Here is a 57,136-nt window from a genome sequence, read left to right on the forward strand (position 1 = left end):
AAGGAGCCGAACGAGATCAACCGGTTCGGGTGGATCGTCGAGGTCGACCCGTACGACCCGGAGTCCACGCCGAAGAAGCGCACCGCGCTCGGGCGCTTCAAGCACGAGGCGGCACAGCCGCGTCTCACGTCCGACGGCCGCGTCGCGGTCTACATGGGCGACGACGAACGGTTCGACTATCTCTACAAGTTCGTCTCCGACACGCAGATGCGCAAGGGCAACAGCCGCAAGGCCCGCGAGCACAACGCACAGCTGCTCGACTCGGGCACGCTGTACGTCGCGCGTCTCACCGGTGATTCGCCGGCCGAGCAGATCGACGGCAGCGGCCGGCTGCCGCGCGACGGCGCGTTCGACGGCGCAGGGGAGTGGATTCCGCTGGTGAGCGGGACGCGCTCGCATGTCCCCGGCATGACGGCGGAGGAGGTCCTGCTGTTCACGCGGCTCGCCGCGGATCAGGTCGGCGCCACGAAGATGGACCGGCCCGAGGACGTCGAGCCGAGCCCGGTCACCGGCAAGGTCTACGTCGCGCTCACCAACAACAGCAACCGCGGCGCCGCGGGGGCTGCACGTGCCGACGAGGCGAATCCGCGCAACGCCAACAAGCACGGCCACGTGCTGGAGTTGACCGAGCGGCATGAGGATGCCGCGGCGACGCGCTTCTCCTGGAACCTGCTGCTCGTGTGCGGTGACCCGGCCAGCCCCGACACCTATTTCGGCGGCATGGACAAGCGGCACGTCTCACCGATCTCCTGCCCGGACAACCTCGCGTTCGACCCCTACGGCAATCTGTGGATCTCCACCGACGGCAACGCGCTGGGGTCGCACGACGGGCTCTTCGCGGTGGCGCTCCACGGCCGGCACCGGGGCCTGACGCAGCAGTTCCTCACCGTTCCCCGGGGTGCCGAGACCTGCGGCCCGCACATCGACCGCAGCCGGGTCATGGTGTGCGTGCAGCATCCCGGCGAGGTCGACGGAGCCACGGCGGAGGCACCCGGATCGACCTGGCCGGACGGCCCGGGGAGCATCCCGCGACCAGGCGTGGTGAGCGTCTGGCGACGCTGATCGGGAGGCGCATCGTCAGCTTGTGACGAAAAACATGAGAAAACCCTCAGGAAAAATATGAGGAAGTCCTCATGTTCGCCCGTAAGATGGTCGTCATGACGACGCTCGACCCCACCCCCATCGTCCCCGCTTCGCGTCCGGTGCAGGCCGGCACGCGCCTCATCGACGCCTTGCGTGACGGTACGCCGTACGCCGTGGCCTTCGCCGGTCAGGGCGGTGAGTGGCTCCCGTCGCTGTCGGACCTGGTCCGCGACTTCGCGCTCGAGTCCGAGCTCACGGCTGCGCTCGACGGCGCCGAGCGACTGGTCGCCCCGGTCGCGGGTCAGCTTGCCCGTGCCGGCGTGGAATTCGCGCCGCTCGCCTGGGTCGACGCCCTCGCGGTGGGCGAGTCCGCCGAGGACGACCAGGCGGCGGAAGTGCCGTCGGCTGAGGCGCTGCACGAGCCGGCCGCTTCGGTGCCCGGCATCGTGCTCACGCAGATCGCCGGTCTCGCGGCGCTGCGCCGTCAGGGCCTCGACCTGGAGCAGGTCCCGCCCGTCGGGGCCGTGGGGCACTCGCAGGGTCAGCTCTCCACCCGTCTGCTCGCCGGGACGGACCCGGTCACCGTGCTGGCCATCGCCCGCCTCGTCGGCGCGGCGACCCAGATCGAAGGACGCCGCCGGGGTCTGCTCGGCCGGTCGATGCTCAGCGTCAGCCAGGTCGACCCGCAGCGCGTGCGTGCGATCGTCGACGAGCTCGGCACCCGCGTCGTGTGCCGCATCCGTAACGCCCGCCGCGCCGTCGTGCTCTCGGGTCCGCAGGCCGATCTCGACCGCGTCGCCGCGCGCCTCGAGGCCGTCGCGGCCGAGGAGAAGGCCCTGCGCGATCGCAAGGTCACGGGCGGCACGCCGTTCTCGCCCGTGCTCGAACCGCTGCCCGCGCGGGTCGCGTTCCACCACCCCGACCTCGGCGGCATCGTCGACCTCGTCGGTGAGTGGGCCGGCCGCTGCGGCATCGACGCCGCCCTCGCGCGCGACCTCGCGCAGACCGCCATCGTCGACCCCGTCGACTGGGTCGCGGAGCTGGAGTCGGTGCTGGACGCCGGCGCACAGTGGATCCTCGACCTCGGCCCCGCCGACCTCGCGTCGCGCCTCTCGGCTGCGGAGACGCGTCCCCGCGGCGCCGGTCTCGTCGCCACCACGACCCGCCGCGGCCACCGTGAACTCACTGCGGTGGGAGCGACGCCTGCTCGACCGACCCCGTGGTCGGCCCACGCGCCGCGGCTCGCCACTCTTCCGGACGGCTCGACCGTCGTCGAGACCGCCTTCACCCGACTCACCGGCAAGTCGCCCGTGCTGCTGGCCGGCATGACGCCGACCACCGTCGACGCCAAGATCGTCGCCGCGGCGGCCAACGCCGGCTTCTGGGCCGAGCTCGCCGGTGGTGGTCAGGTCACCGAGGAGATCTTCAACGACCGGGTCGCCGAACTCGACGAGCTCCTCGAGCCGGGCAGCACCTACCAGTTCAACTCGCTGTTCCTCGATCCCTACCTGTGGAAGCTCCAGCTGGGCCAGAAGCGTCTGGTGCAGCGCGCCCGCGCCGCCGGCGCCCCCATCGACGCGGTCATCGTGACCGCGGGTGTCCCCGAGCTCGAGGAGGCCGTCGCGCTCGTCGAGGACCTCCGTTCCGCCGGAATCGCCCACGTCGTCTTCAAGCCGGGCACCGTCGCCCAGATCCGTCAGGTCCTCGCGATCGCGCGTGAGCTGGCGCCGCTGCCGGTCATCGTGCAGATCGAGGGTGGACGCGCCGGTGGCCACCACTCGTGGGAGGACCTCGACGATCTCGTCCTCGCCACCTACGCCGACCTGCGCGCCGAGCGCAACGTCGTCGTATGCGTCGGTGGCGGTATCGGCACGCCCGAGGCCGCGGCCAGCTACCTCACCGGAGACTGGTCCCGCCGCCACGGCTTCCCCGCGATGCCGCTCGACGGCGTCCTCGTGGGCACGGCCGCCATGGCCACGCTCGAGGCGACGACCGCGCCCGAGGTCAAGCAGCTCCTCGTCGAGACCCGCGGTACCGCCGGCTGGGTCGGCGCAGGAACCGCCGAGGGCGGCATGGCCTCCGGCCGCAGCCAGCTCGGCGCCGACATCCACGAGATCGACAACACCGCGTCGCGCACGGGCCGCCTCCTCGACGAGGTCGCCGGTGACGCGGAGGCCGTCGCGGCCCGCCGCGACGAGATCATCGCGGCGATCAACAGGACGGCCAAGCCGTACTTCGGCGACGTCCGCACGATGACGTACGCCCAGTGGTTGCGCCGCTTCGTCGAGCTGTCGGGTACCGCGGTCGACGGTTCGCCCGCCTGGCTGGACGTCACGCTCCGCGACCGGTTCCACGCCATGATCCAGCGCGCCGAGGCACGCCTCGCCCGCGAGGACCGCGGCCGCATCCGCACCCTCTTCGCCTCGGCCGACGACGTCGAGGACGGCGCTGCCGCGCTCGGCCGTCTGCTCGAGACCTACCCGCATGCCGACGAGGTCGTCCTGCACCCCGCCGACGAGGCGTTCTTCGTCGAGCAGTGCAAGCGACCGGGCAAGCCCGTGAACTTCGTCCCGGTCATCGACGCCGACGTGCGTCGCTGGTGGCGTTCGGACTCGCTCTGGCAGGCGCACGACCCGCGCTACCGCGCCGACGAGGTCTGCATCATCCCCGGCACCGTCTCCGTCGCCGGCATCACTCGCGCCGACGAGCCCGTCGCCGAGCTGCTCCAGCGGTTCGAGGACGAGACGATCGACGCGCTGCTCGCCGCGGGTACCGCCCCGCAGCGTGCCGAGGGTCGCCGCCGCATCGAGGCCGAGGACGCGGCCGATCCGCTCTCGCTCGTCCTCGCCGCGCCCGACGTGGTCTGGGCGGGCCGCACCGTCGGCAACCCCGTGCACCGTCTCGGCTCCGGCTGGGTTCTGACGAGCTCGACGACCGCTGAACACCCCGAGACGGGCGCCGAGCTCGTCGCGGGGGACGGGCTCGCCGAGCTGCGAGTCCCGCTGTCGGACGGTGCTCAGGTCGTGCTGCCGATCCGCGTCGGCGCTGCCGTCGCGCGCGGCGCCGCCCCGGTCGTGACGATCGCGGACGCGGCCGCCGCGATGAAGGCGATCGCCGCCGGTGCCGCCGGCGGTGAGGTGCCGGCGAGCGACGGTGGCGTCGCCCGGCTGAACGTCGCATGGCACCCCGATCTGCGGGCCGACCACGCCGCGGTCAGCGGCGCATCGGTCGAGCCCTCGCGTCACCCCGCTCCCGACGTCCTCGTCGGACTGGCGTGGCCGGCGGTCTTCGCCGTCATCTCCGAGGCTTCGACGGCCGACGGCCTCCCGGTCGTCGAAGGCATGCTCGACCTCGTCCACCTCGACCACTCGATCGCGCTCGGCGACCTGCCGTCCGATGAGGCCGAGCTCTCGGTCGTGGCGCGCCTGCGCGAGGTGAGCGACACGTCCTATGGCCGCGTCGTCACGGTCGACATCGACGTCACGGCGGGCGACCGCGAGGTCGCCGCGCTCACCGAGCGGTTCGCGATCCGCGGCCGCAGCACCACCGGTGACCTCGCCGATCCGGCTCGCGCCGGCGGCGTGCTCGGTGACGACGTCCGCGACACGCCGCGCAAGAAGCGTGCCGCGGCCCGGCTCACCGCCCCGCGCGACCTCCGCGCGTTCGCTGCCGTCACCGGCGACCACAACCCGATCCACACCAGCGTCGCGGCCGCCCGCCTCGCGGGTCTCGGCGCGCCGATCGTCCACGGCATGTGGACGTCGGCCGCGGCGCAGCAGCAGGTCGTGTCGCAGACCGGCCGCCGCGTCTCGGGCTGGACCACCCGCTTCATGGCCCCGGTGCGTCCGGGCGCCGAGGTGGAGATCCGCGCCGACCGCATCGGTCTCGATGCCGGCGCCGAGGTGCTCGACGTGACGGTGCGCGCAGACGGCGAGGTCGTCATGTCGGCGACCGCTCGCCTCGATGCGCCGCGCACCGCCTACGCCTTCCCCGGCCAGGGCATCCAGAGCCAGGGCATGGGCATGGCCGGGTACCAGCGGTCCAAGGCCGCGCGGGAGATCTGGGACCGGGCCGACGCGCACACGCGTGCGGCGCTCGGGTTCTCGATTCTCACCGTCGTGCGCGACAACCCGACCGAGCTCACGGCCAACGGCGTGACGCACCGTCACCCCGACGGCGTCCTCTACCTGACGCAGTTCACCCAGGTCGCCATGGCGGTCCTCGGTGCCGCCCAGATGGCCGAGCTCCGCGAGTCGGGCGCCTTCGTCGAGGGAGCCGTCCTCGCCGGGCACTCGGTCGGTGAGTACAACGCCCTCGCCGCGGTGTCGGGTGTCATCCCGCTCGAGGCCGTCGTCGAGGTCGTGTTCCAGCGCGGCTCGGTGATGCACACGCTCGTGCCGCGTGACGCCCAGGGCCGCAGCGACTACCGCCTCGCCGCCATCCGTCCCTCGCAGATCGGTCTGGCCGACGACGAGGTCACGGCCTACGTCGAGGGCATCGCCGAGCGTTCGGGCGAGTTCCTGCAGATCGTCAACTACAACCTGCGGGGCTCGCAGTACGCGATCGCGGGCACCGTCGCCGGTCTCGAGGAGCTGGAGCGCGACATCGCCCGGCGCCGCGAGGAGTTCGGCGGCAAGGCCGCGTTCATCCTGGTGCCCGGCATCGACGTGCCGTTCCACTCGCGCGTGCTGCACGGCGGCGTGCCGGACTTCCGCGATCGCCTCAACGAACTGCTGCCGGCCGACATCGACCCGCAGATCCTCGCGGGACGCTACATCCCGAACCTCGTGCCGCGGCCGTTCAGCCTCGACCGCGAGTTCATCACCGAGATCGCCGACCTCGTCGACTCGGCCCCGCTCCGTGAGGTGCTGGCCGACTTCGAGGCGTGGGCCGCGCAGCCCGGCGTCCTCTGCCGCCGCGTCCTGATCGAGCTGCTCGCGTGGCAGTTCGCGAGCCCGGTGCGCTGGATCGAGACCCAGGACCTGATGTTCACCCCGGTCGAGCAGGGCGGACTGGGCGTCGAGCGCTTCATCGAGATCGGCGTCGGCTCGGCCCCGACCGTGGCCAACCTCGCCGCATCCACGCTGAAGCTCCCCGAGACGTCCTACGGACGCGTCGAGGTGGCCAACATCGAGCGTGACTCGGCGGTCGTCTTCGGCACCGACGAGGATCAGCCCGAGGTCGCCGAGGAGGACGTGGCCGAGGCGCCGCAGGCCGAGTCGGCTCCCGCGGCTGCTCCTGCGGCCCCGGCTCCGGCCGCTCCGGCGAGCTCGGGCGGACCGCGTCCGGCGGACCTGAAGTTCGACGCCGCCGACGCCACGCGGGTCCTCGTGGCCTGGTGGACCAAGCTGCGCCTCGACCAGATCGGTGCCGCGGACTCCATCGAGTCGCTGTGCGACGGCGCCTCCAGCCGCCGCAACCAGCTGCTCGTCGACCTCGGCGCAGAACTCTCGCTGGGCGCGATCGACGGTGCGGCCGACGCCGACCTCGTGACGCTCGGACAGCAGGTGACCGGGCTCGCCCGCAGCTACTCCGCGTTCGGCCCGGTGCTCAGCGACACCATCGCCGAGCACCTCAAGAAGGTCCTCGGCCCGACGGGCAAGAAGCCCGCCGCGATCACCGAGCGCGTGACCGGAACCTGGCAGCTCGGTCCCGGCTGGGCCGCGCACGTGCTCGCCGAGTTCGCCATGGCGACGCGTGAGGGCGCGAGCGTCCGCGGCGGCGAGTTCGGGTCCTTCGGCCCGCTGGCCTCCGGCGCGGACGTCGACGCCGCCGTCGACGCGAGCGTGCAGGCCGTCGCGGCCCGCCACGGCGTGAGCGTGGATCTGCCGGCCGCCGGTGGCGACGGCGGCGCCACGATCGACGCCGCCGCGCTGGGGGAGTTCACCGAGCAGATCACCGGTCGTGACGGTGTGCTGGCCAAGGCCGCGCGCCTCGTGCTCGACGAGCTCGGACTGGCGGGCGTGCCGGCCGAGGTCGAGACCGACGAGCAGGCGGCGCAGGTGCTCACCCGCGTCGAGGCCGAACTCGGCTCCGACTGGGTCAAGGCGACCGCTCCGGCGTTCGACGCCGATCGCGCGTTCGTCCTCGACGACCGGTGGGCCAGCGCTCGTGAGGACCTGGCCCGCATCGCGCACGGCGCGGAGGTCACCGGCAGCTTCGTGGGCACCGGCTCTGCCGTGGCCCGTCAGGCGCGCTGGTGGGCTGAGCGGGCCGGGAACGCGCTCGCTCCGCGCTTCGCCGAGATCGCCGCGGCGGCCGAGGACACCACGCCGGGTCGGTACGCCGACGAGGTCGCCGTCGTGACCGGTGCGAGCCGCGGCTCCATCGCGGCTTCGGTCGTGGGCGGCCTGCTCGCCGAGGGTGCCACCGTCATCGCGACCACGTCGCGCATCGACGGCAGCAAGCTCGCGTTCTTCAAGCAGCTCTACCGCGAGAACGCCCGGGCGGGGGCGGCCCTGTGGGTCGTGCCGGCCAACATGGCGTCCTTCGCCGACATCGACGCGCTCGCCGCGTGGATCGGGTCGGAGCAGACGCGGACGGCGGCGGGGGTCACCTCGGTGACCAAGCCGGCGCTCACGCCGACGATCCTCTTCCCGTTCGCCGCCGGCCGGGTCATGGGCGACACGACCGACGCCGGACCGCGCGCCGAGCTGGAGATGCGTGTCCTGCTGTGGTCGGTCGAGCGCCTCATCGGCGTCCTCTCCGAGCACGTCCAGGACCGTGATCTCACGCGTCGCCTCCACGTCGTGCTTCCCGGTTCGCCGAACCGCGGCATGTTCGGCGGCGACGGCGCCTACGCGGAGGCCAAGTCCGCGCTCGATGCGCTCGTCGCGAAGTGGCGCTCGGAGCGTTCGTGGTCCGGTCGCGTCACGCTGGCGCACGCGATCATCGGCTGGGTGCGCGGCACCGGGCTCATGGGCGGCAACGACCCGATGGTCGAGGCCGTCGAGGCCCGCGGCGTCCGGACGTGGTCGACCGAGGAGATGGCCGAGGCGCTGCTGACGCAGGGCGTCGACCACGCTCGGACGACCGCCGAGATCGCGCCGGTCGAGGTCGACCTGACCGGCGGCCTCGGCGACGTGGACCTGGACCTGGCCGCGCTCGCGGCCGACGTCAGTGGCCGAGCGGCCTCGACGAACGAGCAGCGGAGCGAGGCCACCATCCCCGCGCTTCCGGGCTCCCCGGCGCAGCTGGACCGGGTCGAGACGCCCGCCTGGGGCGAGGTCACGACCTCGCTCGACGACATGGTCGTCATCGTCGGCGCCGGCGAGCTCGGGCCGTACGGTTCGGCGCGCACGCGTTTCGAGGCCGAGGTCAGCGACCGCCTCTCGGCGGCCGGTGTGCTGGAACTCGCCTGGACCACCGGGCTCGTGCAGTGGGACGAGGTCAACCGCGGCTGGTACGACACTGCGAGCGGTGAGCCGGTGGCCGAGGAGGACCTGGCCGATCGCTACGAGGACGCCGTCCGCGAGCGCGTGGGCATCCGCCGCTACGGCGACGACGGTTCGATGGTCGACAACGCGGCGCCGCTGCTGACGTCGGTCTACCTCGAGGAGGACCTGACGTTCACGGTCTCCGGCGAGGCCGAGGCGCGGGCGATGCACGAGGCCGATCCGGAGCGGACGGTCATCGCGCAGACGGCCGACGGCGACTGGACGGTGACCCGCAAGGCGGGCACCGAGATCCGTGTGCCGCGGAAGATGAAGCTGACGCGCACGGTCGGCGGGCAGATCCCGACCGGTTTCGACCCGACGGTCTGGGGCGTCCCGGCCGAGATGGTCGAGGCCGTGGACCGGGTGGCGCTGTGGAACCTCGTGTGCACCGTGGACGCGTTCTTGTCCAGCGGCTTCACCCCCTCGGAGCTGTTGCGCTGGGTGCACCCGACGCAGGTCGCCAACACGCAGGGCACCGGCATGGGCGGCATGACCTCGATGCACTCGCTGTACATCGACACGCTGCTCGGTGAGGCGAAGGCGAACGACATCCTGCAGGAGGCGTTGCCCAACGTCATCGCCGCGCACGTCGTGCAGTCCTACGTCGGCAGCTACGGCGCGATGATCCACCCGGTCGCCGCCTGCGCGACCACGGCGGTCTCCGTCGAGGAGGGCGTGGACAAGATCCGGCTCGGCAAGGCCGAGTTCGTCGTGGCCGGTGGCTTCGACGACCTCTCGGTCGAGGGCATCGTCGGCTTCGGCGACATGTCGGCCACGGCCGACTCCGGCGTCATGGCGGCCAAGGGTCTGGAGGATCGGTACTTCAGCCGGGCCAACGACCGTCGCTACGGCGGGTTCGTGGAGTCGCAGGGCGGCGGCACGATCCTGCTGGCCCGCGGTTCGCTCGCGGCGGCGGCAGGTCTGCCGGTGCTCGGCGTGCTGGCCTACGCCAGCTCGTTCGCCGACGGCGTGCACACGTCGATCCCGGCGCCCGGTCTCGGCGCGCTGGCGGCCGGACGCGGTGGTCGGGAGTCGCAGCTCGGCCGGGCGTTGAAGGGCCTCGGCGTCAGCGCCGACGACATCGCCGTGCTCAGCAAGCACGACACGTCGACCGGTGTCAACGAACGCAACGAGTCCGAGCTGCACGAACGGCTCGCCAGCGCACTGGGCCGCGACGAGGGCAACCCGCTCTACGTCATCAGCCAGAAGACGCTGACCGGTCACGCCAAGGGCGGCGCGGCGGCGTTCCAGCTGATCGGCCTGTGCCAGGTGCTGTCCGGCGGCGTCGTGCCGCCGAACCGCAGCCTCGACTGCGTCATGGACGACCTCGGCGAGTACGAGCGGCTGGTGTGGCTGCGCGAGCCGCTGCGGACCGGCCCGCTCAAGGCGGGTCTCGTGACGAGCCTCGGCTTCGGCCACGTGTCCGGTCTGCTCGCCGTCGTTCACCCGCAGGCGTTCGTGGAGGCGTTGCCGGCCGAGCAGCGTGAGGCCTACCTCGCGCAGGCGGAGCAGCGGCAGATCGACGGCCGCATGCGTCTCGTCGAGGCGATGTACGGCGGTGACAGCTTGTACCGCCGTCCCGCCGGCCGACGCCTGGGCGACGCGGGCGCGCGTGAGCGCGAGGCCGCGATGTTGATCGACCCGGAGGCGCGACTCGGCGCCGACGGTGTCTACCGGTGCCAGTGATGGGCGATGGGGGTCGTCGTCGGCACCGGGGTGGACCTCGTCCACGTCCCCGGCTTCGCTGAGCAACTTCAGCGACCGGGGGCCTGGATCGACCGGGTGTTCACACCCGGCGAGCGGCGTGATGCTCGCAGAAGCGGGCGTCACGCCGCCGAGGTCGCGTCCTTCGCGGCGCGGTGGGCCGCCAAGGAGGCGTTCGTCAAGGCGTGGTCGGAATCGCTGTGGGGGAGCGCTCCGGTCCTCTCCGAGGAGATCCATCACCTCATCGAGGTCGTCACGGACGCCTGGGGGCGCCCGCGCCTCGTCCTCCACGGCGAGGTGGCCGCGGCGCTGCCCGATGGCGTCGACGTCTTCGTGTCCCTGACTCACGACGGTGATTACGCCCTCGCCCAGGTCACCCTCACGCGACGGTGAATCGGCCCTCAGGCTGGCCCTCGGGCGGTGAGCGAGCACGCACTTCAGTGCCGGATCTGCGTGCTGAGCCACCGGCCGATGACATCTGTCATGCGAACTGCTGACGTCGCGACACTGCTCACGGGCGCGCTCGGCCGCGAGGCTGGAGGCATGAACGACGCAGTGACGTGGCTCGAAGTCCTCCTCAACGACATCCACCCGGCGGTGCAGTTCGTGGCGGTCGGGGCGATCGCCGTCGTGCCGTTCCTCGAGAGTTACGTCGGCGCCATGGTCGGAACGATGGCCGGGCTGCCGGTCCCGCTCGCCCTCGGTGCCGCGATCGTCGGCAACGTGCTCGCGCTGCTGGTGGCGGTCGAACTCGGCAGCCGGATCGCAGCGCGACTGGCCACCACGCGCTCGGAGCAGCGGAGCGAGCGCCACCAGAAGATCGTCGACCGCGTCGACCGGTGGGGCGTGCCGGCCGCGAGCCTGATCGGTCCGGTCGTCATGGCCATCTCGGTGACCGCGTTCGTGATGGCCGCCATGGGGCTGAACCGCCGTCAGGTCGTCGTGTGGCAGACCGTCTCCATCGTCGCCTGGGGAGCGCTGTTCGCGGCCTTCGGCGCCGGGATCTTCGCGATGCTCGGTGGCGCCTGATGCCCGGCGCGGCGGGCGACGAGCCCTTCCCGGTGCCGCCCGGCGGCTCCGCGTCGCGGACCGTCGTCGAGCGGATCACCGCGCTCTCGAGGCTGTGGTCGGACGCTGAGCCGCGACGCCGGCCCAGCAACATGGGACGTTCATCCGCATCGCGCCGAAGCGATTGCCAGCGCAGTGCCGCCCCAGATGAGGTCGGTGAAAGGCGCGAGCAGCAGGAGTAGGGCGATGGGTCGGCGTGCGTGGGCGGGCGCCGCCTGGGCGTGCGCTGCCGCTCGAGGACGCTCATGACATCCGGGGCATCGGCATCTCGTCGTGCGGGGACATGCGGGTGGTCTCGATCGGCGTGGCCACCTACCGGGCGTCGGTGCCGGCCGTGCTGCCCCGCGGGACTACGCGTTCTAGCGTCAGGTGATGGTCTCGGGCTGGGAAGCCAGGAGATAGGCGCTGAGGAGGCGCTTGAGCTCGATGATGGCCTCGGTGTGCTCCTGGCCGTCGCGGACGGAGAAGTTGAGCATCGAGTACGCGATGTAGACGAGCACCTCGGCCATGATCTTGCGGCGTTCCCGGGGCGTGCCGGGCGTCAGTGGGCCGAGGGCGTACGCGACGTCGGTGGCGAGTTCGCGCTCGATGACGGCGGCGGTGGCCCGGGTGGCGGGCGTCGACTGCATCGCCATCCACACCGCGCGCCGTGAGGGGTCCTCCAGCCAGATCTTGGCCATGTGGTCGACGAGCCGGTTGAGCAGCCGCAGCCAGTCCAGGGTGGGGAGTTCGGCGGTGAGCTTGGCGAGTTCCTCGCGGACGGCGACGGCGTTCTGCCGGTCCAGTTCGCAGACGATGACGTACTTGTTCTGGAAGAACTGGTAGAGGGTGCCGATCGGGAGGCCGGCGCGCTGCGCGACCTCCTCGCACGTGAAGGACTCGAAGCCGACTTCGAGGAGGAGTTCGCGCGAGACCTGCAGCAGATGGTCGAACTTGACCCGGCTGCGCTCCTGCGTCGGGCGCCGTCGAGGCTCGAGGATCTGGGCGGTCACGTCGCCAGCCTACCCAAGATCGGCGTAACCCCGGGTGACGTGCGGTGTCGTCCGTTTCGGCGAGTGGCGCAGATTCATCCGCGAGTGATGCAGATTCGCGAGCGAACGGATGCGTCGATCACGAATCTGCACCACTCGCGGTGGAGGGCGCGGGTCAGCGGGACGTGGCAGCGAGGCCCGCGTCGATGAGGGGGAAGATCGAGTCGCCGATGCCCTCGAAGCCGGAGCCGAGGGTCTTGCCCTGGGTGTGACGGAAGTAGATCCCCTCGAGGATCACGGCGAGCTTGAAATAGCCCAGACCCAGGTGGAAGCCGAGGTCACCGAGGTCGCGCCCCGACGCCCGCCCGTACCGCTCGATCGACTCCTCCACCGAGAGGTAGCCGGGTGCCTTCGGCGCGTCGGTGACCGTGACCTGCGCGGCATCGCCGGCCAGGGTCGCGAGGTTCTGGTACACGATCATCAGCGCCACGTCGGTGAGCGGATCGCCGAGCGTGCTCATCTCCCAGTCGAGCACGGCGGTGATCTCGTCCCGGTCGTTCACCAGGGCGTTGTCGAGCCGGTAGTCGCCGTGCACGATCGTGCCGTCGCCGGACTGGGGGATGTCCCGCTCGAGCCGCGTGGCGAGCTCGTCGATGCCGGGAAGGTCGCGACTGCGCGACGCGTCGAGCTGCTTCTTCCAGCGTCGGACCTGACGCTCGAGGTAGCCGTCGGGTCGGCCGAAGTCGGCGAGCCCGACCTGCGCGTAGTCGACGGCGTGCAGCGCGGCGAGCGTGTCGATGAGCCGCTCGCTGATCGCCCGGGTGCGGTCCGGGCCGAGGGCCTCGAGCTGGGCGGCACGCTGGTACGGCGTGCCCTCGACGCGTTCCATGACGTAGAACGGCGCGCCGATGACGTCGTCGTCCTGGCACAGCCCATGGGTGGCCGGGACCGGCACGTCGGTGCCGGCCAGCGCCGTCATGACGCGATACTCGCGCGACATGTCGTGCGCCGTCGCCAGCACGTGCCCGAGCGGCGGGCGCCGCACGATGACCGATCGCGTGCCGTCGGACACCGTGTACGTCAGGTTGGACTTGCCGCCCGTGATGAGCTCGGCCGTCAGCGGCGCGGAGGTGTCGAGCACCTCCGGCCGCTGCGCGTCGAACCAGCGGGCGAGCGCGTCGAGATCGAGGCCCTCGGTCACGTCAGTCCTTCGGTCCGCCGGCGACGTAGATGACCTGACCGGAGACGAAGCCGGCGCCCTCGCTGACGAGGAACGAGGCGGTGTGCGCGATGTCCTCGGGCTGGCCGACCCGCTGCACGGGGATCTGCTCGGCGCTGAACTTGATGAAGTCGTCGAACGGGACGCCGATGCGCTCGGCCGTCGCGGCGGTCATGTCGGTCTGGATGAAGCCCGGCGCGATGGCGTTGGCGGTGATGCCGAACTTGCCGAGCTCGATGGCGAGGGTCTTGGTGAAGCCCTGGATGCCCGCTTTGGCGGCGGAGTAATTAGCCTGTCCGCGGTTGCCGAGCGCCGACGTGCTCGAGAGGTTGACGATGCGACCGAACTTGGCCTCGGTCATGTGCTTCTGGCAGGCCTTGCTCATGAGGAAGGCGCCGCGCAGGTGCACGCCCATCACGGCGTCCCAGTCCTCCACGGTCATCTTGAACAGGAGGTTGTCGCGGATGATGCCGGCGTTGTTGATCAGCACGGTCGGGGCGCCGAGCTCCTCGGCGACGCGGGCGACGGCGGTCTCGACGCTCTCGGGGTCGGCGACGTTGGCGCCCACGGCGAGAGCGCGCCCGCCGGCGGCGGTGATCTGGTCGACGGTGCCGGCGCAGGCGGCCTCGTCGAGGTCGAGGACGGCGACGTTCATGCCGTCGGAGGCCAGCCGGGCAGCGACGCCGGCACCGATGCCGCGGGCGGCGCCGGTGACGATGGCGGTACGGGTCTCGGACACGGGGATACCTCTCCTGGATGTGACAGGTGTCTAAGCGCTTGCTTAGTTCGCACCTTAGCGTACGCCCGGCCCGCGGGGGAGGGGTGCGCGACATCACACGCCGATCTGCGGCCAAAGATGAGGAACTCCTCATGTTTGCCCTATAGTTGAGGAATCCCTCATGTTTAGGAGTGACGCCGTGAGCGAAGTCGAGCAGCTGCCTGACCACCGCACCCGATTGGAAGACCGGCGGCAGGAGCGGTTCCGCCGCGTCGAGCCGCGCGGCAAGCGTGTCCACACCGCCCGCGAGCGTGCGGAGATGCTCGTCGATGCCGGTTCGTTCGTCGAGACCACGCCGCTGCGCGCCGCGCACGGCGGTGGCAGCGGGGTCGTGACCGGCTGGGGCCTCATCGACGGCCGTCCCGTCGTCATCGCCTCGCACGACGCCGCCGTCGCGTCCGGTGCGATCGGCGAGGTGATGGCCGACGCGATCATGGACGCGCAGCGCCTCGCCATCCGCCGCGGGTACCCGATCGTCTACATCAACGATTCCGGCGGTGCCCGGGTGCCGGACGGCATCCTCGCGCTGCACGGCTGCGGCGGCATCTTCGCGCTCAACGTCGAGGCGCAGCGCCACATCCCCCAGATCTCGCTCATCCTCGGTCCGTGCGCGGGGGCGGCCGCCTACTCGCCGGCCCTGACGGACTGGACGATCATGGTCAAGGGCCAGGGGCACATGTTCCTCACCGGCCCCGACATCGTGAAGGCGGCGACCGGCGAGGACGTCACGGCCGACGAGATCGGCGGCTCGCGCCTGCACACCGAGACCAGCGGCGTCGCCCACCTCGAGGTCGAGTCCGAGCAGGAGGCGCTGGAGTCGGCGCGCCTGCTGCTGTCGTTCCTGCCGTCGCGCGTCGGTGGAGAGCAGCGCATCGGCGACCCGGTTCCGGCCAACCCGCGCGCAGTCGACGCGCTGCCGGCGCTGGTGCCCGAGAAGGCGTCGGTCGTGTTCGACATGAACCAGCTCATCGACGGCGTGCTCGACAACGGCGCGCGTCTCGAGCTCATGCCGCGCCACGCCGGCAGCATCCTCACCCTGTTCGGGCGCCTCGACGGCCGTCCCGTCGGCGTCGTGGCCAACCAGCCCGCTTGTCGCGGCGGCATCCTCGACGCCAAGAGTTCGGTCAAGCTGGCCCGCTTCGTGGAGTTCTGCGGGCGCTTCGGACTGCCGATCCTCACCTTCGTCGACGTCCCCGGCTTCCTGCCCGGAACGGTCGAGGAGGGCCGCGGCGTCATCACCCACGGCGCCAAGGTGCTCAAGGCCTACGTCGATGCCGCCTCGCCCAAGCTCACCGTCGTGGTGCGCAAGGCGTATGGCGGTGCCTACATCGCGATGGGCGCGAAGTCGCTCGGCGCGGACATGACGTGGGCGTGGTCCAACGCCGAGATCGCGGTCATGGGCCCGGGCGGTGCGGTGGCACTGCTGCACCGGCGCGCGCTCGCCGCCGCCGAGGATCCGACAGCGCTGCGCGACGAGCTCGCCGCGGAGTACCGCGAGAACGTCGCCCGACCTTACGTGGCCGCGGAGGCGGGCATCGTCGACGACGTGATCTTCCCCGAGGAGACGCGCGGACGGATGGCCGACGCCCTGCGCATGCTGACGCACTCCGAGGGAGGCCCTCGATGATCCACGCCCGCGCCGAGATCGTCGGCAACGTCTGGAAGATCGTCGCCCGCGAGGGCGATCCCGTGGCTGCGGGCGACGCCGTCGCAATCCTCGAGACCATGAAGATGGAGATCCCCGTGGTCGCACCGACCGCCGGCCACGTGAGCCGGTTGCTGGTCGACGAGGGGCAGATCGTGCAGGAGGGCGACCCGATCGCCGAGATCGACGCCACGGTCGGCGCCTGAGCCGGCTCTGACAAGATCGGCTCCGTGACTGCCGAGCATCGTCATGAGATCCCGCTGCGCTGGGCCGACCTCGACTCGCTGAACCACGTCAACAACGTCGTGTACCTGCGGTACGCGGCGGAGGCGCGGATGGCGCTCGTCGACGCCGGCGTGATCGACGACCGGCGCACGACGCGGATGGCGGTCGAGTTCCTGCGGCCGATCCTGCTCGGCCCGCGGCCGGTCGTCGTGACCAGCCGCGTGGAGGACGATCAGGTCGTCCACCAGATCGGCATCGACGGCAGCCCGCACACCTTCGCCCGGGTCACGACCGGTCACGACCCGGTCGGGATCCTCGACCCTGCCGAGGGCGTCGACACGATTCCGCTCTCACTGCGGCGGCTGGACCTCGACGAACGCGGGGTCGTGAGCCCCGTGCAGATCGGTGAGCTGCTGCAGGAGAGTCGTATCCCGTACATGAGCGCGCTGCTGGGTGAGGAACGCGGCACGGTCGTGCTCGCCCACCTCGACATGCGCGTCCACGCGGCGATCCCGTGGCGCCGCGAACCGGTCGAGTCGCGGGTGTGGATCGATCGGCTGGGCGGGTCGTCCTTCACGATCGCGGCGCAGCTGTGCGTCGACGGCCGGGTGGCGGTCTCATCCGAGGCCGTGCTCGTCGGCTTCGATGCCACGACGCAGCGCTCCCGCGCCCTGACCGACGTGGAGCGCGCCGTGCTCGGCCGCGGTCTGCGCGCCTGAGCCGCGCCGGCGTCAGTCGGCGGTGTTGACCATGAAGTTGGCGGCGTGCTGGGCGTAGGCCCAGAACTGCGCGTCGTGCTCGGGATCGAGCTTGGCGGCGTCCAGCCCGGCACGGAAGTGCTGGAGCCAGCGGTCACGCGCCTCGGCGTTCACCGCGAACGGGGCGTGCCGCATGCGCAGCCGCGGATGTCCGCGCTGCTGCGAGTACGTCGTCGGGCCGCCCCAGTACTGCTCGAGGAACATGGTGAACCGCTCGGCGGCCGGGCCGAGGTCCTCCTCGGGGTACATGGGCCGGAGCACCTCGTCGTTGGCGACGCCCTGGTAGAAGACGTCGACGATGAGTTCGATGGTGGCGCGCCCGCCGATCGCCTCGTAGAAGTTGTCGTCGCGGGCACTCATGCCGTTCCTCCTGGCGGGATGATCGTGGCGGGGATGCGGATGCCGGCTGCATCGAACCGCCGCTTGATGCGCTCGCGCATGGTGCGGGCGACGTTCCACTGCTGCAGCGGAGCCGTCTTGAGCACCACGCGCACCACGACCCCATCTTTGTCGAAGCGCTCGACGCCCCACACCTCCGGGGCCTCGATGATGACGCCCTCGTAGTTCGGGTCGGCGTACATCTCGCTCGCGACCTCGCTGAGGATCTGCTGGGCCTGGTCCAGGTCGGAGTCGTAGGCGACCGTGATGTCGAGGACCGTGCGGGCCCAGTTCTGGCTGGAGTTGCCGACCCGCAGGATCTCGCCGTTGCGGACGTACCAGACGGTGCCGTCGACGTCGCGCAACCGCGTCACGCGCAGCCCGACCGCTTCGACGGTGCCGGCCGCCTCACCGAGGTCGACGACGTCACCCACGCCGTACTGGTCCTCCAGCATCATCGAGATACCGGCGAGGAAGTCCTTGACGAGCGTCTGAGCGCCGAAGCCGAGGGCGACGCCGACGATGCCCGCGCTCGTCAGCAGCGGCGCGACCGGGATGCCGAAGCTCGCGAGGATCGTCACCACGGCGATCATCATGATGATGCCGGTGGCGATGCTCTTGAGCAGCGAGCCCAGCGCCTCCGCACGCTGCCGGCGCCGCTGGGCGACCGGTTCGGGGCGATCGACGCTCTTCGCGCCGCTGGTGAGATTGGCCAGCGGGCTCGGCACGGTGGGGGTCTTCGACGCCTGATGCGTGAGGCGGTCGATGAGGCGGTTGACGAGCCACCGCAGCACCAGCGCCACGATGAGGATGACGATGGCCTTGAGCGGAAGTTCGACGAATCGGTTGAACCACGGTTCGTCGAGCACGTCGAGGTCAGGCATAGTTCCCAGCCTACGGGCCGATACGATGAGCCCCATGAGCATCGTCGTTCGTGCCCTCAGCACCCTCGCGGCCACCGTGACAGCTGTCCTCGTCGTCTCCGCCGGCCCCGCGGCCGCGTCGACGGCCCCGAGCACGTGGGAGCTCGACGATCCGATGAGCACGCTCGAGGCGCTGGCGATCTTCGGCGGCATCCCGCTCGCGCTGTTCGTCGTCATCTCGCTCTTCGCCGCGATGACCGCGCGCAACAACTACGAGCCGGCTCCGCCGCACCCCGAGGACGAGACCTCCACTCCGCCGTACGAGTGACCCGCTGACTGACGACGAAGGGCCCCGCCGGAATCGGTGGGGCCCTTCGTCATGTCGGCGTCAGTTCCGAGTTCGAGCGCGGAGCGCACGCGCCAGATCGTCCCGGCCCTCGCGCACGTAGCGGACGGCCGCGGCGGGAGCCGACGTCTGCTCCAGCCATGCGTCGACCTTGCGCAGGGTCTCCTCGCTCGGGTTGGCGAGCGGGAACAGATCCACCAGCGCGATCTGACCGATCCACACGCCCTGCTCGTCGATGATGGTCTCGGCCATCTCCAGGTACTGATCGACGTACGGCTCGAGGATGTCGGCCTGGCCGAACACCTGGAAGGCTCCGGCGATCTGCCGTCGCGTCTCGTTCGGGGTCTCCTTGACGATGACGACCTTGCGCCAGGCGTCCGCCTTGGCCTCCGCCGAGGGCCGGATCGCCAGCGCCGCGGCGCCCCGCTCCTTGCCCGCGTTGGTCGGGTCGCGATCGATCTCCACGCCGATCTCCGGCTCGGACAGCGCACCCAGCCGAGCGAGCGCCGTGACCAGGGTCCAGCGCAGGTCGGTGTCGACGGTCAGGCCGTCGATCTCGCCGTCGAGCACCCGGCGCACCCGCTCGGGGTCCGACGCGGCGACGGCGAGGGCGCGCGCGAACGCCAGCTGGTGGTCCGTTCCGGGCGCGGCGCCGGTGAGCAGCTCCCACAGGCCGTCCTCCCACGTCCGCGCGAGCTCAGCGTGCTCGGCCTCGGGGGTGAAGGCGCGAACGGCCGAGGTGCCCTGACGCAGCAGCGAGCCCACCGCGGTGAGGTCGGTCTCCGTGCCGACCCCGGACAGCACCAGGCGCACGAAGTCGGCCGAGGCCAGCTCGGCGTCGCGGGTCATGTCCCAGGCGGCACCCCAGCACAGCGCACGGGCGAGGGAGTCCTCGATCGTCGCGATGCCCGACAGCAGCGTGGAGAAGGACCGTTCGTCGAGGCGGATCTTGGCGTAGGTGAGGTCGGCGTCGTTCAGCAGGACGAGGTCGGGCTGGGCGCGGCCGACGAGCTCGCTGATCTCGGTCGACGCACCCTCGATGTCGACCTCGACCCGGTCCGTGCGGGTGATCGAGTCGCCGACCTTGTCGTACAGGCCGATGCCGATGCGGTGACGGCGCAGCGTCGGGAAGTCCGGGTGCGCCGACTGCTCGACGGTGAACGAGGTGAACGTGCCGTCGTCGTCGGTGGTGAACGAGGCCCGCAACGTGTTGACGCCCGAGGTCTGGAGCCACTCCTGCGCCCACGACGACAGCTCGCGGCCGGAGGCAGCCTCGAGCTCGACGAGCAGGTCGCGCAGCTCGGTGTTGCCGTAGGCGTGCTTGCCGAAGTACGCGCGCAGGCCTGCGAAGAAGTCGTCCTCACCGACCCACGCGACGAGCTGCTTGAGCGCGGACGCGCCCTTGGCGTAGGTGATGCCGTCGAAGTTCGCCTCGACCGCGTGGAGGTCGTAGTTGTCCGCGGCGATCGGGTGCGTCGAGGGCAGCTGGTCCTGGCGGTAGGCCCAGTTCTTGCGCTGGTTGGTGAAACCGGTCCACGCCTCGGTGAAGCGCGTCGCGTTGACCTGGGCGTGGTGCGAGGCGAACTCGGCGAACGACTCGTTGAGCCACAGGTCGTCCCACCACTTCATCGTCACGAGGTCGCCGAACCACATGTGTGCCATCTCGTGGAGGATCGTGTTGGCGCGCTGCTCGTAGGCGGCGACCGTCTGGCGGCTGCGGAAGATCATCTCGTCGCGGAACGTCACACATCCCGCGTTCTCCATCGCGCCCATGTTGTATTCGGGCACGAACAGCTGGTCGTACTTGCCGAACGGGTAGCCCATCTGGAAGGCGTCCTCGAAGAACCCGAAACCCTGCTTGGTGATCTCGAGGATGTCGTCGGCGTCGAGGAACTCGGCGAGCGATTGGCGGCAGAACACGCCGAGCGGGATCTCGCCGTGCGCGCCCTGGTAGACGTCGCGCACGACGTGGTACTCGCCGGCCACGAGCGCCGTGATGTACGTCGACATCCGCTTCGTGGGAGCGAAGTGCCACACCGCAGCGCCGTCGCCGGCCGGCTCCGGATCGGGCGTCGGCGAGTTGCTGACGACCTGCCAGTGGTCCGGCGCGGTGATGTGGAAGGTGAACTCGGCCTTGAGATCGGGCTGCTCGAACGTCGCGAACACGCGGCGGGCGTCGGGGACCTCGAACTGCGTGTAGAGGTACACGCGGTCGTCGGCGGGGTCGACGAAGCGGTGGAGACCCTCGCCGGAGTTGGAGTAGCGGCAGGTCGCCTCGACGACCAGCTCGTTCTGCGCCGCGAGGTTCTCGATCGGGATGCGGCTGTCGGCGTAGACGGCGGGGTCGACGGGCTCGCCGTTGAGGGTGATCGACGAGATCTCGCCGTCGACGAGGTCGACGAACGTCGACGCCCCTTCGGTGGCGGTGAACCGGATCGTGGTGACGGATCCGAAACGTTCGGTGGAGTCGAGGGTCAGGTCGAGGGCGACATCGTAGGTCTGGGTGTCGACGACCGATGCGCGCTGCTGGGCTTCTTCGCGGGTGAGATTCGTGCCGGGCATACGGCCTACTCTTGCACTACTGGGCGGGCGAATTCGCGTCGGTCCGGCAGGATGAGGACGTGGACGAGATCCGGTTCGCCCCTTCGCGGCGGTCGACCGTGGGCATCGAGTGGGAGCTCGCGCTCGTGGACAGCGATTCGGGCGACCTGCGCCAGGTCGCCCAGACCGTCCTCGACGCACTCGCCGGACCCCAGGGCCAGGAACACCCGCACATCAAGCAGGAACTGCTGCTGAACACCGTCGAGGTCGTCACCGGCGTGTGCGACACCGTGGGGGAGGCGGCGACCGATCTGGGCCAGAGCATCGAGTCGCTGCGCCCGATCCTCGATCCGCTGCGTGTGGAGCTCATGTGCGCGGGCACGCACCCGTTCGCGCGGTGGACTCAGCAGAAAGTCACTGACAAACAGCGATACGCCACCCTCATCGACCGCACCCAGTGGTGGGGCCGGCAGATGCTCATCTACGGCGTCCACATCCACGTCGGGATCGAGGAGCGCGACAAGGTCCTCCCGATCAGCCGCGCGCTCATGACCCACTACGGACACCTGCAGGCGCTCAGCGCCTCGTCGCCGTTCTGGGGCGGGCAGGACACCGGCTACGCGTCGAACCGTGCGCTGATGTTCCAGCAGCTGCCGACCGCAGGCCTGCCGTTCCAGTTCGACACGTGGCCCGAGCTCGAGCGCTATGTCGCCGACATGCTCAAGACCGGCGTCATCGACGTCTTCGACGAGATCCGCTGGGACATCCGGCCGTCGCCCAAGTTCGGCACGATCGAGGTGCGGGTCTGCGACGGCATCCCGACGATGGCCGAGCTGGCGAGCATCGCCGCGCTGACCCAGTGCCTCGTCGAGTACTACTCGCGCGAACTCGACGCCGGCCGAGTCACTCCGGCGCTGCCGTCGTGGTTCACGCAGGAGAACAAGTGGCGGGCCGCGCGGTACGGCATGGACACGATCCTCATCCTCGATGCCGAGGGGGAGGAGGACCTCGTCGCCACAGATCTGTCCGAGCGCGTCCTGCCGATGCTCGAGCCGATCGCCGCGGACCTGGGCTGCCCCGGCGAGCTCGCGGGGGTGCGCGACATCATGGACATCGGCGCGTCGTACCAGCGGCAGCGCGCCGTGGCCGCACGTCACGGCGGTGCCCTCGACGCCGTCGTCCGATCGCTCGTCGCCGAGATGCGTGCGGGCCGACCTCTGGAAGGTGAGCTGTGAGCAAGGAATCCGTCGACTTCTGGTTCGATCCGCTGTGCCCGTGGGCCTGGATGACCTCGCGCTGGATGCTCGAGGTCGAGAAGGTCCGCGATGTCGAGACCCACTTCCACCTCATGAGCCTCTACGTGCTCAACGAGGACAAGGACATCCCCGACGACTACCGCGAGATGCTCTCGACCGCGATGGAGCCGGTCCGGGTGTGCCAGGCGGCGGCCGAGCACGCCGGTCCCAAGGTGTTGCGCGACCTCTACACCGCGCTCGGCACGCGGCGGCACAACGGCGGCCGCGACTTCGACCGGGAGCTGTTCGTCGAGGCGCTCGAGGAGGCCGGCCTTCCCACCGAGCTCGCCGACGCGGCCGACTCGACCGAGTACGACGACGCGATCCGCGCCTCGCACGCCGAGGGCATCGGCCTGGTCGGCGAGGAGGTCGGCACTCCGGTCATCGCGATCGCGGGCACCGCGTTCTTCGGACCCGTGCTGAGCCCCGCTCCTCGCGGCGAGGAGGCCGGCAAGGTCTTCGACGGCGCCCGGCTCCTCGCGGGTTACGACGGCTTCTTCGAGCTCAAGCGCACCCGCACCCGCGACCCCATCTTCGACTGACCTCGCGCGCTCGCCCGCGGAGCGCCGGGCCGCGGATTACCAGGTTACGTAGGTTTCTTGTCACTCCTCCGGGTGAGTTCGCCTGGTGAAGTGCCGGAAAACCTACATAACCTGGTAATCCGTCACCGCCGGGGAGCGGCGCGGCCACCGCCTGGGATACTCGTGGCATGCGCGTCCACATCGGTGCCGATCACGCCGGCTACGAGCTCAAGACCCATCTCATCGCCTGGCTGACCGAGCAGGGTCACGAGCCGGTCGACCACGGAGCGTTCGAGTACGACGCCGACGACGACTACCCGCCGTTCTGCGTCGCCGCGGCCGAGGCGACCGTCGCAGACCCCGGCTCGCTGGGCCTCGTGCTGGGCGGTTCGGGCAACGGCGAGCAGATCGCCGCGAACAAGGTCAAGGGAGCCCGCGCGGCCCTCGCCTGGAGCGTCGAGACGGCCAAGCTCGCGCGCCAGCACAACAACGCCCAGATCATCGGCATCGGCGCGCGCCAGCACACGGTCGAGGAGATCGAGGCCATCGTCGAGGCCTTCCTCACCACGCCGTGGAGCGACGCGGAACGCCACCAGCGCCGCATCGACCTCCTCGCGCAGTACGAGGAGACCGGATCGTTTGCCTGAGGGGCACACCCTCCACCGGCTCGCGCGGGATCTGACCGCCGACTTCGGTGGCCATCGGGTCGCGTCGTCGAGTCCGCAGGGGCGGTTCGAGGTCGCAGCGTCGCTCGACGGTGCCGTGCTGAGCGAGGGCACCGCGTGGGGCAAGCATCTGTTCGTCCGATTCGACGGCCGGCCCGAGCAGGTGCACGTCCACCTCGGCCTGTACGGCGCGTTCACGTTCCTCGACGCGGACGATCCGCCGGTCACCGGTCAGGTGCGGTGGCGCCTGGCGCGGCCCGGCCTCACCGCCGACCTGCGCGGTCCGACGGCCTGCGAACTGCTGACGCCCGACGAGGTGGACCGGATCCTGGACCGCCTCGGCCCCGATCCGATCCGGCCGGACGCCGATCCCGAGCGCTTCGTCACGCGCGTGCTGCGCTCGCGCGCGCCGATCGCGACGTTGCTGATGGATCAGGCGGTCATCGCCGGCGTGGGCAACGTCTATCGGGCCGAGGTGCTCTTCCGGCTCGGCCTCGACCCCTTCGTCCCCGGGCGTGACCTGACCGCGAAGCGGGTCCGGGCGATCTGGGACGACCTCGTCGAACTCATGGCGGCGGGGGTCGTCTCGGGCCGCATCGACACCGTCCGGCCTGAGCACGAACCTGAGGCGATGGGCCGGCCGCCGCGCGAGGACGACCACGGCGGCGAGGTCTACGTCTACCGTCGTTCGGGTATGCCGTGCTGGGTCTGCGGGACCTTCGTGCGCACCCAGCCGATCGCGGCGCGCAACCTCTTCTGGTGCCCGCGGTGTCAGCGCAAGCCGCGCCGCCGCTGAGCAGCCGACATCACGTTCGTCGCGCCGTCGGTCACGTGCCGCCGCCCGATAGTGTTCATACATGCGCCCGTCGTCCATCTCGCCTCGCCGCTCGGCGTTGCGATATGCCGACGACGTCGTCGATCGCTGGCGCCACGGGAGCCCGGAGGGGCAGACCATCGTGCTGTCGGTCCTCATCGCGGCGACCGTCCTCATGTTCTTCGGCTCGATCGCCTGGTACGGCGTGTTCCCGGCCGTCTCGTTCCTGCTGCCGCTGGTCGTGGGCGGGCTCATGTTGCGCTGGAAGCCGCTCGCCGGGCTGACGGCGGTCGCGCTGATCGCAGCGGTCGGCGCCGTCGCGATCGAGGCGACGCGGACCGGTCTCCCGGCAGGCCGGATCGGAACCATCGTCGTCATCGTGGTCGTCGCGCTGTTGCAGCTGTACATGGCGCGACTCAACCGTTCTGAACTGCCCGGTCCGGTGGGGCAGGCGATGTTCGTCGACCTGCGGGACCGGCTGCAAGCGCAGGGCAACATCCCGGCTCTCCCGGAGGGGTGGCGCATCGAGTCGCTCATCCGCTCCGCCGAGGGAACCAGTTATGCCGGCGACTTCATGGTCGCGCACCTCTCGCAAGACGACACCCACCTCGAGATCGTCCTCGTCGACGTGTGCGGCAAGGGCGTCGCTGCGGGCACTCAGGCGCTGCAGTTCTCCGGCGCACTGGGCGGGTTGATCGGCTCGCTGCCGCCGCTCGGGTTCTTCTCGGCGGCGAACGACTACCTGCTGCGCCAGCACTGGGTCGAGGGGTTCGCGACGGCCGTGCACGTGGCCATCGACTTCGCGAGCGGCCGCTACACGATCCTCAACGCCGGCCACCCGCCCGTGTTGCGCTGGTGCTCGCGCAACGACAGCTGGTACATCGACGGTGCGTCGGGCACCGCCCTCGGGGTGACCGACCGCCCGCACTTCCAGCCGAGCGAGGGCGTCCTCGAGCCCGGTGAGGCGCTGCTGCTCTACACCGACGGCGTCGTGGAGTCGCGGGGGCATGACCTGGCCGACGGCATCCACGCGTTGCAGGACAACGCCGCCGACGCGATCCGGCTCGGCTTCGCCGGTGCGCCCGGCCGCATCCTCGAACGGGTCCCGGACCGCGGCGACGACCGCGCCGTGCTGCTCATCGAGCGCGAAGCCTGACCCGCCGCCGTTACTCCTCGCCTCGGGTGCCCCTCCCCGCGAGTGGCGCAATATGGGGACTTTTCCGCCGCGACTTCACCGATTCTGCGCCACTCGCTCACCACTTTGCGCCACTCGCGGAGGGCGGGATCGACGGCGAGTGCGGCCGCCCCGCGTATCGCGGCCGGCGCACTTAGGCTCGGTGGCATGAACCTCAACATGTTGAGCGGGATGTTCATCGGGATGGCGATCGGCATCAGCCTGTCGCTGGCGCTCGATCAGTGGGCGTTCATCGGCTTCGGCGTCGCGCTCGGCGTTGCCTTCGGCATGGCGTTCAGCGAGCAGGACGACGAAGAGAGCGACGAGCGCGAATGAGAAGACCCCCGCCGGCGGGGCCGGGCGGGGGTCGAAGCGAGCGGACGACGGGACTCGAACCCGCAACATTCTGCTTGGAAGGCAGAGACTCTAGCCAATTGAGCTACGTCCGCGACGCTGCCGTCGGCAGCGGCTCTATCGTGCCATACGGTGCCGCGCGGCGTGCAAGCACTACCCCGTGCGGATGACGAGATCGGCGGCGCCGGCGGTCATCTCGCGCGCGAAGTGCGCACGTTCCTGCGCGGCCCAGACGTCCCACCACGGCGCGAACGTCTCGCCGTCGCGAGCGAGCGCGCGCTCCTTGCGGACGGGTTCTGGCGCCTCCAGCCACACGAGCAGGCTGAGAAAAGGTCGCAGTGCCATCGCACCGGCCCCGACACCCTCGACGATCAGCGTCGGCACCGGCGGCACGAGGATCTCGTCGCCGGGCCGGTCCCGCTCCCAGTCCCACCGCCGCGCGCGTCCGAACTCGTCCACGGCGAGGGCCGCGAGGACGTCGCGCACGATCGGAACCGTCGCCTCCAGACCGTGCCAGCCCGGGTACACGTCCTCGAGGCTGAACACCGCCGCCGAGACGCGTTCGGCCAACTGCTCGGCGAACGACGACTTGCCCGCCCCGCTCCGTCCGTCGACCGCGACCACCCGCACGCGGCCGCATGCGGGCTCGCGCTCGGCGAGGGCGTCGGCGACGACATCGAATGCGGAACTCACGCTCCGATCGTGCCAGGCGGCTCGAAGTCCGGCACGGACGCTAGGATCATCGGGTCGGAGTCACCCGGCACCGGGATGTAGCGCAGCTTGGTAGCGCATCCGCTTTGGGAGCGGAGGGTCGCAGGTTCAAATCCTGTCATCCCGACCGACGGTCCGCGCGCGCATCGGCGCGGGGCTTGGCACGATGGAGCGGTGCCGACGCGACTGCTCCTCCTCGCCGACACCCATGTCCCCGCGCGAGCCAAGCGCATTCCCGCAGACGTGTGGCGCGCCGTCGACGCCGCGGACGTGGTGGTGCACGCGGGGGACTGGGTCGATGTCGCCACCCTCGACGCGCTGGAACAGCGGGCCGCCCGCCTGATCGGTGTCTACGGCAACAACGACGGGCCGGAGCTTCGGGCCCGGCTTCCCGAGGTCGCCGTCGAGCAGATCGAGGGCCTGCGCTGCGGAGTGGTGCACGAGACGGGTGCGGCCCAAGGTCGTGAGCGGCGCATGGATGAGGCGTACGCCGGTGATCGGTTGGACCTGCTCGTCTTCGGTCACAGCCACATCCCCTGGGACACCGTCACGCCCGGCGGAATGCGGCTGCTCAATCCCGGCTCGCCGACCGACCGCCGCCGCCAGCCCGTCTGCACGATGATGACGGCCGTCCTCGACGGCTCCGAGCTGCGGGACGTCACCCTCGTCCCCGTCGACCGCAGCAGCTGACTACGCCGGCTGGAAACGGCCGCGCAGGCCCTGGAACGGCCATCCGTCCCGCCCCGTACACTGAAGTGTGGCCCGGGCGAGCCGCGACTCGTCGTGCCCCAGTGCTTTCCGACCAACCCAGGAGTCAACAACGTGAAGAGCAGCACCGAAACGCTGAGCCCCACCCGGGTCAAGCTCACCATCGAGGTGCCGTTCGAGGAGTTCAAGCCCGACCTCGACAAGGCGTACAAGTCCATCGGCTCGCAGATCACGGTTCCTGGGTTCCGCAAGGGCAAGGTGCCGGCGGCGATCGTCGACCAGCGCATCGGCCGTGCCGCCGTGCTCGACGAGGCGCTCAACGCTGCGCTCCCGGGCTGGTACAACGCCGCTCTGCAGCAGGAGAGCCTCCAGCCGCTCGGCCAGCCCGACATCGACCTCACCAAGTTCAACGACGGTGACGACATCGAGATCACCGCCGAGCTGGACGTCCGCCCCACGATCGAACTGCCCGAGCTGTCGGGCATCGAGGTGGAGGTCGAGGACGCCGAGGTCACCGACGCCGACATCGACGAGCAGCTCGAGGCGCTGCGCGAGCGCTTCGCCACCTTCACGGACGTCGACCGCGCCGCCGCCGAGGGCGACTCGGTCACGATCGACCTGTCCGCCGCGCAGAAGGACGGCACGCCGATCGAGGAGGCGCAGGCCTCCGGTCTCCCGTACGTCGTCGGCAAGGCCACGATGATCGAGGGCCTCGACGAGGCGCTCATCGGCCTCGCCAAGGGTGAGAGCAAGACCTTCGAGACCAAGCTCGTCGGCGGCGACCTCGCCGGCCAGGACGTCGACGTCACCGTGACCCTCACCGAGGTCAAGGAGCAGCACCTGCCCGAGGTCGACGAGGAGTTCGTCCAGATGGCCTCGGAGTTCGACACCGTCGAGGAGCTCCGCGAGGACCTGCGTGAGCGGCTGACCCGCGGTAAGCGCATGGAGCAGGCCGCCGAGGCCCGCGACCTCGTGCTCGAGCAGATCCTCGACAAGGCCGAGGTCCCGCTGCCCGAGACCCTCGTGGAGACCGAGCTCAACGCCCGCCGCGACCAGGTCCAGCAGCAGCTGCAGTTCGCCGGCCTGACCTTCGAGGGCTACCTCGAGGACCAGGGTCAGACCGCCGACGAGTTCGAAGCCGAGCTCGAGCGCGGCGTGCGCGACTCGATCGCCGCTCAGTTCGTGCTCGACCAGGTCGTCGAGAACAACGAGTTCGGCATCGACGACCAGGAACTCAGCGAGCACATCATGCGCCGCGCCCAGGAGTCGGGCCAGGACCCGAACCAGTTCATCCAGCACATCATGGAGCACAACCACGTGCCCGAGATGGTCGGTGAGGTCATGCGCGGCAAGGCGCTCGCCTCGCTCGTCGAGGGCGCGACGGTCAAGGACAAGTCCGGCAATGTGCTCGATCTGGCCAGCCTGCGCGCCGACGGCTCCGTCGCCGACGCGGACGCCGAGGAGGAGGCCGGCAACTGACGTTGCCGCGCTGCCGTCGCCTCGGCACGGCACCATGAAGGTATGCCCAGCACCACGGCTCGTACCACCGACGTCGCCGCACTCGCTCTCGAGTGCGGCGATCGTTGGGTTCTGGGCACGGTGCGCGACGCTCACCTGAACCTCGCCGGCCGTCTCTTCGCGCCCGTGCGCGAGATCGGCGGGCGCACCCCCGAGCGGGTGCACGACGGACTCGCCCGTGCCGCGTACGGCGGGGCCTCGGCTGCGCTGCGGCTCGGCAGCGCCGGTGCGCGCGGGCTGTCGCGCCGCGGCATCGGGCGGCCGCTCGACGCCAACCCGGCAGGACGGCGGCTGCGGGCGGTGGTCAACGGGCTCATGGGAGAGCAGTTGCGATCACTCGACGATCCGCATGCCCTCACGATGTCCGTGCGCGTCGGCGGTCGCGAGGTCCCGGCAGCTCGATGGGCACTGCATGAGGCCTACCTGGACGCGACCGGGCACGTCGTGGTCCTCGTGCACGGGCTGTGCCAGGACGATGAGAGCTGGCAACTCGACGCCGAGAGCCGCCGGACCTACCTCGAGCTGATCGGCGACGAGATCGACGGCACCCCCGTCACGGTGCGCTACAACACGGGTTTGCCGGCCACCGAGAACGGCCGGCTGCTCGCGCATCTCGTCGGCGAACTCGTCGAGCACTGGCCCGTCCGCGTCACCCGCCTGACGTTCGTCGGCCACGGGATGGGTGCGGTGGTGGCTCGTACGTCCCTCAGTCACGCTGCGGCGGCCCACGAGGACTGGACCGGGCTCGTCCGTGACGTCGTCTGCCTCGGTTCGCCGCACCTCGGGGCTCCATGGGAGAAGGCCGCCGAGGTGTCCACCGCGCTCGTCTCCGCACTGGTGCGCTCCCGGCCGGTGCGCCTCAGCCTGGAACCGGCGCCGGGGTCGAGCGCGCTGCGCGTCGGTCTCGTGGACGGTGAGCGCTGGGAGGGCCGCGACGTCACCGCCCGCTGGGGGCGTGACCGACGCGCCGTCGCACCGTTGCCGCACGTCGCGTACCGGTTCGTCGCCTCCGACGAGGGTGCGCTCGGCGACCGCGCCCTGTTGAATCACCCCCTGGTGGGCAGGCGTCTGGTCGCGTGGCTCTCAGCCCGCGATGACCAGCCCCGGGCGCTGACCGCCCGGTAGTCTCCGCACATGGCAAACAACAGTTACATCGGCGGAAGCATCGACATCGCGGCGAGCCCGGCCGAGGTCTGGGCCGTGGTCAGCGATCTCCAGCGCATGGGGGAGTGGAGCCCGCAGTGCCGCAAGATGATCATCCGCGGCGGCGCCGTGCGTCATGGGACCCGCACCGTCAACATCAACCGGCAGGGTGCGCTCGTCTGGCCGACGCGGTCGGTCGTGACGGCGTTCGAGCCGGAGAAGACGCTGCAGTTCCAGATCCTCGAGAACCGCACCGCGTGGACCTTCGAACTGGAGCCGACAGCGACCGGCACCCGACTGACCGAGAGCCGTACCACCCCGCGGGGAGTCAGCGCGATCTCGAACTTCCTCACCGAGAACGTGCTGGGCGGGACGGAGAAGTTCGAGCAGGGGCTGCAGCGGGGCATCCACCAGACGCTGCAGCGGATCAAGGCCGCCGCGGAGTCGCGATGAGACGTCCGCGCATCGCCCCGCTCGAGGTCGAACGGCACGTGGCCGCGCCGCCCGAGCGCGTGTGGGCGCTGCTGATCCAGCAGGATCGCATGCGCGAGTGGAGCCGGGAGACGGCCTGGCAGTGGTTCCTGCCGCGACGTATCCGGCGCGGCACGTGGAGTCTCAACCTCAACCGCAGCGGCTGGTTCGTCTGGCCCACGCTCAGCCGCTACGCACGAGTCGTCCCGCGCCGTCGCCTGTGCTTCTACGTCTTCGGCCCGGCAGCGTGGTGGACCTACGACCTCGAGCCCGCCGGCGACGGCACGGCCGTCCGGTTGCGCCGCGACCTCAGCGGCGAACGGTCCAGCTGGCTCAGCATCGTGGTGGCCGCGATCGGTCTCGGCGGAGCGCCCGCGCACGACCGCCGGCTCAAGGCCGACATGGCCGCGACGCTCGACGCTCTCGCCAAGGCGGCCGAGACACCTCAGACGTAGAGGTCGGGGCACGGCTCTTGCGGAACCGGCACCGCTCGGCCCTCACGCAGCGAGGCGACGCCGGCGGCGGCGACCACGGTGGCACGGTGTCCTTCCCAGGCGGTGGGACCGACCGGCACGCCGTCGAGCACCGAGTCCGCCCATGCGGCGAGTTCGAGCCGGTACGCGTCGGCGAAGCGCGGACGGAAGTCCGGTGGTACGTCGGCTCCCGCCACGCCTCCGGCCGCGTGCGCGACGAGCGCCGGTGGCACGAGCGCTGCCGTGCCGCCCGTTCCGACGACCTCGCACCGCACGTCGTAGCCGTACGCCGCCTCGATGAACACCTCGACGGTCGCCAGCGTCCCGTTCGCGAGCTTCAGCACCGCGAGCTGGGGATCCCGGAACCCGTCCGCCACCGGTGAGGTCACCTCGATCTGCTCGATCGGGGAGTCCAGCAGCCACGGCACGATGTCGAGCTCGTGGATCATCGAGTTCACCACGATGCCCTCGGTGGTCGCGCTCGGATGACCGACGCGGTTGCGGTGGATGTTGTGCACGAGACGCGGACTGCCTACCCGGCCGGCGGCGACCGCCTCTTTGAGGGAGACGTAACCGGGGTCGAAGCGCCGCATGAATCCGACCGTCACCAGGCGTCGGCCCGCCGCCAGCTCGGCGTCGACCACGGACCGGGACTCGTCCGGATCCGTGCCGAGCGGCTTCTCGCACAGCACCGGCAGGCCGGCGGCGATGGCGGCGCGAGCCAGCGGGGCATGCGTGGGGTCGGGCGAGGCGATGACGACGGCGTCCACCGTCGCGGGATCGATGAGGTCCTCGGCGGACGCAGCCACCTCCGCCCCGACCTCCGTCGCCAGATGCTTGGCGCGGGCGACATCGAGGTCCTGGACGGCGACCACGCGGGCAGCGGGCACCCAACGGTGCAGGGTGCGGACATGGTCGGCGCCCATCGCGCCCGTGCCGATCACGCCGACGCGCAGCGTCTGAGTCATCGTGTTCACCTCGCGGTCGGGAAGTTGAGGGCTGCCAGCGACTCCTCGGAGACGTGCGGCCAGCGCTGGGTGACCACCTTGGCACGGGTGTAGAAGCGGACGCCCTCGGACCCGTGGACGTGGTGGTCTCCGAACAGCGAGTCCTTCCAGCCCCCGAACGAGTGATACGCCATCGGAACGGGGATCGGGACGTTGATGCCGATCATGCCGACCTGGACCTCGCGCTGGAATCGCCGAGCCACCTCGCCCGAGGACGTGAATACGGCCGTGCCGTTGCCGTACGGGTTGGCGTTGATGAGTGAGAGTGCGTCGTCCAGGGTGTCGACGCGCAGCACCGACAGCACGGGGCCGAAGATCTCGTCGGTATAGACCGACATGTCCGTGGTGACGTGGTCGATGAGCGTCGGGCCCACGAAGAACCCGTTCTCGTGGCCGGCGACGGTGTGGTCGCGCCCGTCGACGACCACCTTGGCCCCTTGGGCTTCGCCCTGCTCCACGTACGAGACGACGCGGTCCCGGGCGGCTGCGGTGACGAGCGGCCCCATCTCGGCGTCCGGGTCCAGCCCGGGACCGACGCGCACGTCGAGCGTGCGGGCGCGCAGTTTGTCGACCAGCGCGTCCGCGGCGGGGCCCACGGCGACCACCGCGGAGATCGCCATACAACGCTGGCCGGCCGATCCGTAACCGGAGGCGACCAGATGGTCGGCGGCGAAGTCCAGGTCGGCGTCCGGCATGACGACCGCGTGGTTCTTGGCCCCGCCGAGCGCTTGCACGCGTTTGCCGCTGCGGCTCGCGCGGTCGTGGACGTAGCGCGCGATGGGTGTGGAGCCGACGAAGGAGACGGCGTCCACGTCCTCGTGGTCGAGGAGGGCGTCCACCGCCACCTTGTCGCCGTGGACGACGTTGAACACCCCGTCGGGGAGGCCGGCTTCCTGGTAGAGCTGCGCGACCAGGTCGGAGGCGCCCGGGACCCGCTCGCTGGGCTTGAGCACGAAGGTGTTGCCGCAGGCGATCGCGACCGGATGCATCCACAGCGGCACCATGATCGGGAAGTTGAACGGCGTGATGCCCGCGACCACGCCGAGCGGCTGGCGGAAGGAATGGGAGTCCACCCCGCCGGAGACCTGGTCGTTGTACTCGCCCTTGAGCAGGTGCGGGATGCCGCAGGCGAACTCGACGACCTCCCGCCCCCGGACGACCTCGCCGCGGGCGTCGTCCAGCGTCTTGCCGTGTTCGGAGCTGATCAACGTCGCGAGGTCGTCCTCGTGCCGGACGAGGAGCTCGCGGAACGCGAACATCACGCGCGATCGCGTGGTGAGGGAGGCCTCGGACCACGCGACGAACGCCTCGCGGGCGGCGGCCACGGCGGCGTCGACGTCGGACGGCTCCGCCAGCCGCACCTGCCGGGTCGCGACACCCTGTGCCGGGTCGAAGACGTCCTGCGTCCTGGTGCTGGTGCCGGCGTGGTGCCGGCCGCCGATCCAGTGATCGTACGTGTGCATGTCAGTCGTTCCTCTCCATCGGAGTCAGATGGGGTCGCTGCTCGCTCTTGTGCTTCTCGTAGACGGCGCGGGCGTCGCGCGTGGAGGCGAGCGAGGACACCTCGGCGACCGGGACGTCCCACCAGGCGGGGGAGTCCGGCGCGGGGACGAGCGGGTCGGTCTCGACGTGGATGACCGTCGTCCGCGTCGCCTTCTTCGCGGCGAGCACCGCGTCACGGAGCTCGTCGGCGTTCTCGGCGCGGATGACGTCCGCGCCGAGGCTGGCGGCGTTGGCCGCGAGGTCGACGGGCAGGAGGTCGCCGTCGAGCCCGGAGCCGGTGCGCTCCCGGTAGCGCGTACCGAAGCGCTGGGAGCCGAGCGACTCCGACAGGGCCCCGATCGAGGCGAAGCCGTGGTTCTGCACGAGGATCACGATGATCTTGCGGCCCTCCTGCACGCAGGTGACGAGCTCGCTGTTCATCATCAGGTAGGAGCCGTCGCCGACGAGCACGAACACGTCGCGCTCGTCGTCCTCGTCGTCGACCGCCATCGCGACACCGAGCCCGCCGGGGATCTCGTAGCCCATGCAGGAGAACCCGTATTCGACGTGGTACCCCTTGCGATCGCGGGTCCGCCACAGCTTGTGAAGGTCGCCGGGCATCGAGCCGGCCGCACACACCACCACGTCACGCGGCTCGGACAGTTCGTTCACGGTCCCCAGCACGCGGGACTGCGCGAGCAACGGTGCGTGCTCGCTGCGGTACGCGCTCTCGACCGTCCGGTCCCACTGGCGCGCCAGATCCGTTGCGCGCTGAGTGTGGGCCGGGTCGGTCCGCCAGCCGGCGAGGGCCTCGGTGAGCGCGTCGAGCCCGAGCCGGGCGTCGGCCACCAACGGCAGCGCAGCGAGCTTGTGCGCATCGAAGGAGGCGACGTTGAGGTTGACGAAGCGGACGTCGGGATGGGCGAACACCGTGCGGGACGCGGTGGTGAAGTCGCTGTAGCGGGTGCCCACACCGATCACCAGGTCCGCGTCGGCTGCCAGGGCGTCGGCTGCGGTGGTGCCGGTCGCGCCGATGGCGCCGACGGACTGCGGGTGGTCGTAGGGGAGCGACCCCTTGCCGGCCTGAGTCTCGGCGACGGGAATGCCCGTGGCCTCCGCGAATCGCCGCAGCGCGTCATTCGCCTCGGCATAGGTCGTGCCACCACCGGAGACGACCAGGGGGCGCTGCGCCGATCGGATGGCGGCGGCAGCCCGTTCCACGAGCACCGGCTCCGGGAGGGGACGGGCCACGTGCCAGACACGTTCGGCGAACAGCTCGGCCGGCCAGTCGTGCGCCTCGGCTTGAACGTCCTGCGGCAGGGCGAGGGTGACCGCGCCGGTCTCGGCTGGATCGGTCAGCACACGCATCGCATGGAGCAGGGCGGCGGGCAGTTGCTCGGGTCGGTCGATGCGGTCAAAGTACTTCGACACCGGACGGAAGGCGTCATTGACCGAGACGTCGCCGGCCCGCGAGTCCTCGAGTTCCTGCAGCACCGGGTTCGCGACCCTGGTGGCGAACGTGTCCCCGGGCAGCAGCAGGACCGGCAGCCGGTTGATGGTCGCCAGGGCTGCGCCGGTGACCATGTTCGTCGACCCGGGGCCGACGGACGCCGTGACGGCGAAGGCCGCGAGCCGGTCGCGATGCCGGGCGTAAGCGACCGCCGCATGCACCATGGCCTGCTCGTTGCGCCCCTGGTGGTACCGCAGAGCGTGCGGCGCGTTGCCGGCGTTGCGCTCCACTTCACGCTCCAGCAGCGCCTCGCCGATTCCGGCGACGTTGCCATGGCCGAAGATGCCCCAGCAGCCGGCGAAGAACCGCTGCGTGCGGCCGTCACGCTCGACCGACTGGACCTCGAGGAACCGGACGACCGCTTGCGCGACGGTGAGTCGGACGGTGCTCATGACGTGCGCTCCTGTTCGTGGAGGGGCAGACGGGGATCGATCGGCTGGTGCGTCCAGGTGTCGCGCACCCAGGCGTGGGCCGGGTCGTCGCAGATCAGCCAGGCCCGCACCTGCCCCGGCCCGGCCATGACGTTGAGGAAGTAGAGGTCGTATCCCGGCACCGCCATCGAGGGGCCGTGCCAGCCGTCGGGGATGAGGACGACGTCGCCGGTGCGGACCTCGGCCAGCACGTCGGTCGTCGAGCGCTCGTGGCCGTAGACCCGCTGGTACGCCATTCCCGGTCCGGCCGGGCCGTCGGCGACCTCGAAGTAGTAGATCTCCTCGAGCTGCGTCTCGGCGCCGTCGCGCTCCTCGTCGTGCTTGTGCGGCGGGTACGAGGACCAGTTCCCGCCGGGCGTGATCACTTCGCAGGCGATCATCCGGTCGGCGTCGAGAACTCCCGGCACCCCGAAGTTGTGGACCTGGCGGCTCGCCTGCCCGGCGCCCCGCAGTTCCACGGGCACCCGCGAGGCGGGCAGGTAGGCGGCGGGCAGACGGCGCTCGCAACGGGCCGTGGCGATGGCGAACCGGCCGCCCTCGGCGCTCGCGAGGCTCACCGTCGACCCGCGGCCGGCGTAGACCACGTCGCTCGGTCCGGAGAAGACGTCGCGACGCCCGACGAGGTCGAAGTCCTCCTCGTCGACCGACACCCTGGCGGCGCCGGAGAGGGAGACCACCATCGCCTCGTCGTGCTCGAGGTGATGCTCGTACGTGTCGCCGGCGCCGAGCCGCACGACGACGAGTCCGCTGTGCTGCCACCCGGCGAGTTCCGGGGTGACGGACAGTTCGACGGCGCCGTGGCTCGTGCTGCCGGCCCGCACGAGGGGCTGTGTGTCGGTCACATCATCTCCACGATCGAGTCGACGGCCCGCTCGACCTCGTCGTCGGGCGGGTACAACAGGGACCGGCCGATGGCCATGCCGCGGACGGTGGGGTTCGTGAGCGCGGCGGACCATGCCGCGAACTGCTCGCTCTGGTTGGCGGCGACCTCGCCCCCGAGCAGCATGACCGGCAACGTCGTCGCGGCGAGAACGGCGTTCATGTCCTCGACCACCGGCAGTTTGAGCCAGGTGTGCGCCGAGGTGGAGGCCAAACCGGCGGCGACGGTGGCCGATCGGATCGCAGCCTCGGTCGTCAGCTCGTTGACCAGCCGGCCCTCGGGGGTGCGATGGGAGATGAAGGGCTCGACCATCGCCATGAGACCGCGCTCGGACAGCTCCTCGACCATGCGGGCGGCGCTCTCCAGCGTGCGCGGGGTGAGCGGATCGTTCGGGTCGATGCGCAGCAGCATCTTGCCGCCCTGGAACCCGCGCTGGGCGATCGCCGCAGGGCGGTACCCGGTGAACCGGTCGTCGATCTCGAAGACCGTTCCGGCGAGCCCGCCACGGTTCATCGAGCCGATGACGACCTTGTGCTCCAGCGCGCCGAGCAGCAGGAGGTCCTCGACGATGTCGGCCGTCGCGAGGACGCCGTCGACGCCCGGCCGCGCAAGCGCCCGCACGAGTCGATCGAGCAGATCCGCACGGTCGGCCATCGCGAGGGCCTGTGTGCCGGCCTTGAGGGCCCCCCGGGCCGGATGGTCTGCGGCGACGATGAGCAGACGTCCGGTGTGCCCGCTCAGCCCGGCCGGGCGGACGCGGTCCTGAGCGAGCCGCGTGATGAGTTCGGGTTCCTTGACGCGCGTGCGCACGATGGCGTCGATGTCGATCATGAGGTGCTCTCCCGGTGGTCGGCGAGCAGACGCTCGACCGTGGACGTGTCGGGCATCGCGTCGGCGCACGCCAGTTGCGTCGCCACGTAGGCACCGGCGGCGTTCGCGAAGTCCAGCACCCGGGGCAGCGGCCAGTCGGCGAGCAGGCCGTGGCACAGCGCTCCGCCGAAGGCGTCGCCGGCACCGAGTCCGTTGACGACGTCGACGGGAATCGGACGCGACACCGCCTGCTCGCCGGCGCGCGAACCGAGCACGCCGTCAGGACCCTGCTTGACCACCGCGAGCTCGACGCCGCGCTGGTGGAGCGCCTCGGCAGCAGCGGCCGGATCGCTCTCGCCCACGGCCACCTCGCATTCCTCCCGGTTGCCTACCGCGACGGTGGCGTACGGCAGGGCCTCGCCGATCTTCTTGGCCGCCTGCGCGGGAGAGTCCCAGAACATCGGACGGTAGTCGAGGTCGATGACCGTGATGCCGCGTCTGCCGCGGGCTCGCAGGGCCGCCAGCGTGGCGTCGGCGCTCGGCTCCTGTGACAGCCCGGTGACCGTGACCCAGAAGATCTCCGCGTCGACGATGGCGTCGAGGTCGAGCTCGTCCGCCTGGATCTGGAGATCCGGGGCGGACGGGCGGCGGTAGAAGTACAGCGGGAAATGGTCGGGCGGGAAGATCTCGCAGAACGTCACCGGCGTGGGCAGATCGGGCACCGTGCTGACGAACCGCGGGTCCACGCCGAAGCCGTCGATCGCGCGCCGGACGAAGCGGCCGAACGGATCGTCACCGGTGCGAGTGACGACGGCGCTGCGTCTGCCGTGGCGAGCGGCGGCCACCGCGACGTTGGTGGGCGAGCCGCCGAGGTACTTGCCGAAGGACTCCACGTCCTCGAGCCCGACGCCGACCTGCAGCGGATAGACGTCGACGCTGCACCGCCCCATCGTGATGACGTCGAAACCGGTCACGAGGCCACCTGCAGCACGTAGTCGCGGCTCGCGCGCACATCCCCCAGCGGCCCCTCGCCGTCGGGGACTCCCGACAACTTGATGTCCTGCTCCAGGACGTACCAGCCGGCGTAACCGTGGTCGCGCAGCGCACGGATCATGCGGGCGATCTCGACGTCACCCGCCCCGAGCGGGCGGAAGAGGCCGGCGGCGACGGCGTCACCGAACGGGAGTTCGCCGAGCAGCACCTCGTGCGCGAGCTTCGCGTCGACGTCCTTGAGATGGACGTGCGTGACCCGCTCCGGATGCCGTTCGACGAGCGCGACCGGGTCGGCGCCGCCGACCATGAGATGTCCGGTGTCGACGCACAAGCCGATCCGCGAGCCGGTGAGCACCCGCTCGACCTCGTCGGACGTCTGCACCATCGTGCCCACATGGGGATGGATGGCTGCGACGACGCCCCGCTCGGCGGCGCGTTCGGCGATGCGGTCGAGGTTCTCCAGCAGTGTGCGCCACTGGCCGGCGTCGAGGTCGGGCCGCGCGTCGTAGCCGTCGGCACCGCTCGCCGCCGCGACCACGACGACCTCCGCGCCGGACGCCAGGAGCGCGTCGATGAAGCGGTCGACGATCGGCAGGGGATCGACCGCCGGGTCGTGCAGTACGACTGGCAGGAACCCGCCCACGGCGCGCAATCCGAAGGCGGCGAGGGTCGCCGCCTTCTGCTCCGGATCGTCGGGGAGGAAGCCGTCCGGGCCGAACTCGGTGGCCTCGATACCGAGGTCACGCATCTGCGCCAGGACGTGCTCGGGGGCGAGCTGATGGCCCCAGCCGGGAACCTCGCTGACTCCCCAGGAGATCGGCGCTGCGGCGATGCGGACGGGCGGGTGGGACACGGCGTCCTCCAGGTGTGATGCGGACCACGATGCGGTCCCAGTGTCGGACGCCTCCCGGCGCGGTGTCAATGCTTTGTCAGGACATATTGACGTAGAGGCAAAGCCCGTTAGGCTGACGCCATGTCGGACAGCCTCTCGATCACGCTCGACCGCTCCAGTCCGGTGCCGCTGTATCACCAGGTGGCCCAGCAGCTCGAACTGGCGATCCGTCAGGGTGTGCTCGCTCCGGGGGACAAGATCGACAATGAGATCGCGCTCGCCAATGCCCTCGGGCTGTCCCGTCCGACCATGCGTCAGGCCATCCAGACCCTCGTCGACAAGGGCATGCTGGTGCGCAAACGCGGTGTCGGCACCCAGGTCGTGCACGGCAAGATCCGCCGCAACGTCGAACTCACGAGCCTCTACGACGACCTCGCGGCGGCAGGGCAGCAGCAGCGCACAGAGGTCCTGGCGCTGCAGCGCGAGTCCGCGGACGAAGCTCTCGCCGCGCACCTGCGGCTCACGCCGGGCGAGGAGGTCTGGACGCTCCACCGGCTGCGGTTCGTCAACGACGAGCCACTCGCGCTCTTGCGCAACCATCTGCCCGTCGCCCTCGTCGACCTCGCCGACGCCGAGCTCGAGACGTCGGGCCTGTACGAGCACCTGCGGCGCGCCGGCATCCACCTGCGCGTCGCCGAGCAACGCATCGGAGCCAAGTCGGCCGACGAGCAGGAGCGTGAACTGCTGGCGGCCGGTGACGTTCCGCTGCTGACGATGGAGCGGACGGCCTTCAACGACGCCGGAGCCGTCATCGAGTACGGGCATCACGTCTACCGCTCCGACCTCTACGCCTTCGAGATCACCCTCGTGGATCGCTGACCGCAGCGACCGTCGGCCGCGGGGGAAGCCCCGCCCGGCGGTACGTCGCGTCGATCAGCTGCATCGTCGTGACCGCGTCGTCGGCGTCGGAGAGCATCGGGACCCCGTCACGCACGAGCCGGCGCAGCGCCTCGAGCTGGTAGGTGTACGAGGAACGGGTCCCCAGCCGTTCGGTCACCGTCCGTCCCGTGCGGGCGTCGTGCAGGATGAGCCGGTCATCCGCGTGCGGCCAGATGAACGCGGGCAGGTCGATGTGTCCGCGGCTGCCGCGGATGTGCGCGGCGAAGTGATAGCGGTCAGCCGTCATGTCGGCGACGATCCGGAACTCGGCGCCGGTGGCGGACCGCAGCAGTGCCTCGCTTCGGCTGTCGACGCGCGGATCGTGCGGGGCCTCGGTCGCCCGCGCTTCTGTCACGGTCAGAGCCGCGCCAGCCGGCGTGAGGAGCCGCGCGAGGTGGAGGGCGTAGCAGCCCAGGTCCATCAACGCGCCGCCCGCGAGGTCGTACGACCATCGCGCGTCCCATGGCTCCGGCGGCGGCATGACCAGGAAGATGTCAGCGCCCGTCACGGTCCCGACGGCTCCGTCGTCGATCAGCGTCAGCACACGGTCGATCAGCGGGTGGTAGGCGTAGTGGAACGCCTCGACGAGGTGACGTCCCGACCCGGCGGCGACCTCACGCAGGGACGCGGCCTCGTCGGCGTTCGCCGCCGACGGCTTCTCGCTCAGCACGTGCTTCCCGGCCTCGAGGGCCGCCCGGTTCCAGGGACCGTGCCAGGCGTTGACCAGAGGGTTGTAGACGACCTCGACCTCGGCGTCGCTGACGAGCGCCGCGTAGTGGTCGAGGACCCGTTCGATGCCGTGGCGCGCTGCGAAGTCGGTGGCGCGGTCGCGGTCCCGGGCCGCGACCGCGACCAGCCGGATGCCGAGTTCCTTCGCCGGCGCCACGAGCGCGAGATCGGTGATGCGCGCGGTGCCGAGTACGCCGATGCGCAGTGGTTCCACGATGTCCATCCTCGGTGGGAACGCGACGGCCGGCGCGGCAACACCTGCCACGCCGGCCGTCGCGAACGGTCAGCCCTCCTGGTCGGCGAGCTGCTGGGCGTACTCCTCGGCGTTGTCCGCCGTCACCAGCGTGACGCCGGTGTCGATGCGCTTCTCGATCGTCTCGCCGTCGATGACCTTGAGCGCCTCCTCCACCGAGGTGACACCCATGTCGTAGGCGTTCTGAGCGATCGACGCGGTGAGTTCGCCGTTCTGGATCGACTCGACCGCGTCACTCGTGCCGTCGACGCCGACGATCGTCATGTCGGCGGGGTTGAGCCCGGCGGCCTTCACCGCCTCGATCGCACCGAGCGCCATGTCGTCGTTGGCGGCGAAGATGATCGAGATATCGGGGTTCGCCTGCAGCGCGTCGGCCGTCACGGAGCGGCCCTCGGCGCGATCGGAGTTGGCCGACAGCTCGGCCGCGATGTCGATCCCGGCCTCCTCGAGCACCTCCTTGGCGCCGTCGATCCGGTCGTCGGTCGAGGGGTTGCCCGGAACGCCGCGGATCAGCAGCGCCGAGCCTTCGCTCGTCTGCTCGGTGATGAACTCTCCGGCCTGCTCGCCCGCTGAGCGGTTGTCGGTGCCGATGAAGGTCTCGGCGCCGTCCCACCCCTCGATGTTGGTGTCGACGAGCAGCACGGGGATGTCGGCCGACTTGGCCTCCTCGAGGACCGGCTGAAGCTGTTCGGCCTGAGTCGGCGCGACGACGAGGGCGTCGACCTGCTGGGTGATTGCGGCGCGCACCTTGTCGATCTGCTCCTGGACCGCAGTCTCCTGGGTGGCACCGGCGAGCGTCACGTCGGCGCCGGTGTCCTTCCCGGCCTGCTCGGCGCCGCCCTTGACCTGGAGCCAGTACGGGGAGGTGAGGGTCTTGAGGACCACGGCGACGCGGGGACCGTCGCCCTCGGAGCCGCCACCACCGTTGCCTCCGCACGCGGTGAGGAGGAGGGACGCGGCCACGGCGAGCGCGCCGACACGAGCGGCGCGGGATCTGAGCTGTCGCATGATGCCTACTTTCACTTTCCGGTGGGGGGAGTGGAGCCGGGGCCGGTGGCCCCGACGATCATCGAGACGATGTCCTGCAAGGTGTCGGGGGAGGGCGTCGCACTGCCGACGACGCGTCCTTGGCGCATGACGACGGCCTCGTCGCACACCTGCACGACGTGGTCCATGTTGTGCGAGATGAGGATGACCGAGAGGTCGTGCTCCTCGGGGAGCCGGCTGATCGTGTCGAGCACGTTGCGGGTCTCGCGCACGCCGAGCGCCGCGGTGGGCTCGTCGAGGATCAGCACCCGGCTCGCGAACGCCACGGCGCGGGCGACCGCGACGGCCTGGCGCTGGCCGCCGGACATGAGGCCGATCTGGGAGTTGAAGCTCGGCACGTTGACCTGCAGCTTCTCCAGCCGTTCGCGGGCGTCGCGCTCCATCGCCTTGCGATCGAGCCAGCCCAGGGCGCGGAAGCGTCGGGGCTTGGTGAGCTCGTTGCCGAGGTAGAGGTTGCTGACGATGCCGAGGTTGTCGAACAGCGCGAGGTCCTGGTAGACCGCCTCGATGCCGTGCTGGCGGGCCTCGGTCGGTGTCCGGATCGAGACGGGCTCGCCGTCGAGGAGGATCTGACCCTCGTCGAGCGCGTGCACGCCCGTGATCGCCTTGATGAGCGTGGACTTGCCCGCGCCATTGTCGCCGAGCAGGCCGACGACCTGGCGGCGGCGCAGGGTGAGGTCGACCCCGCCGAGGGCAGTGACGGCGCCGAAGCGCTTGACCGCGCCGCGGACCTCCAGCACGGGCGGCTCCTGCCGCCCGTGATCGCGGGCCGGCGTGGTGACGTCGTTCGCTGCGGTCTCGGTCATGTCAGGCCTCCTTCTCTTCGGTCCGGATGATGCGCAGACGCGACTCGAGATACCCGCGGAGCACGTCCATCTCCACGGCGATGACGACGACCGTGCCGAGCGCCACGTACTGCCATGCGGCGGACACGTTGAGCAGGTTCAAGCCGTTCTGGATGACGCCCAGGATGAGGGCGCCGACGATGGCGCCGAGGACCGTGCCCCGGCCGCCGAAGAAGCTCGCTCCGCCGATGATCACCGCGGCGATCGCCGACAGCTCCATGAGGTTGCCGGCGGTGGGATAGGCGGAGTTGGTCTGACCGGACACGACCAGCGCGGCGGTGCCGGCGGCCATGCCGCTGAGCACGTACACCGAGATGAGGACCCGGTCGACAGGGATGCCGACGCGGCGGGCCCCTTCACGGTTGGCGCCGATCGCGTAGATCCACTGGCCCCACGTCACGCGCGTGAGCAGCACGTGGATGAGCACGGCCAGCGCGGCGACGAGGATCACGGCCACGGGGACGTCGCCGATGCGCGACGAGCCGAGTGTGCGGATGGCGTCCGGCATGCCGGTGATCGGCTGGCCGTCGGAGAACAGGAGCGCGAGCCCGCGAGCGACCATGAGCATCGCGAGCGTCGGCAGGAACGGATGCGGGATCTTGCCCTTGACGAAGAGCGTCCCGCTGATCGCCCCGGCGAGACCGCCGGCGAGGATCATCGTCGGGATGACCGCCCATCCCGAGACGATGTCGAGATCGCGGATCCACAGCGCACCGACGACGCTGGTCAGTGCGATGAGCGACCCCTGGGAGAGGTCGATGCCGGCGGTGATGATGACGAGCAGCTGACCGAGCGCCAGGATCGCCACCACGGACGCCTCGAGGCCGACGTTGCCGAGGTTGCGTCCGGTGAGGAACAACGGGCTGACCGAGGCCATGATGAGCACGAGGACGCCGAGCATCACCAGGGGGCCGAGCCGGACCAGCGCCAGCGTCGCCTTGAGGAGCTGGTTGTGGCGCTGCGAGGAGCTCGGCGTCGGCGTCGGTGGGAGAGCGGCGGTCTGTGTCATGGGTCGAAGTCTTCTCACTCGGCGGTCAGGGGGCAACGGGAGCGGTCACCTGGATCGGTCGGCCGCCGGCGCGGCGGCTCTCCTCGCACGCCTCCGCGAGCCGGAGGCTGACCAGGCTGTCACGAGCGGGTGAGGGGTTGTCCGCCTCGCCCGCGATGATGTCGGTGAAGGTCGTCATCTCGGCGAGGTACGCCGTGCGGAAGCGCTCGGGGAACCCGGGGAACGGGTCCGGCGCCACCGTCCGGCCCTCCGCCGAGACGTGGGCGAGCGGGGTGTGCTCGGGGTCGTGGAGGCCCACCGCGATCGAGTCGCCGGTGCCGAGCACCTCGACCCGGTGGTCGTAGCCGATCGGGTTGAACCGGGTCCCGACCAGCTGGGCGAGGGCACCGCCGGCGAAGCGCAGTGTGGCGGTGGCGACGTCGACGTCGTCAGCCCGCGCGAACGACTCGTCGATGAGCACCGAACCCTGGGCGGAGACCTCGACGACCTCGTCGCCGACGAGCCAGGGGACGGCGTCGAGGTCGTGGATCAGCATGTCGCGGAAGATCCCGCCGGAAGTGGCGATGTAGGCCGGGTCCGGCGGCGTCGCGTCGCACCCGGTGGCACGCACGACGAGGACCGAACCGACGGCCCCGTCGTCGAGCAGCGACTTCAGCCGGCGGATGGCCGGGTCGAAGCGGCGCTGGAACCCCACGACGACCGGAGCCGAGGCGTCCTCGATGTCGTCCACGAGACGCTGCATGGTCTCCATGTCGGCGGCGATCGGCTTCTCGCACAGGGTGGGGACGTCGGCGGCCAGCGCGGCGCGGACGAGCGCGGGGTGAGCGCCGGTCGAGGCGGCGATGACCACGCCGTCGACCGCGTCGAACACCTCGTCGAGGTTCGAGGCCGCACGCGCCTTCGGCAACTCGGCGGCGAGAGCATCGGCCGGCTGCGGCCGCTCGTCGAACACCACCAGTTCGTCGACGCGGGGAAGGCCGACGAGGTGGCGAGCGTGCATGACCCCGATGCGCCCCGTGCCGATGAGGCCGATCTTCATGAGTCCTCCTGCTCCTGCAGAACGGCGCACTGCCGTGTGATCTGCATCATGTTCAGGCCCGAGGCCATATGTCAAGACATACCTACAAATTCCCGGTCGCGCGAAGCGGCCGACCTGCCACCTTCTCGCACCGACGGTTGTTTTGCCGTCAGCGAACAGCCCGGCGGCGCGCGTGTCTTCGCCCTCGCGGCCGTCTAGTGTCGGTCACGTGAACACTCCGATGACTCCCCAGCTGTCCGCTGAGGTCGGCCCTTCGGATCTCGACGGGCACATCTACAACCGCCTGCTGAAGGAACGCATCGTGTTCCTCGGCTCGGAGGTCCGCGATCAGAACGCCAACGCGATCTGCGCGCAGATGCTGCTGCTCAACGCCGAGGACCCCGAGGCCGACATCTACTTCTACATCAACAGCCCCGGTGGTTCGGTGGACGCCGGCATGGCGATGTACGACACCATGCAGTACATCTCCAACGATGTCGCCACGGTCGGCATGGGCCTGGCCGCCTCGATGGGCCAGTTCCTGCTCGCCGCAGGCACCAAGGGCAAGCGTTTCGCCCTGCCGCACACGCGCATCATGATGCACCAGCCGTCCGGCGGTATCGGCGGCTCGGCATCGGACATCCGCATCCAGGCCGAGCAGTCCATCCTGCTCAAGAAGCAGCTCAACGAGCTGCAGGCCCAGCACTCGGGTCAGAGCATCGAGCAGATCGAGCTCGACTCCGACCGCGACCGCTGGTTCACGCCCGAGCAGGCCAAGGAGTACGGCCTGATCGACCACGTCGTCTCGACCGCAGGAGATGTCCGCCGATGAGCTACTACATCCCGCAGTGGGAAGAGCGCACCTCGTACGGCTTCCGGCGCATCGACCCCTACGCGAAGCTGTTCGAGGAGCGCATCGTCTTCCTCGGCACGCCGATCAGCGACGACGTCGCCAACGCCGTCACGGCGCAGCTGCTGTGCCTGCAGTCGATGGACCCCGACCGCGACATCAGCATCTACATCAACAGCCCGGGCGGCTCGTTCACCGCGCTCACGGCCATCTACGACACGATGCGCTACATCAAGCCCGACGTGCAGACGTTCTGCCTCGGTCAGGCCGCGTCGGCCGCTGCCGTGCTCCTGGCCGCCGGCTCGCCGGGTAAGCGTTTCGCGCTTCCCAACAGCCGCGTGCTCATCCACCAGCCCTACACCGAGGGCACGGGCGGTCAGATCTCCGACCTGGAGATCCAGGCCAACGAGATCCTCCGCATGCGTCAGCTGCTGGAGAACATGATCGCCGAGGCCTCCGGCAAGACTCCTGAGGAAGTCAGCCGGGACGTCGAGCGCGACAAGATCCTGACCGCGGCCGAGGCCAAGGATTACGGGATCATCGACCAGGTGCTCGACACCCTCAAGACCCCCGGTCCCTGACCGGCAGGCCGTAGGACACAGCATGACGCGCCCCGGCGACACCTTCGCGAACCGTCTCCTCACGGTTATCGTGGACCAGTCCACGACGACCCTCGACGACGGACGCGACGGTGTCGCCCGGGGGCGGCTTCGCGGCCGATTTGAAAGGAACGCCTGATGGCACGCATTGGCGAGACCGCCGACCTTCTGAAGTGCTCGTTCTGTGGCAAGAGCCAGAAGCAGGTCAAGAAGCTCATCGCCGGACCCGGCGTGTACATCTGCGACGAGTGCATCGACCTGTGCAACGAGATCATCGAGGAGGAGCTCTCCGAGAACGCGGAGGTCAGCCTCGGTGAGCTGCCCAAGCCGCACGAGATCTTCGAGTTCCTCAACGGGTACGTCATCGGGCAGGACCGCGCCAAGAAGTCGCTCGCCGTCGCGGTCTACAACCACTACAAGCGCGTCCAGGCACAGGCCTCGGGCCGCATCAACAAGGACGAGCAGGTCGAGCTCGCCAAGTCCAACATCCTCATGGTGGGCCCCACGGGCTGCGGCAAGACCTACCTCGCCCAGACCCTCGCCCGCATGCTCAACGTGCCCTTCGCGATCGCCGACGCCACGGCGCTGACCGAGGCCGGCTACGTCGGCGAGGACGTCGAGAACATCCTCCTCAAGCTCATCCAGGCCGCCGACTACGACGTCAAGAAGGCCGAGACGGGCATCGTCTACATCGACGAGATCGACAAGATCTCCCGCAAGAGCGAGAACCCCTCGATCACCCGTGACGTCTCCGGCGAGGGCGTGCAGCAGGCGCTGCTGAAGATCCTCGAGGGCACCACCGCCTCGGTGCCGCCACAGGGCGGGCGCAAGCACCCGCACCAGGAGTTCATCCAGATCGACACCACGAACGTGCTGTTCATCGTCGGTGGCGCCTTCGCCGGCCTCGAGGAGATCATCGAGCAGCGCAGCGGCAAGACGAGCCTGGGCTTCAACTCCGCTCCCACGGAGGCCGTCGAGGTGCCCGCCAAGGACAAGGTCTACTCCTCGGTGCTGCCCGAGGATCTCCTCAAATTCGGACTCATCCCCGAGTTCATCGGCCGACTGCCGGTCATCGCCGCCGTCGACACCCTGGACAAGGCCGCGCTCGTCTCGATCCTCACCGAGCCGCGCAACGCGCTCACCAAGCAGTACGCGCGGCTGTTCGAGATCGACGACGTCGAGCTGGAGTTCACCGACGAGGCGTGCGAGGCGATGGCCGACCTCGCCCTCGAGCGGGGCACCGGCGCGCGTGGCTTGCGCTCGATCATCGAGGCCGTTCTGCAGCCGATCATGTACGACATCCCCGCCCGCGAGGACGTCGCGAAGGTGCTGGTCACCGCCGAGACCGTCCTCGGCGACGCCGAGCCCACCGTCCTCACGCACGACGAGGTCAACAAGAAGGCCAGCTGACGCCCGGCGTCCGCCCCAAGCGGACGCTAGGCTGACCGGATGACGGTCGAGATCACGCTCTTCGGCGCGACGGGATTCACCGGCGAACTCACCGCCCGTTATCTGTCGCAGCATCTGGAACCCGGGACCTCCTGGGCGATCGCGGGGCGCTCCGCGGACAAGCTGCGCGACCTCGCCGAGCGCCTCGTTGCAGCCGGCGGCGTCGCTCCTCAGGTCGTAGTGGCCAACCGCGACGACTCGGTCGCGATGCGCCAGATGGCCGAGAACACTCGCGTCCTGATCTCCACGGTCGGCCCGTATCTCCAGCACGGCGAACCGGCGGTGAAAGCCGCGGCCGAAGCCGGCATCACGTACCTCGATCTCACCGGCGAGCCCGGGTTCGTCGATGCGATGTGGCTGAAGTACCACGAACTCGCGGTCAGCACGGGCGCCCGGCTCGTCCACGCGTGCGGATTCGATTCCATCCCGTACGACCTCGGGACGTTGTACGTCGTCGACCAGCTGCCTGACGACGTGTCGATCACCGTCAAGGGTTACATCCGCGCCAACGCCTCCTTCTCCGGCGGCACCTACCATTCGGCCATCACCCAGTTCTCCCAGCTGGGGCTGGCGCGCAAGGCGGCCGCAGAGCGCCGGCGGCACGAGGGACGCCCCGAGCGGCGGCGCATCCGCGGCGGAGGCAAGCCGGGACGCGCGCCCGAGGAGATCGGGGGCTACGGCGTCCCGTTGCCGACCATCGATCCTCAGATCGTGCTGCGTTCGGCTCGAGGACTGCCCGGCTACGGACCCGACTTCACCTATGAGCACTACGCGCACTTCCGCAGCCTGCGGATGGCGGCCGCCTCGGGCGTCGGCCTCGGTGGTGCGGTCGCGTTGGCCCAGCTCGGTCCGACGCGCTCCCTCCTGCTCAAGGCGCAGGACCCGGGGCATGGGCCGAGCGAGGAACGGCGCGAACGCTCGTGGTTCCGGCTCTCTCTGATCGGTGAGGGCGGTGGCCAGCAGGTGCGCGCCGAGGTCTCGGGCCCGGACCCGGGCTACGACGCGACGGCGATCATGCTGGCGGAGTCCGCCCTGTGCCTCGCCTTCGACGAACTTCCCGAGGTCGCCGGCCAGACCACTACGGCCATCGCGATGGGCCGCCCCCTCATCGACCGCATCCACCGCGCCGGCATCACCTTCCGCACGCGGTGAGGATTACCAGGTTACGTAGGTTTTCCCTCACTTCTCCGGGGAAATTCTCCTGGAGGAGTGACAAGAAATCTACGTAACCTGGTAATCCGCGCATCCGCCCGCCGCGCGCGTCAGGCGACGCGACGGACGAGCGGAAGGTCGGGAAGGTCGGCGGGGGTCGGCATTCGCGATCCGGGGAGTGACGCGGCTGCGCTGCCGTAGGCCACCGCCAGCGCCAGGCAACGGTCGGGTTTCTCGCCGCGCAGCGAGCCGACGAGGAATCCCGCGAGCGAGGAGTCACCGGCGCCCACCGTGCTGCGGGCGGTGATGCGCGGCGCCTGCGCTTCCCAGACGCCCTCGGTGGTGATGAGCAGCGCGCCCCGTGCGCCGAGCGTCAGCAGGATCGCCCCGATGCCACGCTCGAGAAGCGGACGGGCCCGCTCGCCCGCCAGCCTCGGCTCGCCCTCGAACTCGTTCGGCGCGATGCCCATCAGCTCCCCGAGTTCGTCCGAGTTCGGTTTGATCAGCGCGATGCGCTCGGGCGCGCGCTCCACCGCAGCGCTCAGGGCGGCGCCGGACGTATCGAGTGCGACAGGGGCGTTGAGCCGCCCGGCGATCCGGCCGTACCAGTCGTGCGGCACTCCGGGCGGCAGCGAGCCGCACAGCGCGGCCCACGAGGCGGTCACGCTCTGCTCGGCGAGGAGACTCTCGAGCCGGTCCGTCACGGAGGCGCCGAGCGTCGGGCCGGGCGCGTTGATCTTGGTCGTGGTGCCGTCGTCCTCGGCCAACGTGAGGTTGACCCGCAGCGGCGCTCCGAGCGGCACCGCGAGGTGCGGCAGACCCGCGCTGCGCAGGCGCTGCACGAGCGGGTCGTCATCGTCGCCGGGCAGTACCGCGATCGCCTGCTCCCCGGAGTTGCGCACGACTTGAGCCACGTTGATGCCCTTGCCGCCTGCGTCGTCGTGCGAGGACGCGGACCGCACGACGCCGCCGCGCTCGAGCGGAGAGGAGAGCTGGACCGTGCGGTCGATGCTCGGATTGGGGGTCAGGGTGACGATCACGCCAGGATCACCTCGATCCCGGCTTCGCGGACCGGCTCGAGGTCCTCGTCGCTGGCGCTCGAGTCGGTGACCAGGACGTCGACCTCCGGGAGCGTCGCGAACGTGAAGACCGGTTCGCGTCCCAACTTCGAGGCGTCGCTGAGCACGACGACCCGGCGCGCCGACGAGACGAGCGCACGCTTGACGGCGGCCTCCTCCGAATCGTGCGTGCTGAACCCGTGGTGTTTCGAGATGCCGTTCGTGCCGACGAAGGCGATGTCGACCCGCGTATCCCGGTACGCCTCGAGTGCCTGGTGGCCGACGGCCGCGCCCGTGATGCCGCGGACGCGCCCGCCGACGACGTGCAGGTCGATGGCCGGCGAGGCCAGGAGCTTGCCGGCGATGGGAACAGCGTGGGTCAACGCGGTCACGGTCAGGTCCGTGGGCAGGAGGTCGACGAGCTGTTCCACGGTGGTGCCGGCGTCGAAGGCCACGCTGCCACCGCTGGCGGGGACGAGCTCCAACGCGACCTTGGCGATCTGCGCCTTCTGCGCCTGGTGCTCGCTCGTGCGCTGTGCCAGAGCGGTCTCACCCGCGATGGACCGTGCCAGGACCGCACCGCCGTGGACCCGCTGGGCGATGCCGTCGCGTTCGAGCACGGCGAGGTCGCGCCGCACCGTCTCGCCGGAGACGCCGAGTTCGTCGGCGACGGCGACGACGGACACGCGCCCGTCGCGCTGCAGACGATCGATCAGCAGCGCCTGGCGTTCGGCCGCATACATCCTGGCGTTCTCCTGACCGATCGTGAGGACTGGCGTGGTTTTGTGTGGATATTAGCCCAGATCGATGAGGGACTGCGAGTGTTTGCCTGTAAGCTCGTGACATGGCCCACGAAAGCGCACTGCATGGCACTGGTGTCGTCCCGGGGGTTGGAACGGGTCCGGTGGTCCGTCCCATGCCCCGTCCGCAGGTTCCCACCGAGGATCCCCAGGTCGATGCGGCCGATGGGGCCGAGCGGTTCAGCGCGGCGGCCGAGGTCGTCGCTCAGCGGCTGACCGAGCGCGCCGCTCGCGCGAGCGGCGCCGCCAGCGAAGTGCTCACGGCGACCGCCGGGCTGGCGCGCGACCGCGGCCTGGTGTCGCTGGTGCAGAAGCGACTGGGCGAAGGCAACGGACTCTACGCCGCCGTCGGCGGCGCCATCGACGACCTCATCGCCATGTTCACCGCGGCAGGTGGCCTCATGGCCGAACGGGTGACCGATCTGCGCGACGTACACGATCGCATCCTCGCCGAACTCTCCGGGCAGCCGGAGCCGGGCATTCCCGCGCCGTCCGAGCCGTCCGTGCTGTGCGCCGACGACCTCGCGCCGGCCGACACCGCCGGCCTCGACCCGTCGGTCGTGGTCGCCATCGCCACGTCCCTGGGCGGACCCACGAGCCACACCTCGATCATCTCGCGCCAGCTCGGCATCCCGTGCGTCGTCGGTGTCGAGGGGCTCGACGCGATCGAGACCGGCACGGTCGTGTTGGTCGACGGCGCGACGGGTGACGTCGTCATCGAACCCGACGCCGAGGTCATCGAGACGCGCACCGAGTCGGCGCGCCTCGTGGGCGAGGCAGCCGCCTCGTGGACCGGACCCGGCGGCACGTCGGACGGCCACCGCGTCGAGATCCTCGCCAACGTGCAGGACGGTGCGTCCTCGCAGAACGCTGCACAGAAGCCCGTCGAAGGCGTGGGTCTGTTCCGCACCGAGTTGTGTTTCCTCGACCGCGACACCGAGCCCTCCGTTGAGGAGCAGGCCCGGATCTACGCCGAGGTCCTCGAGCCGATGGGGGAGCGCAAGGTCGTCGTGCGCACGCTCGACGCCGGCTCGGACAAGCCCGTCGCGTTCGCGACGATCCCCGACGAGCCCAACCCCGCGCTCGGCGTCCGCGGCATGCGCCTCGGTCTGCGTGACGAAGGGCTGCTGGACCGTCAGCTCGAGGCGATCGCCGCCGCGTCGAAGGATGCCGCGGCGCCCGTGTGGGTCATGGCTCCCATGGTCGCCACGGAGGACGAAGCCTCGTGGTTCGCCGCCCGCGTGCGGTCGCTCGGCCTCGTGCCAGGCGTCATGATCGAGATCCCGAGCGCCGCGCTCCACGCCGAGCGGCTGCTGCGACACGTCGACTTCCTGTCGATCGGCACCAACGACCTCAGCCAGTACACGTTCGCGGCCGACCGCATGACGCCGTCGCTGGCCAAGCTCAACGATCCCTGGCAGCCGGCCCTGCTCGAACTCATCGCGATCGCCGCGCGTGCCGGTCGGGCCGCCGGCAAGCCCGTCGGGGTCTGCGGTGAGGCCGCGGCGGACCCGCTGCTGGCCTGCGTGCTCACCGGTCTGGGCGTCACGTCGTTGTCCTCGGCCGCGACCGCCGCACCGCTGGTCGGCGCCAAGCTGTCGACGGTCACCCTCGCCCAGTGCGAGGCCGCGGCAGAAGCCGCTCTCGCGGCGAGCACTCCCGAGGCCGCGCGCGACGCCGCCCGATCCCTCACCACCTGAGAACCCAGATGTGCGCCCTATCCGTCAACCCAGCACCAGCTGGGTCGACGAATAGGGCGCACATCTGGGGCCTTCGCGCTCAGCTCTCGGCGAGTGTGGCCTCCACGGCGAGTTCCTCAGCGGACTCGTCGGCGGTCGTCGTGATCTCGCCGGTCACGCGGCCGGCGGCCTTCACGTCCGACAGCGCCAGCGCCAGCGTCTCGAGCGCGCTCGACGAACCGGTCACGCTGACAGCGGTGACCTCCGTGCGCTGGCTGACCTTGGCCACCGACTTGGCGCCGCGGATGCCGGCAAGAGCCTGAGCCGCGATGCCGAGCAGGCTCGCGTCCTGCGTCTCGACCGCGAGGTCGGCGTCGACGGTGGGCCAGGCGGCGCGGTGGATCGAGCCCTCCTGCCACCACGACCACACTTCCTCGGTGACGTAGGGCAGGAACGGCGCGAACAGTCGCAGCTGCACCGACAGCGCCAGCACGAACGTCGCCTTGGCGGACTCGCCGGCAGCGTCGTTGCCGCGCGCCCGCTCCTTGACGAGCTCGAGGTAGTCGTCGCAGAAGTCCCAGAAGAACTTCTCGGTGACCTCGAGCGCCGAGGTGTAGTCGAAGGCCTCGAAGTGCCGCGTCGCCTCGGTGACGACCGACTGGAGCCCCGTGAGCAGTGCTCGGTCGAGCGGCTCGGTGACCTTGGCCGGGTCGAGGTACGAGGCGTCGGCGCCGAGACCGAAGGCGTCCTCGGCCGCGAGCACGAACTTGCTCGCGTTGAGGATCTTCATCGCGAGGCGGCGGCCGACCTTCATCTGCGCCTCGTCGAACGGGGAGTCCGCGCCGGGACGAGCACCGGCGGCGCGCCAGCGCACCGCGTCGGCGCCGTACTTGCTGATGATCTCGTCGGGCACCACGACGTTGCCCTTGGACTTGCTCATCTTCTTGCGGTCGGGGTCGACGACGAAGCCCGACAGCGTCGCGTGCTTCCACGGCACGGTGCCGAACTCCTGGTGCGAGCGCACGATGGAGCTGAACAGCCAGGTCCGGATGATGTCGTGACCCTGCGGACGCACGTCCATCGGGAACGTCTTCGCGAACAACTCCGGATCCCGCTCCCACCCGCAGACCAGTTCCGGGGTGAGCGACGAGGTGGCCCACGTGTCGAGCACGTCCGGGTCGGCGATGAAGCCGCCGGGCACACCGCGCTGCGATTCGTCGTATCCGCGCGGCGCCTGCGACGCCGGGTCGACGGGCAGTTCGTCCTCGGACGCGAAGATCGGGTTCTCGTAGTCCGGCTCACCGTCGGCGTCGAGGCGATACCAGACCGGGAACGGAATGCCGAAGAACCGCTGGCGGCTCACGAGCCAGTCGCCGTTCAGCCCCTCGATCCAGTTGGTGAGGCGTGACTGCATGTACGCGGGGACGAAGGTGATCTCGTCGCCGCGCTTGATGAGTTCCTGGGCGAGCTCGGCGTCACGGCCGCCGTTCTTGATGTACCACTGGCGGGTCGAGACGATCTCGAGCGGCTTGTCGCCACGCTCGTAGAAGTTCGCCATGCGCTGCGTGGGCTTGGGCTCACCGTCGAGGTCGCCGCTGTCCTGCAGCGCCTTGACGGTCAGCTCGCGGGCCGAGAAGGTGGTCTTCCCGGCGAGCTCGGCGTACAGCTCCCGGCCGCTGTCGGTGGCGATCCACTCGGGCGTCTCGCGCAGGAACCGGCCGTCGCGGCCGATGACGGTGCGGTTGGGCAGCTGGAACTCGCGCCACCACTGCACGTCGGTCAGATCGCCGAAGGTGCAGCAGTGGACGATGCCCGAGCCCTTCTCCGGGTCGGCGGCCGGGTGAGCGATGACGGGCACCTCGACACCGAAGATGGGCGAGGTGACGGTGCTGCCGAACAGGTGCTGGTAGCGCTCGTCGTCCGGGTGGGCGATCAGCGCGACGGCGGCCGCGGTGAGCTCGGGCCGGGTCGTCTCGATGTACACGGGACCGTCCGCGTGGTGGTACGCCACCCGGTAGAAGTGGCCGGGGTACTCGCGCGCCTCGAGCTCGGCCTGCGCGACGGCCGTCTGGTAGGTCACGTCCCACAGGGTGGGCGCGTCCTGGCTGTAGGCCTCGCCGCGCTGCACGTTGCGCAGGAACGCGCGCTGGCTCACCGTCTGCGCGTCATGGCCGATGGTCGTGTAGGTCTGCGTCCAGTCCACGGACAGGCCGAGCGTGCGCCACAGCTGCTCGAAGACCTGCTCGTCACGCTCGACGAGCTCGTTGCACAGCTCGATGAAGTTGCGCCGGCTGATCGGCACCTGCTTCTTCGGGTCCGGCTTGGCCGGCGGAGTGAAATCGGGGTCGTACGGCAGCGACGGGTCGCAGCGCACGCCGTAGTAGTTCTGCACTCGGCGTTCGGTGGGCAGGCCGTTGTCGTCCCAGCCCATCGGGTAGAAGACTTCCTTGCCCCGCATGCGCTGGAATCGGGCCACCACGTCGGTGTGCGTGTAGCTGAAGACGTGGCCGACGTGCAGGGAGCCCGAGACCGTGGGCGGCGGCGTGTCGATCGAGTAGACCTCCTCGCGGGTCTTGCTGCGGTCGAAGCGGTAGGTGCCGCGCTCCTCCCAGCGCTGGGACCAGGTGGCCTCCAGGCCTTCGAGGACAGGCTTTTCGGGAACGGTGCTCACAATCGCCCAGTCTACGGAAGCCGCGCCGCCACGGGGGTGCCCTCCCTTACCTCCTGCCTCCAGAGGGGGCGGACCTGCGGAACGTCGGACGTTATGAGGGCGACCGATACGCTGAGAGGTGATGACTCCCACCCTGCGCGAGGTCGAACAGGCCTTGCTCGCCCGCTGGCCCGAGACCAAGCTCGAGCCCTCGCTCGACCGCATCCGCGCGGTGTGCGAGCTGCTCGGCAATCCGCAGGACGCAGCTCCGCTGATCCAGCTCACCGGAACGAACGGCAAGAGCTCCACGAGCCGCATGATCGACGCCCTCATCCGGGCGCTCGGTCTTAGCACCGGCCGATTCACCAGCCCGCATCTGCAGCGCATCAACGAGCGCATCAGCATCGACGGCGAGCCCCTCGGTGACGAGGAGTTCGTGCGGGCGTACGAGGACGTCGCGCCGTTCGCGGCGATGGTCGACGAGCAGCAGGAGCACCCGCTCTCCTTCTTCGAGACCATGGTGGCCATGGCGTATGCGGCGTTCGCCGACGCTCCCGTCGACGCCGCGATCGTCGAGGTCGGGATGGGCGGCAGCTGGGACGCCACGAGCGTGGCGGACGCCAAGGTCGGCGTCATCACCCCCATCGCGCTCGACCACACCCGCTACCTCGGGTCCTCGCCGGCGGAGATCGCCGTCGAGAAGGCGGGCATCCTCAAGCCGGGCGGGCAAGGCGTGTTCGCCGCGCAGGAGCCCGAGGTGCTCGACGTCCTCATGCGCCGCGCCCTGGAGGTGGGCGCTCCGGTCGTGCGCGAAGGCGTCGACTTCGGGGTGGAGTCGCGCGTGCCGGCGGTGGGCGGTCAGCAATTCACGATCCAGGGGCTCGGCGCACGCTACGAGGACATCCTGTTGCCGCTGCACGGCGCCCATCAGGCCCGCAACGCCGCGCTCGCGCTCGCCGCGGTCGAGACGTTCACCGGCGTGAAGGAACTCGACGCCGACCTCGTCCGCGAGGCGTTCGGCACCGTCCGGTCTCCCGGGCGACTCGAGGTCGCACGCCGCGGTCCCACCGTGCTTCTCGACGCCGCGCACAATCCGCACGGCGTCGCCACGATGCTCGAGGCGGTCACCTCGGAGTTCACGTTCAGCCCGCTCGTCGGTGTGCTCGGCGTGATGGAGGACAAGGACGTCGAGGAGATGCTGCGCGAGCTCGAACCGGTGCTGGCGCTGGTCGTCTGCACGCAGAACACCTCCGACCGCTCGATGCCCGCCGCCGAACTGGCGCAGCTGGCCGCCGACGTCTTCGGCGAGGAACGGGTGTCGTTGGCTCCGCGCCTCGACGAGGCGCTCGAGGAGGCCATCGCCCGCGCCGAGTCGGCCGAGGGGTTCGAGGACGCTGTCGGCAGTGGCGGCGTGCTCGTGACCGGTTCGGTCGTGACCGTGGGTGAGGCGCGGACGCTGCTCGGTGTCGAAGGAGAGGACCCGCGATGAAGCACATGGCCATGGCGGTGCTCTGCTTCGAGGCCGTCATCCTCGGGCTCGCCTCGCCGGTCCTCATCATGGTCGAGGACGTTCCCGTCGCCCTCGGCCTCAGTGCCGGGCTCGGGCTCGCGCTGTTGTGCCTCGTCGCATGCGGACTCCTGCGCAGCGCGGTGGGAGAGTGGCTCGGCCACCTCGTGCAGGTGGGAGCCATCGGTCTCGGGTTCGTCGCCCCGATCATGTTCTTCGTCGGCGGCATGTTCGCCGCGTTGTGGGCCGGGGCGATCCTGCTCGGCCGCAAGATCGAGCGCGACCGCGCGAGGTGGGCGGCAGCCGAGGGCGATTAGCCCGGCGATCGCTGAGCCCTCCGCCCCGACGCGAGTAGGCTCGGATCATGGTCCGCGTGCTGGCCGTCGCCGATGAGGAGATCCCGACCGCGGAGTCCCGCGCGCGTGGACTCGACGTCGACGTGCTCCTCGCCGCCGGAGACCTCCCCTGGGACTATCTGGAGAATCTCGGGCGTCTCCTGGAGGTGCCGGCGGTCTTCGTTCCCGGCAACCACGACCCGGTGACCGGTGGTGACGTCGCGCCGGGCGGTTTCATCAGCGCGGACGGTCACGTGGTCGAAGCCGCCGGGCTCCGGATCGCCGGACTCGGCGGATGCGTGCGGTACAACAACGGGCCGCACCAGTACACGCAGGAGGAATACCGCCTGCGTGTTCGTCGACTCGTCGCCGAAGGACGCGGTGCGGTCGACGTCCTGCTCACGCACACC

The 57,136-nt window shown here is 70.4% G+C and carries 51 protein-coding genes and 2 tRNA genes (2 of these 53 only partly in view); 30 read left to right on the top strand and 23 right to left on the bottom strand.

Features of this window, described 5'->3' with window-relative positions; genetic code table 11:
* The 4 genes from EHW97_RS06945 to EHW97_RS06960 all read left to right on the top strand — a co-directional run.
* On the top strand, positions 1-1,062 hold the 3' portion of the coding sequence (locus EHW97_RS06945; RefSeq protein ID WP_124236442.1) for a PhoX family protein. Its footprint begins 969 nt before the window's first position; only the last 1,062 of its 2,031 coding nucleotides appear in the window; its start codon lies beyond the left edge, outside the window; the stop codon is at positions 1,060-1,062.
* A 71-nt stretch (positions 1,063-1,133) separates the two neighbouring features.
* Entirely contained in the window at positions 1,134-10,205 is a 9,072-nt protein-coding gene (locus EHW97_RS06950) for a type I polyketide synthase (RefSeq protein ID WP_243696332.1), read from the top strand.
* Between the two features lie 6 nt (positions 10,206-10,211).
* Positions 10,212-10,616 carry a holo-ACP synthase AcpS gene (gene acpS, locus EHW97_RS06955; protein WP_124236443.1) on the top strand — a complete coding sequence of 135 codons (405 nt, stop codon included), beginning with the start codon at positions 10,212-10,214 and terminating at the stop codon, positions 10,614-10,616.
* A 150-nt stretch (positions 10,617-10,766) separates the two neighbouring features.
* The gene (locus EHW97_RS06960; RefSeq protein ID WP_124236444.1) at positions 10,767-11,252 is read left to right on the top strand and encodes a hypothetical protein; all 486 of its coding nucleotides are present in this window, start codon (positions 10,767-10,769) and stop codon (positions 11,250-11,252) included.
* 404 nt (positions 11,253-11,656) lie between these two features.
* On the opposite strand, the gene EHW97_RS06965 is transcribed toward EHW97_RS06960, so the two are convergent.
* The 3 genes from EHW97_RS06965 to fabG all read right to left on the bottom strand — a co-directional run bounded on the left by EHW97_RS06965 (position 11,657) and on the right by fabG (position 14,220).
* Positions 11,657-12,283 (bottom strand): TetR/AcrR family transcriptional regulator, encoded by a 627-nt coding sequence (locus tag EHW97_RS06965; RefSeq protein ID WP_208001929.1) that lies wholly within the window; start codon positions 12,281-12,283, stop codon positions 11,657-11,659.
* Positions 12,284-12,437: 154 nt separating this feature from the next.
* Complete coding sequence (locus EHW97_RS06970) at positions 12,438-13,463, bottom strand: phosphotransferase family protein (RefSeq protein WP_124236445.1); 1,026 nt, start codon at positions 13,461-13,463, stop codon at positions 12,438-12,440.
* Between the two features lies 1 nt (position 13,464).
* Positions 13,465-14,220: a 3-oxoacyl-ACP reductase FabG gene (gene fabG / locus EHW97_RS06975; RefSeq protein ID WP_124236446.1), complete on the bottom strand. Its 756-nt coding sequence runs from the start codon at positions 14,218-14,220 to the stop codon at positions 13,465-13,467.
* 178 nt (positions 14,221-14,398) lie between these two features.
* On the opposite strand from fabG, the gene EHW97_RS06980 reads away from it, so the two are divergent.
* The 3 genes from EHW97_RS06980 to EHW97_RS06990 are packed head-to-tail and all read left to right on the top strand — an operon-like array spanning position 14,399 to position 16,848.
* On the top strand, positions 14,399-15,886 hold the full coding sequence (locus EHW97_RS06980; RefSeq protein ID WP_208001930.1) for an acyl-CoA carboxylase subunit beta: 1,488 nt from the start codon (positions 14,399-14,401) through the stop codon (positions 15,884-15,886).
* Positions 15,883-16,110 carry a biotin/lipoyl-binding carrier protein gene (locus EHW97_RS06985; protein ID WP_124236447.1) on the top strand — a complete coding sequence of 76 codons (228 nt, stop codon included), beginning with the start codon at positions 15,883-15,885 and terminating at the stop codon, positions 16,108-16,110. The genes EHW97_RS06980 and EHW97_RS06985 overlap by 4 nt, the downstream gene beginning before the upstream one ends.
* A 24-nt stretch (positions 16,111-16,134) precedes the next feature.
* A complete protein-coding gene (locus tag EHW97_RS06990; RefSeq protein WP_166367422.1) occupies positions 16,135-16,848 on the top strand; it encodes an acyl-[acyl-carrier-protein] thioesterase in 714 nt (237 codons plus the stop codon).
* 12 nt (positions 16,849-16,860) lie between these two features.
* Here the strand turns inward: EHW97_RS06990 and EHW97_RS06995 are convergent, their stop codons facing one another.
* Together EHW97_RS06995 and EHW97_RS07000 are read right to left on the bottom strand one after the other, a co-directional pair.
* On the bottom strand, positions 16,861-17,247 hold the full coding sequence (locus tag EHW97_RS06995) for a globin (RefSeq protein ID WP_124236449.1): 387 nt from the start codon (positions 17,245-17,247) through the stop codon (positions 16,861-16,863).
* On the bottom strand, positions 17,244-18,149 hold the full coding sequence (locus EHW97_RS07000) for a mechanosensitive ion channel family protein (protein WP_124236450.1): 906 nt from the start codon (positions 18,147-18,149) through the stop codon (positions 17,244-17,246). Before EHW97_RS07000 ends, EHW97_RS06995 begins: the two co-directional genes overlap by 4 nt.
* 34 nt (positions 18,150-18,183) lie before the next feature.
* Between EHW97_RS07000 and EHW97_RS07005 the strand changes: the two genes are divergently transcribed.
* Positions 18,184-18,456, top strand: a complete 273-nt coding sequence (locus EHW97_RS07005; protein WP_124236451.1) for a hypothetical protein — start codon at positions 18,184-18,186, stop codon at positions 18,454-18,456.
* Positions 18,457-18,516: 60 nt separating this feature from the next.
* On the opposite strand, the gene pepN is transcribed toward EHW97_RS07005, so the two are convergent.
* Positions 18,517-21,036: an aminopeptidase N gene (gene pepN, locus EHW97_RS07010; RefSeq protein WP_124236452.1), complete on the bottom strand. Its 2,520-nt coding sequence runs from the start codon at positions 21,034-21,036 to the stop codon at positions 18,517-18,519.
* 59 nt (positions 21,037-21,095) lie between these two features.
* On the opposite strand from pepN, the gene EHW97_RS07015 reads away from it, so the two are divergent.
* The 6 genes from EHW97_RS07015 to EHW97_RS15280 all read left to right on the top strand — a co-directional run bounded on the left by EHW97_RS07015 (position 21,096) and on the right by EHW97_RS15280 (position 25,820).
* Positions 21,096-22,250, top strand: coding sequence for a glutamate--cysteine ligase (locus EHW97_RS07015; RefSeq protein WP_124236453.1), 1,155 nt, complete (start codon positions 21,096-21,098; stop codon positions 22,248-22,250).
* Entirely contained in the window at positions 22,247-22,852 is a 606-nt protein-coding gene (locus EHW97_RS07020) for a mycothiol-dependent nitroreductase Rv2466c family protein (RefSeq protein WP_279432305.1), read from the top strand. Before EHW97_RS07015 ends, EHW97_RS07020 begins: the two co-directional genes overlap by 4 nt.
* A gap of 167 nt (positions 22,853-23,019) precedes the next feature.
* Entirely contained in the window at positions 23,020-23,478 is a 459-nt protein-coding gene (locus EHW97_RS07025; protein ID WP_124236454.1) for a ribose-5-phosphate isomerase, read from the top strand.
* Entirely contained in the window at positions 23,471-24,292 is an 822-nt protein-coding gene (locus EHW97_RS07030; RefSeq protein ID WP_124236455.1) for an Fpg/Nei family DNA glycosylase, read from the top strand. Before EHW97_RS07025 ends, EHW97_RS07030 begins: the two co-directional genes overlap by 8 nt.
* A gap of 61 nt (positions 24,293-24,353) precedes the next feature.
* Positions 24,354-25,466, top strand: a complete 1,113-nt coding sequence (locus EHW97_RS07035; RefSeq protein WP_124236456.1) for a PP2C family protein-serine/threonine phosphatase — start codon at positions 24,354-24,356, stop codon at positions 25,464-25,466.
* A 186-nt stretch (positions 25,467-25,652) separates the two neighbouring features.
* The gene (locus EHW97_RS15280; RefSeq protein WP_166367423.1) at positions 25,653-25,820 is read left to right on the top strand and encodes a hypothetical protein; all 168 of its coding nucleotides are present in this window, start codon (positions 25,653-25,655) and stop codon (positions 25,818-25,820) included.
* A gap of 39 nt (positions 25,821-25,859) precedes the next feature.
* Here the strand turns inward: EHW97_RS15280 and EHW97_RS07040 are convergent.
* Both EHW97_RS07040 and EHW97_RS07045 read right to left on the bottom strand, forming a co-directional pair.
* Positions 25,860-25,933, bottom strand: a tRNA-Gly gene (locus tag EHW97_RS07040).
* Between the two features lie 58 nt (positions 25,934-25,991).
* Positions 25,992-26,531 carry a nucleoside/nucleotide kinase family protein gene (locus tag EHW97_RS07045; protein WP_124236457.1) on the bottom strand — a complete coding sequence of 180 codons (540 nt, stop codon included), beginning with the start codon at positions 26,529-26,531 and terminating at the stop codon, positions 25,992-25,994.
* A gap of 71 nt (positions 26,532-26,602) precedes the next feature.
* Between EHW97_RS07045 and EHW97_RS07050 the strand changes: the two genes are divergently transcribed.
* The 6 genes from EHW97_RS07050 (at position 26,603) to EHW97_RS07075 (ending at position 30,844) form a co-directional block, all read left to right on the top strand.
* Positions 26,603-26,676, top strand: a tRNA-Pro gene (locus EHW97_RS07050).
* A gap of 47 nt (positions 26,677-26,723) precedes the next feature.
* Entirely contained in the window at positions 26,724-27,239 is a 516-nt protein-coding gene (locus EHW97_RS07055) for a metallophosphoesterase family protein (protein ID WP_166367424.1), read from the top strand.
* 132 nt (positions 27,240-27,371) lie between these two features.
* Positions 27,372-28,736, top strand: a complete 1,365-nt coding sequence (gene tig, locus EHW97_RS07060; protein ID WP_124236459.1) for a trigger factor — start codon at positions 27,372-27,374, stop codon at positions 28,734-28,736.
* A 42-nt stretch (positions 28,737-28,778) separates the two neighbouring features.
* Positions 28,779-29,900, top strand: coding sequence for an esterase/lipase family protein (locus EHW97_RS07065; RefSeq protein WP_124236460.1), 1,122 nt, complete (start codon positions 28,779-28,781; stop codon positions 29,898-29,900).
* A gap of 9 nt (positions 29,901-29,909) precedes the next feature.
* Positions 29,910-30,371 carry an SRPBCC family protein gene (locus EHW97_RS07070; RefSeq protein WP_124236461.1) on the top strand — a complete coding sequence of 154 codons (462 nt, stop codon included), beginning with the start codon at positions 29,910-29,912 and terminating at the stop codon, positions 30,369-30,371.
* Entirely contained in the window at positions 30,368-30,844 is a 477-nt protein-coding gene (locus EHW97_RS07075) for an SRPBCC family protein (RefSeq protein WP_124236462.1), read from the top strand. The genes EHW97_RS07070 and EHW97_RS07075 overlap by 4 nt, the downstream gene beginning before the upstream one ends.
* Here EHW97_RS07075 and EHW97_RS07080 read toward each other — a convergent pair.
* Genes EHW97_RS07080 through EHW97_RS07110 form a run of 7 tightly spaced genes read right to left on the bottom strand, consistent with a single transcriptional unit; the run spans position 30,835 to position 38,828 of the window.
* Complete coding sequence (locus EHW97_RS07080; protein ID WP_124236463.1) at positions 30,835-31,830, bottom strand: Gfo/Idh/MocA family oxidoreductase; 996 nt, start codon at positions 31,828-31,830, stop codon at positions 30,835-30,837. The two genes, EHW97_RS07075 and EHW97_RS07080, sit on opposite strands and share 10 nt — an antisense overlap.
* Positions 31,831-31,835: 5 nt before the next feature.
* Positions 31,836-33,332: a CoA-acylating methylmalonate-semialdehyde dehydrogenase gene (locus tag EHW97_RS07085; protein WP_124236464.1), complete on the bottom strand. Its 1,497-nt coding sequence runs from the start codon at positions 33,330-33,332 to the stop codon at positions 31,836-31,838.
* Between the two features lies 1 nt (position 33,333).
* Positions 33,334-35,253 carry a 3D-(3,5/4)-trihydroxycyclohexane-1,2-dione acylhydrolase (decyclizing) gene (gene iolD / locus EHW97_RS07090; RefSeq protein ID WP_124236465.1) on the bottom strand — a complete coding sequence of 640 codons (1,920 nt, stop codon included), beginning with the start codon at positions 35,251-35,253 and terminating at the stop codon, positions 33,334-33,336.
* The gene (gene iolB / locus EHW97_RS07095) at positions 35,250-36,134 is read right to left on the bottom strand and encodes a 5-deoxy-glucuronate isomerase (RefSeq protein ID WP_243696333.1); all 885 of its coding nucleotides are present in this window, start codon (positions 36,132-36,134) and stop codon (positions 35,250-35,252) included. The genes iolD and iolB overlap by 4 nt, the downstream gene beginning before the upstream one ends.
* On the bottom strand, positions 36,131-36,985 hold the full coding sequence (locus tag EHW97_RS07100) for a Cgl0159 family (beta/alpha)8-fold protein (protein ID WP_465252548.1): 855 nt from the start codon (positions 36,983-36,985) through the stop codon (positions 36,131-36,133). The genes iolB and EHW97_RS07100 overlap by 4 nt, the downstream gene beginning before the upstream one ends.
* A gap of 14 nt (positions 36,986-36,999) precedes the next feature.
* The gene (gene iolC, locus EHW97_RS07105) at positions 37,000-37,932 is read right to left on the bottom strand and encodes a 5-dehydro-2-deoxygluconokinase (RefSeq protein WP_124236504.1); all 933 of its coding nucleotides are present in this window, start codon (positions 37,930-37,932) and stop codon (positions 37,000-37,002) included.
* A gap of 20 nt (positions 37,933-37,952) precedes the next feature.
* Positions 37,953-38,828, bottom strand: a complete 876-nt coding sequence (locus tag EHW97_RS07110) for a TIM barrel protein (RefSeq protein WP_124236468.1) — start codon at positions 38,826-38,828, stop codon at positions 37,953-37,955.
* A 120-nt stretch (positions 38,829-38,948) separates the two neighbouring features.
* On the opposite strand from EHW97_RS07110, the gene EHW97_RS07115 reads away from it, so the two are divergent.
* Entirely contained in the window at positions 38,949-39,686 is a 738-nt protein-coding gene (locus tag EHW97_RS07115; protein ID WP_124236469.1) for a GntR family transcriptional regulator, read from the top strand.
* On the opposite strand, the gene EHW97_RS07120 is transcribed toward EHW97_RS07115, so the two are convergent.
* The 5 genes from EHW97_RS07120 to EHW97_RS07140 all read right to left on the bottom strand — a co-directional run bounded on the left by EHW97_RS07120 (position 39,667) and on the right by EHW97_RS07140 (position 44,668).
* On the bottom strand, positions 39,667-40,689 hold the full coding sequence (locus tag EHW97_RS07120) for a Gfo/Idh/MocA family protein (RefSeq protein ID WP_208001931.1): 1,023 nt from the start codon (positions 40,687-40,689) through the stop codon (positions 39,667-39,669). The two genes, EHW97_RS07115 and EHW97_RS07120, sit on opposite strands and share 20 nt — an antisense overlap.
* Positions 40,690-40,758: 69 nt before the next feature.
* Positions 40,759-41,736 (bottom strand): sugar ABC transporter substrate-binding protein, encoded by a 978-nt coding sequence (locus tag EHW97_RS07125; RefSeq protein ID WP_124236471.1) that lies wholly within the window; start codon positions 41,734-41,736, stop codon positions 40,759-40,761.
* Positions 41,737-41,747: 11 nt separating this feature from the next.
* On the bottom strand, positions 41,748-42,581 hold the full coding sequence (locus EHW97_RS07130; protein WP_124236472.1) for an ATP-binding cassette domain-containing protein: 834 nt from the start codon (positions 42,579-42,581) through the stop codon (positions 41,748-41,750).
* Between the two features lies 1 nt (position 42,582).
* Positions 42,583-43,629, bottom strand: a complete 1,047-nt coding sequence (locus EHW97_RS07135) for an ABC transporter permease (protein WP_124236473.1) — start codon at positions 43,627-43,629, stop codon at positions 42,583-42,585.
* Positions 43,630-43,654: 25 nt separating this feature from the next.
* On the bottom strand, positions 43,655-44,668 hold the full coding sequence (locus EHW97_RS07140) for a Gfo/Idh/MocA family protein (RefSeq protein WP_124236474.1): 1,014 nt from the start codon (positions 44,666-44,668) through the stop codon (positions 43,655-43,657).
* A gap of 220 nt (positions 44,669-44,888) precedes the next feature.
* Between EHW97_RS07140 and EHW97_RS07145 the strand changes: the two genes are divergently transcribed.
* The 5 genes from EHW97_RS07145 to EHW97_RS07160 are packed head-to-tail and all read left to right on the top strand — an operon-like array spanning position 44,889 to position 48,697.
* The gene (locus EHW97_RS07145; RefSeq protein WP_124236505.1) at positions 44,889-45,479 is read left to right on the top strand and encodes an ATP-dependent Clp protease proteolytic subunit; all 591 of its coding nucleotides are present in this window, start codon (positions 44,889-44,891) and stop codon (positions 45,477-45,479) included.
* Entirely contained in the window at positions 45,476-46,078 is a 603-nt protein-coding gene (locus EHW97_RS07150) for an ATP-dependent Clp protease proteolytic subunit (RefSeq protein WP_124236475.1), read from the top strand. The genes EHW97_RS07145 and EHW97_RS07150 overlap by 4 nt, the downstream gene beginning before the upstream one ends.
* A 22-nt stretch (positions 46,079-46,100) precedes the next feature.
* Positions 46,101-46,235, top strand: a complete 135-nt coding sequence (locus EHW97_RS15860; protein ID WP_279432306.1) for a hypothetical protein — start codon at positions 46,101-46,103, stop codon at positions 46,233-46,235.
* A complete protein-coding gene (gene clpX / locus EHW97_RS07155) occupies positions 46,235-47,506 on the top strand; it encodes an ATP-dependent Clp protease ATP-binding subunit ClpX (protein WP_124236476.1) in 1,272 nt (423 codons plus the stop codon). Before EHW97_RS15860 ends, clpX begins: the two co-directional genes overlap by 1 nt.
* A gap of 39 nt (positions 47,507-47,545) precedes the next feature.
* The gene (locus EHW97_RS07160; RefSeq protein WP_124236477.1) at positions 47,546-48,697 is read left to right on the top strand and encodes a saccharopine dehydrogenase family protein; all 1,152 of its coding nucleotides are present in this window, start codon (positions 47,546-47,548) and stop codon (positions 48,695-48,697) included.
* Positions 48,698-48,807: 110 nt separating this feature from the next.
* Here EHW97_RS07160 and EHW97_RS07165 read toward each other — a convergent pair whose 3' ends face one another.
* Entirely contained in the window at positions 48,808-49,737 is a 930-nt protein-coding gene (locus tag EHW97_RS07165; RefSeq protein WP_124236478.1) for a 1-phosphofructokinase family hexose kinase, read from the bottom strand.
* On the bottom strand, positions 49,734-50,498 hold the full coding sequence (locus EHW97_RS07170) for a DeoR/GlpR family DNA-binding transcription regulator (RefSeq protein ID WP_124236479.1): 765 nt from the start codon (positions 50,496-50,498) through the stop codon (positions 49,734-49,736). The genes EHW97_RS07165 and EHW97_RS07170 overlap by 4 nt, the downstream gene beginning before the upstream one ends.
* A 101-nt stretch (positions 50,499-50,599) precedes the next feature.
* On the opposite strand from EHW97_RS07170, the gene ptsP reads away from it, so the two are divergent.
* A complete protein-coding gene (gene ptsP / locus EHW97_RS07175) occupies positions 50,600-52,255 on the top strand; it encodes a phosphoenolpyruvate--protein phosphotransferase (RefSeq protein ID WP_124236480.1) in 1,656 nt (551 codons plus the stop codon).
* Positions 52,256-52,334: 79 nt separating this feature from the next.
* Here ptsP and valS read toward each other — a convergent pair whose 3' ends face one another.
* Complete coding sequence (valS, locus tag EHW97_RS07180) at positions 52,335-54,905, bottom strand: valine--tRNA ligase (protein ID WP_243696335.1); 2,571 nt, start codon at positions 54,903-54,905, stop codon at positions 52,335-52,337.
* A 121-nt stretch (positions 54,906-55,026) separates the two neighbouring features.
* Here valS and EHW97_RS07185 point away from each other — a divergent pair, with 121 nt between their 5' ends.
* The 3 genes in view from EHW97_RS07185 to EHW97_RS07195 are tightly spaced (at most 47 nt apart) and all read left to right on the top strand, a layout consistent with a single transcriptional unit that may run on beyond the window.
* A complete protein-coding gene (locus tag EHW97_RS07185) occupies positions 55,027-56,373 on the top strand; it encodes a bifunctional folylpolyglutamate synthase/dihydrofolate synthase (RefSeq protein WP_124236481.1) in 1,347 nt (448 codons plus the stop codon).
* Positions 56,370-56,708, top strand: coding sequence for a DUF4233 domain-containing protein (locus tag EHW97_RS07190; RefSeq protein WP_124236482.1), 339 nt, complete (start codon positions 56,370-56,372; stop codon positions 56,706-56,708). Before EHW97_RS07185 ends, EHW97_RS07190 begins: the two co-directional genes overlap by 4 nt.
* Positions 56,709-56,755: 47 nt before the next feature.
* On the top strand, positions 56,756-57,136 hold the 5' portion of the coding sequence (locus EHW97_RS07195; protein WP_124236483.1) for a metallophosphoesterase family protein. Its footprint extends 267 nt past the window's final position; only the first 381 of its 648 coding nucleotides appear in the window; the start codon lies at positions 56,756-56,758; its stop codon lies beyond the right edge, outside the window.

It is taken from the genome of Aeromicrobium camelliae (genome assembly GCF_003850045.1).
Classification (GTDB): Bacteria; Actinomycetota; Actinomycetes; order Propionibacteriales; family Nocardioidaceae; genus Aeromicrobium; species Aeromicrobium camelliae.

Coding starts and splice junctions, on each gene's coding strand:
- acpS (WP_124236443.1), top strand. CDS start 10,212: ATGGGGGTCGTCGTCGGCACCGGGGTGGACCTCGTCCACGTCCCCGGC.
- EHW97_RS07035 (WP_124236456.1), top strand. CDS start 24,354: ATGCGCCCGTCGTCCATCTCGCCTCGCCGCTCGGCGTTGCGATATGCC.
- clpX (WP_124236476.1), top strand. CDS start 46,235: ATGGCACGCATTGGCGAGACCGCCGACCTTCTGAAGTGCTCGTTCTGT.
- EHW97_RS07150 (WP_124236475.1), top strand. CDS start 45,476: ATGAGCTACTACATCCCGCAGTGGGAAGAGCGCACCTCGTACGGCTTC.
- EHW97_RS07005 (WP_124236451.1), top strand. CDS start 18,184: ATGAGCATCGTCGTTCGTGCCCTCAGCACCCTCGCGGCCACCGTGACA.
- EHW97_RS06995 (WP_124236449.1), bottom strand. CDS start 17,247: ATGAGTGCCCGCGACGACAACTTCTACGAGGCGATCGGCGGGCGCGCC.
- EHW97_RS07065 (WP_124236460.1), top strand. CDS start 28,779: ATGCCCAGCACCACGGCTCGTACCACCGACGTCGCCGCACTCGCTCTC.
- EHW97_RS07000 (WP_124236450.1), bottom strand. CDS start 18,149: ATGCCTGACCTCGACGTGCTCGACGAACCGTGGTTCAACCGATTCGTC.
- EHW97_RS06960 (WP_124236444.1), top strand. CDS start 10,767: ATGAACGACGCAGTGACGTGGCTCGAAGTCCTCCTCAACGACATCCAC.
- EHW97_RS07115 (WP_124236469.1), top strand. CDS start 38,949: ATGTCGGACAGCCTCTCGATCACGCTCGACCGCTCCAGTCCGGTGCCG.
- ptsP (WP_124236480.1), top strand. CDS start 50,600: ATGGCCCACGAAAGCGCACTGCATGGCACTGGTGTCGTCCCGGGGGTT.
- EHW97_RS07085 (WP_124236464.1), bottom strand. CDS start 33,332: ATGCACACGTACGATCACTGGATCGGCGGCCGGCACCACGCCGGCACC.
- EHW97_RS07125 (WP_124236471.1), bottom strand. CDS start 41,736: ATGCGACAGCTCAGATCCCGCGCCGCTCGTGTCGGCGCGCTCGCCGTG.
- EHW97_RS07145 (WP_124236505.1), top strand. CDS start 44,889: ATGACTCCCCAGCTGTCCGCTGAGGTCGGCCCTTCGGATCTCGACGGG.
- EHW97_RS07135 (WP_124236473.1), bottom strand. CDS start 43,629: ATGACACAGACCGCCGCTCTCCCACCGACGCCGACGCCGAGCTCCTCG.
- EHW97_RS06985 (WP_124236447.1), top strand. CDS start 15,883: ATGATCCACGCCCGCGCCGAGATCGTCGGCAACGTCTGGAAGATCGTC.
- EHW97_RS06950 (WP_243696332.1), top strand. CDS start 1,134: ATGTTCGCCCGTAAGATGGTCGTCATGACGACGCTCGACCCCACCCCC.
- EHW97_RS07185 (WP_124236481.1), top strand. CDS start 55,027: ATGACTCCCACCCTGCGCGAGGTCGAACAGGCCTTGCTCGCCCGCTGG.
- EHW97_RS07140 (WP_124236474.1), bottom strand. CDS start 44,668: ATGAAGATCGGCCTCATCGGCACGGGGCGCATCGGGGTCATGCACGCT.
- EHW97_RS07160 (WP_124236477.1), top strand. CDS start 47,546: ATGACGGTCGAGATCACGCTCTTCGGCGCGACGGGATTCACCGGCGAA.
- EHW97_RS07190 (WP_124236482.1), top strand. CDS start 56,370: ATGAAGCACATGGCCATGGCGGTGCTCTGCTTCGAGGCCGTCATCCTC.
- EHW97_RS07070 (WP_124236461.1), top strand. CDS start 29,910: ATGGCAAACAACAGTTACATCGGCGGAAGCATCGACATCGCGGCGAGC.
- pepN (WP_124236452.1), bottom strand. CDS start 21,036: ATGCCCGGCACGAATCTCACCCGCGAAGAAGCCCAGCAGCGCGCATCG.
- EHW97_RS07080 (WP_124236463.1), bottom strand. CDS start 31,830: ATGACTCAGACGCTGCGCGTCGGCGTGATCGGCACGGGCGCGATGGGC.
- iolC (WP_124236504.1), bottom strand. CDS start 37,932: ATGGGGCGGTGCAGCGTCGACGTCTATCCGCTGCAGGTCGGCGTCGGG.
- EHW97_RS07130 (WP_124236472.1), bottom strand. CDS start 42,581: ATGACCGAGACCGCAGCGAACGACGTCACCACGCCGGCCCGCGATCAC.
- EHW97_RS07025 (WP_124236454.1), top strand. CDS start 23,020: ATGCGCGTCCACATCGGTGCCGATCACGCCGGCTACGAGCTCAAGACC.
- EHW97_RS15860 (WP_279432306.1), top strand. CDS start 46,101: ATGACGCGCCCCGGCGACACCTTCGCGAACCGTCTCCTCACGGTTATC.
- iolD (WP_124236465.1), bottom strand. CDS start 35,253: ATGAGCACCGTCCGACTCACCGTCGCGCAAGCGGTCGTCCGGTTCCTC.
- EHW97_RS15280 (WP_166367423.1), top strand. CDS start 25,653: ATGAACCTCAACATGTTGAGCGGGATGTTCATCGGGATGGCGATCGGC.
- EHW97_RS07170 (WP_124236479.1), bottom strand. CDS start 50,498: ATGTATGCGGCCGAACGCCAGGCGCTGCTGATCGATCGTCTGCAGCGC.
- EHW97_RS07075 (WP_124236462.1), top strand. CDS start 30,368: ATGAGACGTCCGCGCATCGCCCCGCTCGAGGTCGAACGGCACGTGGCC.